This is a genomic window from Synechococcus sp. N19 (assembly GCF_900474045.1).
Taxonomy (GTDB): Bacteria; Cyanobacteriota; Cyanobacteriia; order PCC-6307; family Cyanobiaceae; genus Parasynechococcus.
On sequence record NZ_UCNR01000018.1, the window covers coordinates 1 to 56,467 of the forward strand.

At 63.9% G+C, this 56,467-nt stretch carries 58 protein-coding genes (1 of these 58 cut by a window edge); 25 read left to right on the forward strand and 33 right to left on the reverse strand.

Translation table 11 applies throughout. The annotated features are described in order from the left end of the window. The first annotated feature begins 40 nt into the window (after positions 1-40). The 4 genes from psbC (at position 41) to cysK (ending at position 5,216) form a co-directional block, all read left to right on the forward strand. A complete protein-coding gene (gene psbC, locus DXY02_RS10925; RefSeq protein WP_011364942.1) occupies positions 41-1,429 on the forward strand; it encodes a photosystem II reaction center protein CP43 in 1,389 nt (462 codons plus the stop codon). Between the two features lie 110 nt (positions 1,430-1,539). Next, positions 1,540-2,682 (forward strand): PLP-dependent aspartate aminotransferase family protein, encoded by a 1,143-nt coding sequence (locus DXY02_RS10930; protein ID WP_114989383.1) that lies wholly within the window; start codon positions 1,540-1,542, stop codon positions 2,680-2,682. After that, positions 2,679-4,175 (forward strand): PLP-dependent transferase, encoded by a 1,497-nt coding sequence (locus DXY02_RS10935; RefSeq protein ID WP_114989384.1) that lies wholly within the window; start codon positions 2,679-2,681, stop codon positions 4,173-4,175. Before DXY02_RS10930 ends, DXY02_RS10935 begins: the two co-directional genes overlap by 4 nt. Before the next feature lie 54 nt (positions 4,176-4,229). Beyond that, positions 4,230-5,216: a cysteine synthase A gene (gene cysK, locus DXY02_RS10940; protein WP_114989385.1), complete on the forward strand. Its 987-nt coding sequence runs from the start codon at positions 4,230-4,232 to the stop codon at positions 5,214-5,216. Between the two features lie 74 nt (positions 5,217-5,290). Here cysK and queA read toward each other — a convergent pair whose 3' ends face one another. The 5 genes from queA to lipB form a co-directional block, all read right to left on the reverse strand. Further along, complete coding sequence (gene queA / locus DXY02_RS10945) at positions 5,291-6,391, reverse strand: tRNA preQ1(34) S-adenosylmethionine ribosyltransferase-isomerase QueA (RefSeq protein WP_114989386.1); 1,101 nt, start codon at positions 6,389-6,391, stop codon at positions 5,291-5,293. A 12-nt stretch (positions 6,392-6,403) separates the two neighbouring features. Further along, positions 6,404-7,729 carry a dihydrolipoamide acetyltransferase family protein gene (locus tag DXY02_RS10950; RefSeq protein ID WP_114989387.1) on the reverse strand — a complete coding sequence of 442 codons (1,326 nt, stop codon included), beginning with the start codon at positions 7,727-7,729 and terminating at the stop codon, positions 6,404-6,406. A gap of 56 nt (positions 7,730-7,785) precedes the next feature. Further along, positions 7,786-8,229, reverse strand: coding sequence for a YlqD family protein (locus DXY02_RS10955; protein WP_114989554.1), 444 nt, complete (start codon positions 8,227-8,229; stop codon positions 7,786-7,788). Positions 8,230-8,321: 92 nt separating this feature from the next. Further along, on the reverse strand, positions 8,322-10,235 hold the full coding sequence (locus tag DXY02_RS10960; protein ID WP_114989388.1) for an AMP-binding protein: 1,914 nt from the start codon (positions 10,233-10,235) through the stop codon (positions 8,322-8,324). 28 nt (positions 10,236-10,263) lie between these two features. Next, a complete protein-coding gene (lipB, locus tag DXY02_RS10965) occupies positions 10,264-10,962 on the reverse strand; it encodes a lipoyl(octanoyl) transferase LipB (RefSeq protein ID WP_114989389.1) in 699 nt (232 codons plus the stop codon). A gap of 11 nt (positions 10,963-10,973) precedes the next feature. On the opposite strand from lipB, the gene hpf reads away from it, so the two are divergent. Genes hpf through DXY02_RS10990 form a run of 5 tightly spaced genes read left to right on the forward strand, consistent with a single transcriptional unit; the run spans position 10,974 to position 15,640 of the window. Then, a complete protein-coding gene (gene hpf / locus DXY02_RS10970; RefSeq protein WP_114989390.1) occupies positions 10,974-11,561 on the forward strand; it encodes a ribosome hibernation-promoting factor, HPF/YfiA family in 588 nt (195 codons plus the stop codon). 14 nt (positions 11,562-11,575) lie between these two features. Continuing rightward, on the forward strand, positions 11,576-12,256 hold the full coding sequence (gene deoC, locus DXY02_RS10975) for a deoxyribose-phosphate aldolase (protein WP_114989391.1): 681 nt from the start codon (positions 11,576-11,578) through the stop codon (positions 12,254-12,256). Continuing rightward, positions 12,257-13,030, forward strand: a complete 774-nt coding sequence (recO, locus tag DXY02_RS10980; RefSeq protein WP_114989392.1) for a DNA repair protein RecO — start codon at positions 12,257-12,259, stop codon at positions 13,028-13,030. 28 nt (positions 13,031-13,058) lie between these two features. Beyond that, on the forward strand, positions 13,059-14,438 hold the full coding sequence (locus DXY02_RS10985) for an MFS transporter (RefSeq protein ID WP_114989393.1): 1,380 nt from the start codon (positions 13,059-13,061) through the stop codon (positions 14,436-14,438). A 32-nt stretch (positions 14,439-14,470) separates the two neighbouring features. Beyond that, complete coding sequence (locus DXY02_RS10990) at positions 14,471-15,640, forward strand: glycosyltransferase family 4 protein (protein ID WP_114989394.1); 1,170 nt, start codon at positions 14,471-14,473, stop codon at positions 15,638-15,640. Between the two features lie 9 nt (positions 15,641-15,649). Here the strand turns inward: DXY02_RS10990 and DXY02_RS10995 are convergent, their stop codons facing one another. The 4 genes from DXY02_RS10995 to DXY02_RS11010 all read right to left on the reverse strand — a co-directional run bounded on the left by DXY02_RS10995 (position 15,650) and on the right by DXY02_RS11010 (position 17,808). After that, complete coding sequence (locus tag DXY02_RS10995; protein ID WP_114989395.1) at positions 15,650-16,168, reverse strand: isoprenylcysteine carboxylmethyltransferase family protein; 519 nt, start codon at positions 16,166-16,168, stop codon at positions 15,650-15,652. 201 nt (positions 16,169-16,369) lie between these two features. Then, a complete protein-coding gene (locus DXY02_RS13220) occupies positions 16,370-16,666 on the reverse strand; it encodes a hypothetical protein (protein ID WP_371640165.1) in 297 nt (98 codons plus the stop codon). Positions 16,667-16,842: 176 nt separating this feature from the next. Next, the gene (locus DXY02_RS11005; RefSeq protein WP_114989396.1) at positions 16,843-17,226 is read right to left on the reverse strand and encodes a hypothetical protein; all 384 of its coding nucleotides are present in this window, start codon (positions 17,224-17,226) and stop codon (positions 16,843-16,845) included. Positions 17,227-17,247: 21 nt separating this feature from the next. Then, positions 17,248-17,808, reverse strand: a complete 561-nt coding sequence (locus tag DXY02_RS11010; protein ID WP_114989397.1) for an acireductone dioxygenase — start codon at positions 17,806-17,808, stop codon at positions 17,248-17,250. 68 nt (positions 17,809-17,876) lie between these two features. Between DXY02_RS11010 and cobI the strand changes: the two genes are divergently transcribed. Further along, entirely contained in the window at positions 17,877-18,587 is a 711-nt protein-coding gene (gene cobI / locus DXY02_RS11015) for a precorrin-2 C(20)-methyltransferase (RefSeq protein ID WP_114989398.1), read from the forward strand. Here the strand turns inward: cobI and proC are convergent. The 6 genes from proC to der all read right to left on the reverse strand — a co-directional run bounded on the left by proC (position 18,584) and on the right by der (position 23,274). Beyond that, entirely contained in the window at positions 18,584-19,360 is a 777-nt protein-coding gene (gene proC, locus DXY02_RS11020) for a pyrroline-5-carboxylate reductase (protein ID WP_371640200.1), read from the reverse strand. The two genes, cobI and proC, sit on opposite strands and share 4 nt — an antisense overlap. A gap of 44 nt (positions 19,361-19,404) precedes the next feature. Beyond that, on the reverse strand, positions 19,405-19,971 hold the full coding sequence (locus DXY02_RS11025; RefSeq protein ID WP_114989400.1) for a cell division protein SepF: 567 nt from the start codon (positions 19,969-19,971) through the stop codon (positions 19,405-19,407). A 75-nt stretch (positions 19,972-20,046) separates the two neighbouring features. Continuing rightward, positions 20,047-20,709 (reverse strand): YggS family pyridoxal phosphate-dependent enzyme, encoded by a 663-nt coding sequence (locus tag DXY02_RS11030; protein WP_114989401.1) that lies wholly within the window; start codon positions 20,707-20,709, stop codon positions 20,047-20,049. A 4-nt stretch (positions 20,710-20,713) separates the two neighbouring features. Further along, a complete protein-coding gene (locus tag DXY02_RS11035) occupies positions 20,714-20,980 on the reverse strand; it encodes a PipX family protein (protein WP_025362464.1) in 267 nt (88 codons plus the stop codon). A gap of 14 nt (positions 20,981-20,994) precedes the next feature. Next, the gene (locus tag DXY02_RS11040) at positions 20,995-21,903 is read right to left on the reverse strand and encodes an energy-coupling factor transporter transmembrane protein EcfT (RefSeq protein WP_114989402.1); all 909 of its coding nucleotides are present in this window, start codon (positions 21,901-21,903) and stop codon (positions 20,995-20,997) included. Positions 21,904-21,906: 3 nt separating this feature from the next. Continuing rightward, on the reverse strand, positions 21,907-23,274 hold the full coding sequence (gene der / locus DXY02_RS11045; protein ID WP_114989403.1) for a ribosome biogenesis GTPase Der: 1,368 nt from the start codon (positions 23,272-23,274) through the stop codon (positions 21,907-21,909). Positions 23,275-23,404: 130 nt separating this feature from the next. Between der and DXY02_RS11050 the strand changes: the two genes are divergently transcribed. Next, entirely contained in the window at positions 23,405-23,788 is a 384-nt protein-coding gene (locus DXY02_RS11050; protein WP_114989404.1) for a L,D-transpeptidase, read from the forward strand. A gap of 14 nt (positions 23,789-23,802) precedes the next feature. Here DXY02_RS11050 and DXY02_RS11055 read toward each other — a convergent pair whose 3' ends face one another. Further along, complete coding sequence (locus DXY02_RS11055; protein WP_114989405.1) at positions 23,803-24,270, reverse strand: DUF1823 family protein; 468 nt, start codon at positions 24,268-24,270, stop codon at positions 23,803-23,805. 6 nt (positions 24,271-24,276) lie between these two features. Between DXY02_RS11055 and dusB the strand changes: the two genes are divergently transcribed. From dusB to DXY02_RS11085, 6 genes are all read left to right on the forward strand, one after another. Continuing rightward, a complete protein-coding gene (gene dusB, locus DXY02_RS11060; RefSeq protein ID WP_114989406.1) occupies positions 24,277-25,281 on the forward strand; it encodes a tRNA dihydrouridine synthase DusB in 1,005 nt (334 codons plus the stop codon). 122 nt (positions 25,282-25,403) lie between these two features. Beyond that, the gene (rfbA, locus tag DXY02_RS11065; protein ID WP_114989407.1) at positions 25,404-26,342 is read left to right on the forward strand and encodes a glucose-1-phosphate thymidylyltransferase RfbA; all 939 of its coding nucleotides are present in this window, start codon (positions 25,404-25,406) and stop codon (positions 26,340-26,342) included. Beyond that, entirely contained in the window at positions 26,332-26,922 is a 591-nt protein-coding gene (gene rfbC, locus DXY02_RS11070; protein WP_114989408.1) for a dTDP-4-dehydrorhamnose 3,5-epimerase, read from the forward strand. The genes rfbA and rfbC overlap by 11 nt, the downstream gene beginning before the upstream one ends. Beyond that, complete coding sequence (gene rfbD, locus DXY02_RS11075; protein WP_114989409.1) at positions 26,919-27,803, forward strand: dTDP-4-dehydrorhamnose reductase; 885 nt, start codon at positions 26,919-26,921, stop codon at positions 27,801-27,803. The genes rfbC and rfbD overlap by 4 nt, the downstream gene beginning before the upstream one ends. A 58-nt stretch (positions 27,804-27,861) precedes the next feature. Continuing rightward, positions 27,862-29,007 (forward strand): dTDP-glucose 4,6-dehydratase, encoded by a 1,146-nt coding sequence (rfbB, locus tag DXY02_RS11080; RefSeq protein ID WP_114989410.1) that lies wholly within the window; start codon positions 27,862-27,864, stop codon positions 29,005-29,007. 37 nt (positions 29,008-29,044) lie between these two features. Beyond that, positions 29,045-30,478, forward strand: a complete 1,434-nt coding sequence (locus DXY02_RS11085) for a class II fumarate hydratase (protein ID WP_114989411.1) — start codon at positions 29,045-29,047, stop codon at positions 30,476-30,478. 2 nt (positions 30,479-30,480) lie between these two features. Here the strand turns inward: DXY02_RS11085 and DXY02_RS11090 are convergent, their stop codons facing one another. Next, positions 30,481-33,255 carry an RNA helicase gene (locus DXY02_RS11090; protein ID WP_114989412.1) on the reverse strand — a complete coding sequence of 925 codons (2,775 nt, stop codon included), beginning with the start codon at positions 33,253-33,255 and terminating at the stop codon, positions 30,481-30,483. 245 nt (positions 33,256-33,500) lie between these two features. Here DXY02_RS11090 and DXY02_RS11095 point away from each other — a divergent pair, with 245 nt between their 5' ends. Next, positions 33,501-33,731 carry a hypothetical protein gene (locus tag DXY02_RS11095; RefSeq protein ID WP_114989413.1) on the forward strand — a complete coding sequence of 77 codons (231 nt, stop codon included), beginning with the start codon at positions 33,501-33,503 and terminating at the stop codon, positions 33,729-33,731. Here the strand turns inward: DXY02_RS11095 and DXY02_RS11100 are convergent. After that, entirely contained in the window at positions 33,728-34,648 is a 921-nt protein-coding gene (locus tag DXY02_RS11100; RefSeq protein WP_114989555.1) for a bile acid:sodium symporter family protein, read from the reverse strand. The two genes, DXY02_RS11095 and DXY02_RS11100, sit on opposite strands and share 4 nt — an antisense overlap. Before the next feature lie 54 nt (positions 34,649-34,702). Here DXY02_RS11100 and DXY02_RS11105 point away from each other — a divergent pair, with 54 nt between their 5' ends. The 5 genes from DXY02_RS11105 to DXY02_RS12750 are packed head-to-tail and all read left to right on the forward strand — an operon-like array spanning position 34,703 to position 38,082. Beyond that, complete coding sequence (locus DXY02_RS11105) at positions 34,703-35,842, forward strand: 8-amino-7-oxononanoate synthase (protein ID WP_114989414.1); 1,140 nt, start codon at positions 34,703-34,705, stop codon at positions 35,840-35,842. Beyond that, the gene (locus tag DXY02_RS11110) at positions 35,842-36,528 is read left to right on the forward strand and encodes an alpha/beta hydrolase (RefSeq protein ID WP_244276301.1); all 687 of its coding nucleotides are present in this window, start codon (positions 35,842-35,844) and stop codon (positions 36,526-36,528) included. The genes DXY02_RS11105 and DXY02_RS11110 overlap by 1 nt, the downstream gene beginning before the upstream one ends. After that, positions 36,462-37,274 (forward strand): methyltransferase, encoded by an 813-nt coding sequence (locus DXY02_RS11115; RefSeq protein WP_244276303.1) that lies wholly within the window; start codon positions 36,462-36,464, stop codon positions 37,272-37,274. The genes DXY02_RS11110 and DXY02_RS11115 overlap by 67 nt, the downstream gene beginning before the upstream one ends. Further along, positions 37,271-37,930 (forward strand): dethiobiotin synthase, encoded by a 660-nt coding sequence (gene bioD, locus DXY02_RS11120; RefSeq protein ID WP_114989556.1) that lies wholly within the window; start codon positions 37,271-37,273, stop codon positions 37,928-37,930. Before DXY02_RS11115 ends, bioD begins: the two co-directional genes overlap by 4 nt. Further along, a complete protein-coding gene (locus DXY02_RS12750; RefSeq protein WP_170951574.1) occupies positions 37,927-38,082 on the forward strand; it encodes a hypothetical protein in 156 nt (51 codons plus the stop codon). Before bioD ends, DXY02_RS12750 begins: the two co-directional genes overlap by 4 nt. A gap of 4 nt (positions 38,083-38,086) precedes the next feature. Here the strand turns inward: DXY02_RS12750 and DXY02_RS11125 are convergent, their stop codons facing one another. Beyond that, the gene (locus DXY02_RS11125) at positions 38,087-38,356 is read right to left on the reverse strand and encodes a hypothetical protein (protein WP_114989557.1); all 270 of its coding nucleotides are present in this window, start codon (positions 38,354-38,356) and stop codon (positions 38,087-38,089) included. Between the two features lie 22 nt (positions 38,357-38,378). On the opposite strand from DXY02_RS11125, the gene bioA reads away from it, so the two are divergent. Beyond that, the gene (gene bioA / locus DXY02_RS11130) at positions 38,379-39,677 is read left to right on the forward strand and encodes an adenosylmethionine--8-amino-7-oxononanoate transaminase (protein ID WP_114989417.1); all 1,299 of its coding nucleotides are present in this window, start codon (positions 38,379-38,381) and stop codon (positions 39,675-39,677) included. An 11-nt stretch (positions 39,678-39,688) separates the two neighbouring features. On the opposite strand, the gene DXY02_RS11135 is transcribed toward bioA, so the two are convergent. Both DXY02_RS11135 and DXY02_RS11140 read right to left on the reverse strand, forming a co-directional pair. Continuing rightward, a complete protein-coding gene (locus tag DXY02_RS11135; protein WP_244275852.1) occupies positions 39,689-39,961 on the reverse strand; it encodes a DUF3143 domain-containing protein in 273 nt (90 codons plus the stop codon). Then, positions 39,903-40,442 (reverse strand): J domain-containing protein, encoded by a 540-nt coding sequence (locus DXY02_RS11140; RefSeq protein WP_114989418.1) that lies wholly within the window; start codon positions 40,440-40,442, stop codon positions 39,903-39,905. Before DXY02_RS11140 ends, DXY02_RS11135 begins: the two co-directional genes overlap by 59 nt. Positions 40,443-40,467: 25 nt before the next feature. On the opposite strand from DXY02_RS11140, the gene rsmG reads away from it, so the two are divergent. Next, positions 40,468-41,199, forward strand: coding sequence for a 16S rRNA (guanine(527)-N(7))-methyltransferase RsmG (rsmG, locus tag DXY02_RS11145; RefSeq protein ID WP_114989419.1), 732 nt, complete (start codon positions 40,468-40,470; stop codon positions 41,197-41,199). 9 nt (positions 41,200-41,208) lie between these two features. Here the strand turns inward: rsmG and DXY02_RS11150 are convergent, their stop codons facing one another. The 12 genes from DXY02_RS11150 to rpoB all read right to left on the reverse strand — a co-directional run. After that, complete coding sequence (locus DXY02_RS11150; protein WP_114989420.1) at positions 41,209-42,408, reverse strand: aldo/keto reductase; 1,200 nt, start codon at positions 42,406-42,408, stop codon at positions 41,209-41,211. Continuing rightward, positions 42,408-42,758 (reverse strand): ferredoxin, encoded by a 351-nt coding sequence (locus tag DXY02_RS11155; RefSeq protein ID WP_244594226.1) that lies wholly within the window; start codon positions 42,756-42,758, stop codon positions 42,408-42,410. Before DXY02_RS11155 ends, DXY02_RS11150 begins: the two co-directional genes overlap by 1 nt. A gap of 3 nt (positions 42,759-42,761) precedes the next feature. Beyond that, the gene (locus DXY02_RS11160) at positions 42,762-43,154 is read right to left on the reverse strand and encodes a DUF1257 domain-containing protein (RefSeq protein WP_114989422.1); all 393 of its coding nucleotides are present in this window, start codon (positions 43,152-43,154) and stop codon (positions 42,762-42,764) included. Next, on the reverse strand, positions 43,154-43,357 hold the full coding sequence (locus tag DXY02_RS11165; RefSeq protein WP_114989423.1) for a DUF2997 domain-containing protein: 204 nt from the start codon (positions 43,355-43,357) through the stop codon (positions 43,154-43,156). Before DXY02_RS11165 ends, DXY02_RS11160 begins: the two co-directional genes overlap by 1 nt. Before the next feature lie 75 nt (positions 43,358-43,432). After that, positions 43,433-44,245 (reverse strand): HEAT repeat domain-containing protein, encoded by an 813-nt coding sequence (locus DXY02_RS11170; RefSeq protein WP_114989424.1) that lies wholly within the window; start codon positions 44,243-44,245, stop codon positions 43,433-43,435. 30 nt (positions 44,246-44,275) lie between these two features. Then, positions 44,276-44,401, reverse strand: coding sequence for a hypothetical protein (locus tag DXY02_RS13130; protein ID WP_011365010.1), 126 nt, complete (start codon positions 44,399-44,401; stop codon positions 44,276-44,278). 30 nt (positions 44,402-44,431) lie between these two features. Continuing rightward, positions 44,432-46,186 carry a sodium:solute symporter family protein gene (locus tag DXY02_RS11175; protein ID WP_114989425.1) on the reverse strand — a complete coding sequence of 585 codons (1,755 nt, stop codon included), beginning with the start codon at positions 46,184-46,186 and terminating at the stop codon, positions 44,432-44,434. Positions 46,187-46,240: 54 nt separating this feature from the next. Beyond that, positions 46,241-47,299 carry a 23S rRNA (adenine(2503)-C(2))-methyltransferase RlmN gene (gene rlmN, locus DXY02_RS11180; protein ID WP_114989426.1) on the reverse strand — a complete coding sequence of 353 codons (1,059 nt, stop codon included), beginning with the start codon at positions 47,297-47,299 and terminating at the stop codon, positions 46,241-46,243. Further along, positions 47,296-47,448 (reverse strand): high light inducible protein, encoded by a 153-nt coding sequence (locus DXY02_RS11185; protein ID WP_114989558.1) that lies wholly within the window; start codon positions 47,446-47,448, stop codon positions 47,296-47,298. Before DXY02_RS11185 ends, rlmN begins: the two co-directional genes overlap by 4 nt. 35 nt (positions 47,449-47,483) lie before the next feature. Then, positions 47,484-51,572 (reverse strand): DNA-directed RNA polymerase subunit beta', encoded by a 4,089-nt coding sequence (locus DXY02_RS11190; RefSeq protein WP_114989427.1) that lies wholly within the window; start codon positions 51,570-51,572, stop codon positions 47,484-47,486. Positions 51,573-51,619: 47 nt separating this feature from the next. Next, positions 51,620-53,524 (reverse strand): DNA-directed RNA polymerase subunit gamma, encoded by a 1,905-nt coding sequence (locus tag DXY02_RS11195; protein ID WP_114989428.1) that lies wholly within the window; start codon positions 53,522-53,524, stop codon positions 51,620-51,622. A 48-nt stretch (positions 53,525-53,572) separates the two neighbouring features. Then, positions 53,573-56,467 carry the 3' portion of a DNA-directed RNA polymerase subunit beta gene (gene rpoB, locus DXY02_RS11200; protein ID WP_114989429.1) on the reverse strand. 399 nt of this gene lie beyond the right edge of the window, so the window shows 2,895 of its 3,294 coding nt (coding positions 400-3,294); its start codon lies off the right edge, out of view; its stop codon occupies positions 53,573-53,575.

Consider the following 56,467-nt stretch of genomic DNA (forward strand, 5'->3'; position numbering starts at 1 on the left):
CCGCACGAAAACTTCGTCTTCCCTGAAGAGGTTCTGCCCCGTGGTAACGCTCTCTAATCCCGGTCTTGGCGCCACTGGCGGCAAAGACCTTCCCTCCACCGGGTATGCCTGGTGGTCCGGCAACGCCCGCCTGATCAACCTGTCCGGCCGTCTGCTTGGTGCTCACGTGGCCCACGCTGGTCTGATGGTCTTCTGGGCCGGCGCAATGATGCTGTTCGAGGTGAGCCACTTCACCTTCGACAAGCCCATGTATGAGCAGGGCTTCATCTGCATGCCCCACGTCGCCACCCTTGGCTACGGCGTGGGCCCCGGCGGTGAGGTCACTGATCTCTTCCCCTTCTTCGTGGTCGGTGTTCTGCACCTGATCAGCTCCGCCGTGCTCGGCCTCGGCGGCCTTTATCACGCCCTGCGTGGTCCGGAAATTCTGGAGAACTATTCCTCCTTCTTCTCCCAGGACTGGCGTGACAAGAACCAGATGACCAACATCATTGGTTATCACCTCATCCTTCTGGGCGTCGGCTGCCTGCTGCTGGTCTTCAAGGCCATGTTCTTTGGCGGCGTCTACGACACCTGGGCCCCCGGCGGCGGTGACGTCCGCATGATCACCAACCCGACCCTCGATCCGGGCGTGATCTTCGGATACCTGTTCCGCGCTCCCTTCGGTGGCGAGGGCTGGATCATCGGTGTGAACTCCATGGAGGACATCATCGGTGGCCACATCTGGCTGGGTCTGACCCTGATCTTCGGTGGCATCTGGCACGCCATCACCAAGCCTTTCGGCTGGGTTCGTCGCGCCTTCATCTGGAACGGTGAGGCCTACCTGAGTTACAGCCTTGGCGCTCTGAGCTTCATGAGCTTCATCGCTTCCGCCTACATCTGGTTCAACAACACCGCTTATCCCTCCGAGTTCTGGGGCCCCACCAACGCTGAGGCATCCCAGGCTCAGAGCTTCACCTTCCTGGTGCGTGACCAGCGCCTCGGCGCCAACATCGGTTCCGCCATGGGCCCCACCGGCCTTGGTAAGTACCTGATGCGCTCACCCACCGGTGAAATCATCTTCGGTGGTGAAACCATGCGCTTCTGGGACTTCCGTGGTCCCTGGCTGGAGCCCCTGCGTGGCCCCAACGGTCTCAGCCTCGACAAGCTGCAGAACGACATTCAGCCCTGGCAAGTGCGCCGTGCGGCTGAGTACATGACCCACGCTCCCAACGCCTCGATCAACTCCGTGGGCGGCATCATCACCGAGCCCAACTCGGTGAACTACGTGAACCTCCGCCAGTGGCTGGGTGCAACGCAGTTCGTGCTTGCCTTCTTCTTCCTGGTTGGTCACCTCTGGCACGCCGGCCGCGCTCGCGCTGCTGCTGCTGGATTCGAGAAAGGCATTGACCGCAAGGCTGAGCCTGTGCTCGGCATGCCCGACCTCGACTGATCCACCGGTTCAACCCAAACGATCGTCATCAACCCTCGCCATACGGCGGGGGTTTTTTTATTGGGATGGGAGAGGCGATTTCTTAGCCTGTTCGAATCGATGGATCGTCCGTGAACACAGGCCTGAACACCCGGGTGATCCACCACGGCGACAGCTTTGCGGGAGACACCGGCACGGTGATGCCGCCGATCTTCCCCACCAGCACCTTTGCCCATGGAAACGCCGGCGGATTTGATTACACCCGTTCCGGCAACCCCAACTTCCGCATCCTTGATGGGGTACTCGCCTCGGTTGAAGGTTGCGCCCACGCCACCGTTTTCGCCTCTGGCGTCAGCGCCATCACCGCTGTGGTCTCCCAGCTGAAGCAGGGCGATCTGGTGCTCTGTGAAGAGAACCTCTACGGCTGCACCGTGCGGCTGTTCGAGCAGGTGTTCGCCAAGTTCGGCTTGAAAACCGCTTGGGTGGACTTCACCCAGCCGGCCGCACTGGAGCAGATCCAAGCCCAGAAGCCGGCAATGGTGTGGCTGGAGAGCCCCACCAACCCTCTGCTCAAGGTGATCGACCTGGAGGCGGTCTGCGACATCACCCAACCCCTCGGCATCCCCGTGGTGGTGGACAACACCTTCGCCACCGCCCTGGTGCAGCGCCCTCTGGAGCTGGGCGCAACCCTCTCACTCACCAGCACAACCAAGTACATCAACGGCCACTCCGATGCCCTCGGGGGAGCCGTGTGCACCAACGATCCTGAGTGGCACCAGAAGATGGTGTTCTCCCAAAAGGCCCTGGGCCTGCAGCCCTCCCCCTTTGATTGCTGGCTGATCACGCGGGGCATCAAGACCCTGCCGCTGCGGCTCAAGCAGCAGATGGCCAATGCCGCAGCCCTCGCCGATCAGCTGGCGGGGCACGCCAAGGTGAACTGGGTGCGTTACCCCCACCGCAGTGATCACCCGCAGCACCAGGTGGCAACCCGTCAGATGCGTGCCGGTGGCGCCATCGTGACGGTGAGCTTCAACGCCAGCCAGGAGCAAACCTATGCCCTCTGCAAACAACTGCGCTGGTTCACCATGGCCGAAAGCCTGGGCGGCATCGAAAGCCTGATCTGCCACCCCGCCACCATGACCCACGCGGCGGTGTCGGCTGAGGTGAAGGCCAAGCTGGGCATCGACGACGGCTTGGTGCGCTTCTCGGTGGGCTGCGAAGACCTCGCCGATCTGCAGGCCGATCTGGACCAAGCCCTGGAGCTGCTGGCGTGAGTCCCCGCAATCTGCTCAGCGATCCGGCCTGGCAGGGCTCTGATCTCGGCCATCCCCTGCCCGACTCACCCCATGCGGTGTCTGTGGCGCTGCCGCGCTGGCGCGATGTGGTCGCCTACGAGGAGAAGGATCCGGCCTGCCGCGATGCCCTACAGACGATCTATCCACGCTTCGGCCTGCATCCACTGATCCGACAACTGGTTCAGCCATCGGAGCTTGCAGGCGCCACGGTCTGGCCCTACCCCACCGAAGCGGCAGCCCAAGCAGCCCTGGCCCACTGCCAACGCAAGGCACCGGAGAGCCGCTCGGAGCTGATTGCCATTGCTGGGCTGACCTGCCTGCGCAGTGATGCAGCGGCGAGCGCCCATGCCAAAGCGTTCTGGCAGCACACCGGCCTGGGCCTCTCCTCCCGCCAGGCCGCCATCGCCCTGGGGAAAGAGACATCCCCCAGCAGCACATCCGGCGACGCGGCCCGCGAGCTGATTCGAAAGCGCCTGGCTGGAATCCATGGCGTCGACGCCCAGCAGATCAGCCTGCATCCAGCGGGAATGGCCGGCCTGTATGCGGCCCTCAGCGCCATCCAAACGCTGCGGCCGAGGAAGCCCACGCTGCAGCTGGGCTTCCCCTATGTGGATGTGCTGAAGCAGCCGCAGGTGGTGTTTCACGGTGGCGAGCTGTTGCAACCGCAGAGCCTCGCCGAAGTGGAAGCGGCCCTGGATCAGCTCCAGCCGGCGGCCGTGATTGTGGAGCTGCCCAGCAATCCGCTGCTGCGCTGCATGGATCTGCCGGGCGTGTCGGCCCTGGCCCGCAGCCGCGGCATTCCAGTGATTGCCGATGACACGATCGGCACCGGCATCAACCTCAACGCCCTGCCCTACGCCGATCTGATCTTCACCTCACTCACCAAGAGCTTCGCCGGCCGCGGTGATGTGATGGCTGGCAGTGTGCTGGTGAGCCCGCAGTCGCCCTGGGCGGCCTCCCTGCTGGCGGCGGTTCCAGCCATCGCCCCCCTCAGCGATGCCGATGCCATCGCCCTGGAGATCGCCAGCCGGGATGTGCTCCAGCGGGTGCCGCAACTCGATGCGAACGCCCTGCTTCTGGCGGAACGGCTCGAAGCCCATCCAGCCGTGAAGCGGGTGCTGCATCCAAAGAGCTGCCCCAACTTCCGCGCCTTGATGCGCAGCGGAGCTGGCCACGGCTGCCTGCTCTCCTTTGAACTGAAGGGAGGCCAAGAGCACTCCAAACGGGTTTACGACGCGCTTCTGATCAGCAAAGGCCCCAGCCTTGGCACCGATTTCAGTCTGGTGTGCCCCTACACCCAGCTGGCCCACTACGACGAACTGAGCTGGGCGGAGCAATGCGGTGTGCCGGCTGATCTGCTCCGGGTGTCGGTCGGTCTGGAAGACCCCGAGGCACTGTGGATGCGATTTGAGCAAGCGTTTGCTGACGAAGAGTCCGGTGAGACTCTGAAAAAGCCCTTAACAACCGGGTGAGGAGAGGCTTTCGATCATTAGTTTGTTTTCTTCGGGCCCCTCTACAGCAGCTCCATGTCCCGCATTTACGACGACAACAGCCAGGCCATCGGCAACACCCCGCTGGTCAAGCTGAACAACGTCACCAAAAACTGCAAGGCCACTGTGCTGGCCAAGGTTGAGGGGCGCAACCCCGCCTACAGCGTCAAATGCCGGATCGGCGCCAACATGATCTGGGACGCAGAAAAGAGCGGAAAGCTCACCAAGGGCAAGGTGATTGTTGAGCCCACCTCCGGCAACACCGGCATCGCTCTGGCCTTCACCGCCGCGGCCCGCGGTTACAAGCTGATCCTCACGATGCCCGAGTCGATGTCTATCGAGCGGCGTCGGGTCATGGCCGTGCTCGGGGCTGAACTGATCCTCACCGAGGCAGCCAAAGGCATGCCCGGCGCGATCGCCAAGGCCAAGGAAATCGCTGATAGCGATCCGGCCAAGTACTTCATGCCCGGCCAGTTCGACAATCCCGCCAACCCCGAAATCCACTTCAAGACCACCGGTCCTGAAATCTGGAACGACTGCGATGGCGCCATTGACGTGCTCGTGGCCGGCGTCGGCACCGGTGGCACCATCACCGGCGTCTCCCGTTACATCAAGAATGAAGCGGGCAAGGCGATCGAATCCGTGGCCGTTGAACCGACCAACAGCCCGGTGATCACCCAGACCATGAACGGTGAGGCCGTCAAACCCGGTCCCCACAAAATCCAGGGCATCGGTGCCGGCTTCATCCCCCAGAACCTCGACCTCTCCGTGGTCGACAAGGTGGAGCAGGTGACCAACGAGGAGTCCGTTGCCATGGCCCTGCGCCTGGCCCAGGAGGAAGGCCTGCTGGTGGGCATCTCCTGCGGTGCCGCCGCTGCAGCCGCCATTCGTCTGGCCGAGAAAGATGAGTACGCCGGCAAAACCATCGTGGTGGTGCTGCCCGACCTGGCCGAGCGTTACCTCTCCTCGGTGATGTTTGCTGAAGTGCCGACCGGCATCATCGAGCAACCGGTGGCTGTCTAAGCTGGCTCCACCAGAAGCCTTGGCCCCGTCGTTGACGGGGCTTTTTTATGGCCTCAGCGTGAACCGTTCAGGTCTCAGCGTGCTGGTGGGCGGGCCTGGGGCTGCACCGCCGCTGCATCAATCCACATGGCATCGCCATAGGAGAAGAAGCGATAGCTCCTTTCAATCGCTTCGGCGTAGAGCTTCAACAGGGTTTCCCGGCCGATCAGGGCACTCACCAACAGCAGCAGAGAGCTTTTGGGCAGATGGAAGTTGGTGAGCAGGGCTTGAATCACCTTGAACTGATAGCCCGGCTGAATCACCAGATCCACCGGCCCGGTGTAGGGCTTGAGAACACCGCCATGGGCTTGAGCGGCCCCCTCCAGGGCACGAACACTCGTGGTGCCCACCGCAATCACCCGGCCTCGACAAGCCTGCACCGACTCCACCACAGCAGGGCTGACATCCACCCATTCACTGTGCAACTCCAAGGCGGTGAGGTCTTCCGTTTCGACGGGGCGAAAGGTGCCGAGGCCCACATGCAGGGTGATCCGGGCCAGATCCACCCCTTTCTTCTGCAAGCCCGCCAGCAGTTCATCACTGAAATGCAACCCCGCCGTCGGGGCGGCCACCGCACCGGGGCGGTCGGCGTAACGGGTCTGATAGCGCTGGCTGTCGCTGGGGTCGTGCCGTTCGATGTAGGGCGGTAGAGGCACCTCGCCCACGTCATTGAGCAAACCCTCAATGGTTTCGGCATCCCTGCAATCACTGGGGAACTGCACCACCCGTCCACCACTGGCGGGGTCTTCTGCAAGCACCGTTAGGCTGATCGAAGTGCCATCAATCGTGAGGCTGTCGCCGGGCCGCATGCGCTTGGCAGGACGGGCCAGGCAAAGCCAGCGGCCCTCCCCCCGCGGCTCCAGCACCAGCAACTCGGACAGCCCACCCCCGGAACGACGCACCGCCAGGCGGGCCTTCAACACCCGGGTGTCGTTCACCACCAGCAGATCACCAGGCTGCAGCTGCTCGAGCAGATCCCACACCTGGCCATGAGCAGCATCCATTGATGGCTCCCCCTGGGGGGGAACCATCAACAAGCGAGCGCTGTGGCGGGGCTCAACCGGTGCCTGAGCGATGCGCTCAGGCGGCAGCGGGTAGTCGTAGCTGCTGAGTTGCAGGTCCCTGGGGTCAGGCACGCGGGCGACCGATCAGAGCGCCAGGCTTTCTGGACGGTTCTCGATCAGATCGGCGAGATCCTTCAGGAATGCGGCACCGTCGGCGCCGTAAATCACGCGGTGATCCGCCGTCAGGTTCACCTGCATCTGACGCTTGACGGCGATGGAGCCGTCCTTGTTCGCCACCACCGTGGGGCGTGATGCCGCCACGGCGAGAATGGCTCCGGTGCCTGGGGGAAGGATCGCGTCGAAGCGATCAACACCGAACATGCCGAGGTTGGAAAGGGTGAAAGTGCCCGTGGAATACTCCTCCGGCTGCAGCTGCTTGCTGCGGGAGCGCTTGACCAAATCACCCCACTGACGCGACATCTCATAAAGATCGGTGCGATCGGCATTGCGCAGCACCGGCGTGATCAAGCCACCGTCTTCCATCGCCACGGCGACAGCCACGTTCACGTCGGCTGGATAGGCCATGCCGGCAGCGGTGGTGGCGGCATTCACCTGGGGGTGACGCGCCAGGGTGACGGCCACAGCCTTGGCCAGCAGCGCCGTCATCGTGACGCCCTTGGGCTTCACCTGTTTGTAGAAGGCATCCAGCTTGTCGGTGGTGATGGTGTAACCAACGCGGAAGCAGGGAACCGCCAGGCTCGCCTCCATGTTTTTGTTCACCGCACCCTGGAGGGTGTTGAAGGCCACGGTCTCGCCGGGCCGACCAAAGCTATTGCCCGCCGGAGCCGACGGGGCCACTGCTGCTGCTGCGCCAGCCGAGGAAGCAGCGGGGGCCGTTCCTTCCGCCACCCGGGGCACGGAGATGGGCTGACCGGAGGCTTGCTCCACGTCTTCGGCCTGAATCCGGCCGTGGGGGCCGCTGCCGCGCACGGTGGCCAGGTCCACACCCATCTGGGAGGCCAGCTTCTTGGCCCGGGGGCTGGCCACGATGCGACCGTCGTTCACCACCGGTGCCGACGGTGCAGGGGCAGCAACAGGTGCCGGGGCGGGGGCAGGAGTCGGAGCTGGGGTCTGAACCGCAGCTTGAGTGGGCGCCGGAGCCGGTGCAGGGGCGGGCGCCGCAGCAGGAGCGCTGGGGGCCTTGGCCTGCGCGTCGGCGATCTCAGCCTCTGTTTCGACAATCAGACCGATGGTTTCGCCCACCGGTGCCGTGCTTCCAGCAGGCATCAGGACCGCTGCTAGGTAGCCGTCCTGGAACGACTCAACGTCCATGTCCGCTTTGTCGGACTCAACGACAAGAACCGACTCGCCGCGAGCCACCTTGTCTCCGGGCTGTTTCAGCCACTCCACGATCTTCCCCTCCGTCATGGTGGAGCTGAGGGCAGGCATGAAGATGTCTGTGGTCGCCAAAACCGTCTCCGGGAGGGCAGATCAGGGGAGTTTACGAGTCAGCAGAGGCCAGCCGATCAGGCTTCCTCAATCGACTGCACAACGCCATCCTTCACAACGATGGCCACCTGCATCTTCTGCACCAGGTTGTCGCCCACCTTCAGCTCACAGCTGCTCTCCAGCTGACCCTGCTCAACGATCTGGTCCATCTCCAGCTCACGCACCTGGGCCTGCTGCTGAAGCAGGTTGCGCTTCTGCTCCTCCAGCTCGGCGCGCTTGGCCGCCACCTGCTGTTGGATCTGCGCCACCTGATCCTGCACGCGGGGATCAAGGGGGTTGGCGCTCTGACGACGCACCTGGTCCACCACGTCCTGACCTTCCTGTTCCAGCTGAGCCAGCTGTTGGTCAGCGGTGGCGATGCCATTGCTGAGCTCGCGCTCTGCTTCTTCTTTCCAGGTGGGCGTCACGACGGCGCGGACGGTGATCGGACGCTTGATCGTCAGGGAGGTGCCGTCGGACATGGGTTCTTGGGAGACGGCCAAAGCGTGTCAGCCCTTCCACGTGGGGTCAATCACCGGACAACCGACCACCCGCAAAGCCTCGTCAGCCGCGGTCAACGTCCGTAAAGGCCATCGATCAACTGCTGATCGCGGCTGGTGATGCGATCACGGCGCTGCTTCAGGGTCTGGGTCAGGAGTCCGTTCTCAATGCTGAAGGGATCCACAAGCACCACCCCGGCCAGCCGTTCATCACCCCGGGAACCCGACCGCTGCTTGAGCAAGCGGTTGCATTCGCGCATCAACAAACGAAGCAGGGCCGGATCACCGGGTTGGCCGCCCAGATCCTGCGCCACGCTCACGCCGGCTTCAGCCGCCCAGGCCACGATCGCCTCAGCACGGGGAACGATCAGGCCACCGAGCTGGCGTTCGTCCTGACCCACCAGCATCACCTGCTCGATCAGGGGGCTGGCCACCAGGGCCTCTTCCAGGGGGCCGGGCTCGATGTTCTCGCCACTGCTCAACACAATCGTGTCCTTGGCCCGTCCGGTGAGGGCCACCGAACCATCCGGCAAGAGCATGCCGAGATCGCCGGTGTCAAACCATCCCGCGGCATCGAGAACCTTGGCGCTGGCCTCGGGTTTGCCGAGGTAGCCCGCCATCACCTGGGGGCCCCGCACCATCACCCGCCCCCGTCGCCGGAAGCCCAGGGGCTGGCCGTTGTCGGGATCGACGATCCGGAATTCGGTCTGGGGCATCGGCAGGCCGGAGCTGCCGCGGATGTTGCGCCAGGGCCTGCGGCAACTCACCACAGGGCTGGTTTCGGTGAGGCCATAGCCCACCAGCAGCTCAATCCCCACGGCTTCAAAAAAGGCATCGATGTGGGGGGCGATAGCACCGCCACCACTGATCGGATAGGCGAGCTGACCGCCACTGAGCTGGCGACGCAGCTTCGGCCAGATCAAGGTCGAGGCCAGGGCATGCAGGGGCCAGCGCAGGGCCGCGGAGCCGCAGGCACGCAGCCGGCCGGCCGCTGACACCGGTTCCAGCAGGAGGTTGCGCGCCGTGCGCACGGCTTTGCGCTGGGCAGCGCTGTTGGCCAACGCCGCCCGCAGCAGGCACTGCCGGGAGGGAGGGAAGGTCTTGAGCACATCCTCAAATCCAGCCTGAACCGCCTCCCACAGCCGCGGCACGGTGGCCATCGCGATCGGCCGGACCCGCGGCAGATCCTTCTTGAGTTGCTTGATGGTTGTGTAGGTCTGCGTGCAGGCGCAGGAGAGGAAGAAGTAGCTGGCACTGCGCTCGTAGGCATGCCAGATGGGCAACACACTCAGCACCGGAGCACCGGGATCGGGATAGGCCACACAGGCCAGTGAGCTCATCTGATGCAGCAGGTTGGCGTGGGTCAACGGGACCCCTTTGGGTTGGCCGGTCGTACCCGAGGTGTACAGAACAGTGGCCACGGCGTCTCTCCCCCCCGCCGGGCCAACGGGATCAAGGCCGGCCCCTGACGCCAGAAACGCCTCCCAGCCCATGGCGCCCTCGGCAGGCTCCCCTTCCAGCTGAAGCACGAAACGGAGCTGAGCCCTTTGCTCTGGGGGAAGGGCCAGACGACGCCACACATCAGCGTTCTGCACCACCAGGGCCGTCGCCCGGCAATCCGAAAGGATGTAGCGCAGCTCCTCCACCGGGGCCGAGGCACCGCGCACGGCATCAGCGGCACCGGCACGCATCAGGCCCTGATCCGCAACCAGCCAGCGGGGGCTGTTCTCAGCAAACAGAGCCACCACATCGCCATCGTTCACGCCATGGCGCCGGAAGGCGGCGGCAGCGGTGGCGATGCGCTCCGCCAGTTCGCCGAAATTGAAGCGTTCGGGATGCGCCACATGGGGCGCATCGACGGCGGCAATCAGCCCGTGGCGGTCGGCGAGCCAGGGCCACACCGCATCGACCCTCTGCAACTTCTGAACGTGGGCATGACGCTGCAAAGCGTCCGTTTCACGGGTTGTCGGGCTCCAGCTGGCCGTCATCCGAGGCAGGGGTTCAAACAGCTCAGGTCTATCTCGCTTCCTCCTCCCAGACCAGACCGAAACGATGGGCCAGGGCTTGCCGCAGCAACGGCTGCACCTCAGCCGACGTCAGCCCTGGCAACCAGTCCGCAAGCCGCCCGACCGCCCGACCGGTGAGCCCACAAGGGGTGACCCGCTCAAACCCCTGCATCGAGCAATCAACGTTGAGGGCCAGGCCGTGCTGGGTGATCCAGCGGCGACAGCCCACACCGATGGCGGCGACCTTGCGGTTGTCCAACCAGAGGCCGGTCAACCCCGGCAGACGCTTACCCTCCAGGCCCAACTCCGCCAGAACATCCAGAACGACTTGTTCCAACTGGCGCAGATACAAGTGCAAATCGGGCGTGCGGCGCTGAAGGTCCAACACCGGGTAGGCCACCAGTTGGCCGGGCAGGTGATGGGTCACCTCCCCGCCCCGATCGATCCGATACAGGGGTGCCGGTGGGTCAGCGGGATCGAAATGCAGGTGCTCCTCGCTGGCACCACGGCCGAGGGTGTAACAGGTCTGGTGCTGCAGGATCCAGACCGCCTCCGGAGCCGATGGATCAGCAAGAAGAGTGCTCTGCCAGCGCTGTTGCGCCGACCAGGCGGCATCGAATCGAACCGGATCACCGGGCTCGAAAAGAAATGCACGCTGGGGGTGGGCCGAATCGTGCGCCGTATCTAATTTGCCGATAACAACCGGCACAGGAGTGAGGCATGAAGTTGCTGATCCATGGTCGCAACCTCGAGATCACGCCGGCGTTGCGGGATTACACCCAAACCAAGTTGGAGCGGGCCACATCGCACTTCGGTGATGCTGTGCGCGAGGCCGACGTCCATCTCTCGGTGGCTCGCAATCCCCGGGTGCCGCAGCAGACCGCCGAGGTGACGGTCTTTGCCAACGGCACGGTGATCCGCGCCCAGGAACGCAGTGAAAACCTGTACGCCAGCATCGATCTGGCCGCAGGAAAACTGGCCCGCCAACTGCGTCGCTGGAAGGAACGCCACAGCGATCACCACTACAGCCACGGCCACAGCGCCAGCCACACCCCCAGCACGGATGTGGTCAACGATGCATCTCCCGTTGAATCCTCCCTTCTGCAAGGGCGTGAGGCGGAACTGCCGGATCCGGGAGTGCGGCGCAAATACTTCGCCATGCCGCCCATGGGCCTGGAGGAGGCACGTCGCCAACTGGATCTGATCGACCACGACTTCTACCTGTTCCGGGAGAAGGAGAGCGATCAGCTGCAGGTGATCTACCGCCGCAACCACGGGGGGTATGGGGTGATTCAGGCTCGTGAGTGACCTCCCGGCCCGCCATGGCTGATCCAGCCCAAGAGCTCCCCGACCTACCCCCCCGGCTTGATCAGGCGATCCTCGACCCCCTGCTGACCCGGGACCAGCTCCAGGCCCTCTGTGATTCCGGAATGCAGGAGGGCGTGCGGGCCATCTGCACCACACCGCGTCAGCTGCCGCTGCTGCGGGAACGCATCGGGAGCACCGACGTAGGCCCCCGCCTGGTGGCGGCCATCGGCTTTCCCTTCGGAGCCATTCCCGCTGAGCTCAAGCTGGCGGAAGCGGAGTGGTGTGCCGCCCATGGCGCCCAGGAGCTCGATGTCGTTCCCGATTTCAGCGCCTTGGCGAACGGCGAGTCAGGCGCATTTGCCGAGGAACTTGCCGCCCTCTGCGAACTGGGGCTTCCCGTGCGGGCCGTCCTGGACATGGCCCGTCTGGAGAGCGAACAGCTGGAACTGGCCGTGGAGGCCGCCATTGATGCTGGCGCTGCGGGACTGCAGACCAGCAACGGCTTTGGCCCGGCCTGCCATGCCGATCAGATCCTTGCGTTGAAACAGTTGATCCGCAAACGCTGCGCCATCAAGGCAGCCGGGGGCATCCACAGCCTCAGCCACGCAGGAGACCTGCTGTTGGCGGGGGCGGATCTGCTGGGCACCAGCAGCGCGCCGGCTCTTCTGCAGGCCCAGCGCCGCCCCGCGGCCTGAATGGCAGAACGACGCCTCACCGGACTCGCCCTCAAGGTGGGCCCCCTCGGCGAACACGACCGCCTGCTGAGCCTGCTCAGTGATGCGGAAGGCGTCAGTCGCTTCGCCGTTCCCGGAGCACGCCGACCCAAGAGCAGTCTGGCCGCCGCGGCCCCCCTCACCCTGCTGGAGCTGCAGGTGGGAGGACGCAGCGGCCTGGCCCGGGTGCGACAACTTCGGGTGTTGCGCAGTTTTTCCGGCCTCGGGCAACAGCTGGAAACCCTGGCTGCGGCGCAGGCGCTGTGTGATCTGTGCCTTCAACTGGCCGCCCAGGACCCCGTGGACGGGCTGCTGGACACGATGCAGCTGCACCTCGAACGCCTGGAGGAGCACCGAGCCGACCCGGAGCTGGTGCTGGCCGGCACGGTCCAGGCCTGCATCCATCTGCTCACCCTGGGCGGCTATGGACTGCCGTTGCAGACCTGCTGCATCACGGGAAATACCCTGGACCCTCCGCTGGGGCAGTGGGACTGGCGCTGCAGCCTGCTGCCGCAGGACGGCTTTGCGATCGATGAGCAGCCTGGGGCGGCGATTCAGCTGAATCCCTCCGAACTGGCTCTGCTGCAGCGACTGACCCGGGCCGAACTGCCCCGGCGCAGGGACGGTGCGCTGATGGGCCCCCCAGCCGTGTGGCGCCGGCTGCTGCGGGTGGTTGAGATCTGGAGCCGGACGCATCTGAACCGACCCAGCAAAGCCCTGGCCATGCTGCGAGAGACGCTCCTGGCAGGCGCGTGAGCCATCATGGCCGCGATGCAATTGCCCCTTGAGCGGACCAAGCCTCACCACCCCTGAACCCGCTCTGCCCACCGGCAGCAACCCTGAGGGAAAGCGTGGCTTGGAAGCCGTGCTGCGCCTCAAGGACTTCCGCAAACTCTGGCTGGGCCAGATCTTTTCCCAGCTGGCGGACAAGTTCTACATCGTGCTGATGGTCTTCCTGATCGATCAGCACCTGCTGCTGAAGGGGCAGGGAAGTGGCGTGCTGGCGGAGATGGCCTCGGACTACGGCCTCGACATCAGCACACGCACCCAGGTGATCACCCTGCTGGCCACCGGCATCTTTGTGGCCAACACCATCCCGGCCATGCTGCTGGGAACGGTGGCTGGCGTCTGGGCGGACCGCTGGCCCAAGCGTCGGGTGATGGTGGCCAGCAATGCCATCCGAGCCCTGTTGGTGGTGTTCGCACCGCTCTGTCTGCTACCGGGGCCCGTCTGGCTTGGTCTGCCCTGGGGCTACTGGGGGCTGGTGGGCATGACCTTCCTGGAGTCGATCCTGACCCAGTTTTTCGCCCCCTCGGAACAGGCCACGATTCCTGTGGTGGTGCCGGGAGATCACCTGTTGGCGGCCAACTCCCTCTACCAAGCCACCAGCATGGGGGCAACGATCCTGGGCTTCGCGCTGGGGGAACCGATTCTTCGTGCTCTGCACAGCAGCCTGGCGATCATCGGCATCGATGGCGGCGAGTTTCTGCTGCTTCCGCTCTGTTACGGCCTTGCAGCCCTCAGCCTGTCGCGCCTGAAGCTGCAGGAAGCCCCCAAGCCCCCCTCCAATGCATCGGTGTGGACGGAGATCGCCGAAGGATTGCAGGTGCTGCGCCGGGTGCCTTCAGTGCGTGGCGCCATGATTCATCTGGTGCTGCTCTACAGCCTGTTGGCAGCGCTTTACGTGTTGGCGCTCCAGCTGGCTGCCCTGATCGAGAACCTGGGGCCCTCAGGCTTTGGTGCCCTGCTGGCCATGAGTGGACTGGGCATGGCGATCGGAGCTGTGGTGATCGCCCAGCTGGGCCATCGGTTCAGCCGCCGCCGGCTCACGGCAGCAGGCCTGGGAACCATCACCTGGACCCTGGTGCTGCTCAGCCAGCTGCGGGGATCCCTGGCCTTCACCCTGAGCCTCTGCGGAATCCTGGGCATCGGCGCAGCTCTGGTGGCGATCCCCGCGCAGACCACGATTCAGGAAGAAACCCCCGAAACCGAGCGCGGCAGGGTGTTCGGACTGCAGAACAACCTGATCAACATCGCCCTCAGCCTGCCGCTGGTGCTGGCGGGCACCCTGGTGAGCAGCATTGGTCTTCAACCGGTGCTGTGGCTGCTGGCGGGGTTGGCCCTGGTGGCGGCGTTGATCGAACGACCGTGGCAGCGCTGCTAACTTGCGTTCTCGCCTGAGGAGGCCCAACCCGCTTGGCGCAGATTGCGTGGCTCGGCAAGAAGTCTCCCTTCTGCGGGAATGTGTCCTACGGGATCAGCACCACGGAGGCCCTGCGCAAACGCGGGCATCAGGTGCACTTCATCCATTTCGATAACCCGCGCAGCCCGGAGCGCGACGACACATCGCTGCTGGCCAACGACCCGGACGTCAGCCTGCCTTATCTGGTCAAATCGCAGGTCTACACGATCCCTTCACCCGGGGCGCAGCGGGAGCTGAGGGAATCCCTGGAGCGGCTGCAGCCCGATCTCGTGCACGCCAGCCTCACCCTTTCGCCTCTGGATTTCCGCCTGCCGGAGCTGTGTCAGCAGCTGGGCGTGCCCCTGGTGGCCACCTTTCATCCCCCCTTCGATGCAGGCCTGCGCAACCTGACGGCGGGCACCCAACAGCTCACGTACCAGCTGTATGCACCGGCCCTGGCCCGCTACGACCGGGTGATCGTGTTTTCACAGCTTCAGGCGGACTTTCTCGAGCGCCTGGGCGTTCCCGCCGATCGACTGACGGTGATTCCCAATGGTGTGGACACCGACCGCTGGTGCCCCACCAGCCCCGGCACCCTTTCGCTGATGCATCAGCAGGTGCGGCAACGGCTGGGCCGAGAACGGATTTTCCTCTACATGGGACGCCTTGCAACGGAGAAGAACGTTGAAGCCCTGCTGCGGGCCTGGCGGCTGGTTTCACCGGAGGGCTGCCGGTTGGTGATCGTCGGCGACGGGCCGCTGCGCAACAGCCTGATGAACCAGTTCAACGACGATCGGATCCTCTGGTGGGGCCACGAGCCAGACCTGGACACCCGGGTTGCTCTGCTCCAGTGCGCTGAGGTCTTCATCCTGCCGAGCCTTGTGGAGGGCCTGTCGCTGGCCTTGCTGGAGGCGATGGCCAGCGGAACAGCCTGCGTGGCCACCGATGCCGGTGCCGATGGCGAGGTGCTGGAGCAAGGGGCGGGAATCGTGCTGAGCACCCAGGGCGTCACCACCCAGTTGCGCACACTGCTGCCGGTGCTCAGGGACCAGCCGGTGCTGACCGCGGAACTGGGCCGCAAAGCCCGCCTCCGCGCCTTGGAGCGTTACACGATTTCCAGCAACATCGATGCCCTCGAACAGCTCTATGCCGACCTGATGCAGACCAACACGGTCGCCGCCTGAGCCAGGCCATCAGCGCCAGTCCAAGCCAGGAACCCAGCCCACAATCGCTGGGGTGACTGCGGCGTATTGGCTGTAATCCGGATGCAGCGCCCGCAACCCCTGCTCCTCGAAGCGGGCTTTACCCCGCAGCACAGCCGCCAGGCTGACCAACAGCAACAGATGCAGCGGGCTGCCTGTGGCCAGCACCACTCCTGCGGAACACAGCAACACCGCCCGGTACAAGGGATGCCGGCAGATGGCGTAGGAACCTGTGGCGATCAACTGATTCGCCGGCTTGGGCGCTGGCAGCGGCGAAAGGCTGGCCCCAAGACAGCGAAACGCCTCAAGGGCCCGAAACAGACCAAAAGCCAACAGCAGCAGGCCCAGCCCGAACAGGGGTTTGGGCCAAATCGCCACACCGAAGCTGGCGGGAGCTGGCCAGACCGGCAGCAGATGGGCCGTGATAAGCAGCAGCTGGGCCAGCAGCCACCACTCACCCCGGCGGTTGTCCCACCAGCCGCCCCAACTGAAGCCCCAATCGGAGAACATTCACTCGCTCACCACCAATGTTCGGACGTTACGGCGCTGCACCAGACCCGCCAGGGTCTGCATGTCGTCCCAGCGAATCAAGCCCACACAGCCGAGCGTGCCGCTGTTGGCGTTGCGGTTGGCACTGGGGTCGAGATGAATGCCCAGATGGCCTCGCCCTGTGGGGAACTGCGGTTCAATCCCAATCCAGATCGGCCCGAGCTAACGTGAATCAGCGGGACCCAGGGGCTCCACCGGCCCAAGGACGTAGCGACCGGCGGCGAGCGGCGCGCGGGTGCCGGAGCGATGGCGATCGGCGTTCTGACGGTGGGCCCGACCGCTGACGGCATCGAATTGCTGCACGGGCTGACCTGGGGTTTCCAAACGCAGACTCCAGATGGGATCGCCCGTGCGCGGGAGCGATCGCGTGGTGCGGTTCAGCACCAAGACCGACTCGTTGGCGGCGGTGGAGATGGATGGCGACGTGGTGGGGAGCCTGGAGGCAGAGGCCAGATCCATCTCAGCGGCAGAACAGGGCACGACCAACAGCGCCAGCAGCTTCAACGCGAGACACGACCGAACGACCACAGGAGCCAGGCAAACAGGGCGGAACCCTATGGGCGGTTTTTATTCGCTGAGGAAATAAAAGCCAGCACTCTCACTGCCCCCTTCTGAGACCCAGCTCGAGAAAAGATTCAGAGCTCGTTTTCGGCCAACCGCAACGCTTCAGCCTCCTTGGTTGGATCCAGGGCGCAGCTGTCATCCAGCAGGCGCTGCAGGCGTGGGCTGACGGCGACCACCAGGGGATTGGTCAGCACGCGCCGGCTGATGCCCAACTCCTCGAGCGAAATCGCCAGGGCTTGGCTGGCCTGGCGGCGCGGCAGACGCCCCTTCTCCACCTGACAGTCGCTGCTGGCCTTGGCCATGGCGGCATAGCCGCGAATGCGGCGGGCTAGCACCACCACGGCAACCCGGCGCTGAACCTCGGGTGCCAAAGGAGCATCCTCGGCAGCAACAGGGATGGGTGTTGCCATAGGCAGACCCAGCAACAGCGCAGCAAGGAAGCGGTGGAGACGCATCAACGTGTCTGGAACGCCCCCTCAGTCAAGCCTGGGAAATCGCTGGGCGATGCTGCTGCCGGTGTACTGCGCCACCCATCCCTCGGGGTTGTTGAACCAACGCACAGCACAGAACTGAGGCTGAGAGCCCATGTCAAACCAATGACGGGTCCCGGCAGGGACCCGCATCAGGTCGCCCCGTTCGCACAGCACGCTGAGCACTTCGGAACCGATGTGCAGCACAAACAAGCCGCACCCTTCCACAAAAAAGCGGACTTCGTCTTCGGCATGGGTGTGCTCCTCAAGAAACTTGCGGCGCAGGGGCTCGCGATCGGGGTGATCCGGCGTCATCCGAATCGCGTCGACCGTGGCGTAACCGCCATCGCGTTGAACCCGGGCAATGGCATCGGCATAGGCCTGGAGGATGGTGGCCTGGTCGGCCCCCTCCGGCAGACCCTGCTCCGCCGGCCATTGCTCAAAGCCGATGCCCCGGCGGCTGAGCTCCGACTGAATGACGGCTGGATCATTGCTCTCCAGCGCAGGCATGGGCCCATTCGCAGCATGGGCTGAGCTTTCGTCTGGAAAGATGCTGAGACGACTCATCGTCTGGACCCCGGGCGCATCGACTGCTGACCATCATCGATCCCGCCACGACTGGGGGTCTCACACTGGTGGGGGTCGGCCCCGGCGATCCTTGCCTGCTCACCCTGGCCGCCGTTGAAGCTATCCGCCAAGCGGAGGTGGTGGCCTACCCGGTCGGACGACCGGGGGCCGACAGCATGGCCGCCAAAATCGCCGCGGCCTGGATCCGCAGCGACCATCAGCGTCTGCCCTTGTTGTTCCCGATGGTGGAGGCCGCCGAACCGCGTCGCACCGCCTGGGGAGCGGCGGCGCAGGAGCTGCAGCAGGCCATCCGTTCCGGCCAGCAGGTGGCACTGCTGTGTGAGGGAGATGCCTCGCTGTTTGCGAGTTGCAGCTACGTGCTGCTGGCCCTGCGTCAGGCGTGGCCCGACTGTCCCATCAGCGTGATTCCCGGCATCACCTCCTGCTCGGCAGCCGCGGCTGCGGGCCTCTGGCCCCTCGCTCTTCAGCAGGACCAACTGCTGTTGCGCCCTTGCCCCGACACACCCGAGGAGCTGGAGCGGGTGCTGGATACCGCCGCGGCAACGGGGCAAGTTCTGGCCCTGCTGAAGCTGGGTCGGCGCTGGAGTTGGGTGCAACCCCTGCTGAAGCAGCGAGGCCTGCTGCAACAAGCACTGTTTGCCGAGCGGGTCGGCTGGCCCGACCAGCAGATCTGTTGCGCGGATGCCGTTGCGGCCGAACCTCGCCCCTACTTCTCGCTGCTGCTGATCCGGCAGGGTTGGCCGGAGGTGTTGCCCTAGGCCAGCTCTCGGCTGCGTTCCGCAGCAGCGACCACTGCTTCGATCAATGCGGAGCGAAGGCCGATGCGTTCGAGCGCGCGAACGCCAGCGATGGTGGTGCCCCCCGGAGAGGTGACCATGTCCTTGAGCTGGGCAGGGTGCAGATTGCGACGGTCCAGCAGCTCAGCCGTTCCAGCCAGGGTGCGGTGGCTCAGCCGCAGGGCCAGGTCCCTCGGAAGACCGGCAGCAACAGCCCCATCAGCCATGGCTTCCGCCACCAAGGCCACAAAGGCAGGGCCCGATGAGGTGAGGGCAAGGAACGCATCGAGCTTGGCTTCCGCCAACTCCAGAACTTCGCCCACATCGGCGAACAGCTGCCGCACCTGATCGCGTTGCCCTTGGTCGATCCCCTCCCCCCAGGCCAGAGCTGTCAAACCAGCTCCCACCAGCGCAGGGGTGTTGGGCACCGCCCGCACACAGCGATGACCGGGAAACAAATGCTGCAACCGCGCCAGAGACACCCCCGCCAACACAGAAATCAGCAGCGGTTGACCCACAACAGGTCCTGAAGCTGCTGCAACGGCATCGAGTTGCTGCGGCTTCACCGCAAGCAGCTGGATCGGAGCCGTCCAGACCTGCTGAGCGGAAGGGTCATCAGCCGCAACCAAACCGATGCCAGCCGGAAGGCCCCCACGTCGTTGCTCAAGGGAGCCGGATCCTCCGACCACCGCCAACAGCTGGTCGGCCGGAATCCGTCCACGCTCGAGGAGAGGAACCACAAGGGCCTGAGCCATGCGACCCAGGCCGATCACACCGAAAGCGGGCTGCACTGCGGGCTTCAGAGAGCGGCTGCCCCCCAGGCGGGCGAAGGTGCGCTGGCGGATTCGTCGACATCCGCCACATCGGCCTCACGGCTCACCACCGTTGGAGCCGAGGCTTCGTCTTGACCGGTGTTGGTCACGGTGACGCAGCTGGGGGCGAACAGGAAGATGCTCTCGCCGACGCGCTCCTGGTGTCCATCGATCGCGAAGGTGCCACCAGCAACGAAATCAACAGCACGCTGGGCCTGGTCGGGCTCCATCATCGTTAGGTTGAGGATCACCGTCTTGCGCTCCCGCAGCGCCTGAATGGCCCGAGGCATTTCATCGAAGCTGCGGGGTTCCATCACATTCACCTCGGACACAGCATTGCTGATGCCGGGCATGCCGATCACGTTGGATCCAGGCAGATCACCACCCAGGTCAAACGGGTTGGAGTCTCCAATGGTGGCCAGTGCACCACCGTCAGCCTGCAGGGCGCGCTGGTCCTGGTCATCTTGCTCGTCGTCGTAGGCGAAATCATCCAATTCGCCATCGAGATAGTCATCGCCAGCGACGACGGCACGGAGACGGGAGATCAGCGACACCTTGGGATTCCTCTCGGTCTGAATGTGGTTCGAAAACCATGTCCCTGGATACCGTTTTCGCTGCGGCGGGGCAAGTCAATTCGCAGCGTCTGTTGACACCAATCTCGGACCGAACAGAGCCGAACCGATCCTGAGCCAGGTGCTGCCCGCTTCAGCAGCCTCTTTCCAGTCCGTGCTCATCCCCATCGAGCACTCCGCCAAGGCCAGCCGATCCGCCAGGGCACGGCAGTCGGAAAACAACGCCTTGCGCTGATCTGCAGCCATCTCGAGAGGCGCCATGGTCATCAGACCCGAGATCCGCAACCCCGGCAGAGCCTGCAGATCAGACCAAATGGCACCGAGTTCATCGGCCGACAAGCCCCCTTTGCTGGGATCGGGCCGCAGTTTCACCTGCAGCAGCACTTCAGGCTGACGGCCCTCCTCAACGGCGATGCGCGACACCCGTTCGGCCAGCGCCAGAGAATCCACCGAGTGAATGACGTCGAAGGCCTTCACCACCGGCCGCACCTTGTTGCTTTGCAGGCGACCAATGAAATGCCAGCGCAAGTTCAGATCGATCAGCTCCTCCTGCTTCGGCAGAGCCTCCTGAACACGGCTTTCCCCGAAATCACACTGACCAAGCTCCGCCACGGAACGCACGGACGCGGCTGGATGCCCTTTGCTGACGGCCAGCAGCCTGGATGAAGTGGGGCGGGCTGCCTGGAGCACCTGCCAACGCGCCGCGAAGGAATCGGTCAAGGGTTCAGATGAACGTTTGATCGAACAGCTGACTCCAGGACTCGAGGTCGTCCGATCCATCACGACGGCAACGGCCCAGATGCACCTCAGCGTGGTGACGCGCATCCCCGTAGGGAATCACTTCGAACTGGGCGCCACGGGGCTGCAGGGTGACCAGGAAGAACATGCGCTGGGCATACAACGTGGCGTAGACGTCACGGCCCTCACCTGCCGGAGCCACCCGATAGAGCATCCCGAAGGTGGGGTGATTCAGATATCGCTCGGACGCCATGCCGTGATCGGAGCTCATAGAGCACCGTACTGACCACGGAGCCCAATCACCAAGACAAGAACGACCGTCGCCAGGCCATTCAGCAGGGGAGCAGCCCGATCAGGCGGCATGCGGAAGTACGACGGACCGAGAATTCGCCCCCCACGGGCGACCAGGGCATCGGCCCCCTGCTCAGCCCTGAGAAGGATGTTGGCCAGCAGCCGCTCTCCGACGGCCAGCACCAGGCCGAAACCGGCCTTGAAGCCCAGCTGGCGCAGGTTGACAGCACGGCTGGCGAGAGAGCGCAGCAGATTCTGAAGCTCCTCCTGCACAAGAGGCAGAAAACGAAGTGCCAGCAGCAATTGAAACCCCAGCCGCTCCACAGGACATCCCAGCCACTTCAAGGGAGCCAGGCACCAGCTGAGGGCCCAGACAAGATCCTCAGGCGGGGTCGTGATCAGCATCAGGTTGACGCTGTGAATCACGGTGAAGATCAAGGTGGACGTTCGCAGCCCCAGCAGCGCCGAGGCCCGATCCACCACCAGCGGCCCCAGCTGGAGACCGCCCAACTGCAGGGGGCCGAGGCGCAAAAGATCCCAGGAGGGGCCTTCCGTCTCGAGCCCCGGAAGCTCGGCCGGATTGCGCAGCGGGAAGGCCGCAGGGGGATCCACAGCCGGCAAGAACATCGACAGGAGGCCCACCACAACGGCCAAGGCCGTCAGCAGCAGCACAGACCTCCACCACAGCGAGCGAGCCAGTCCACTGCCGAGGGTGATCAGCACCAGAACCACCACCAGGCCAACGCGCCAGAGGGGCCCCGCCAGAACAGGCGTGAGCAGAAAGACAAGAGACCAGGCCAGCTTCAGCCGAGGGTCCAAGCGCCGGAGCCAACCCGTGGACCCATCGACGTATTGACCCATCGGGACCTGGCGCAACCAGTCCATGGCTCAGCCTTTACGACTCTGCTGACGGGCCAGGTCGCGTTCGGCATCACGCTGTTGCTTGCCGCGCCAGAACAGACGCAGCGGGCTGCCATCGAAACCGAGGCCCTCACGGATCTGACGCTCCACATAGCGCCGGTAGGTCTCTCCGAACAACTTGGGGTCGTTGACGAACAGGGTGAAGCTGGGAGGGCGGCTGGCCACCTGGGTGCCGTAATACAGCTTTCCTTGGCGTCCACCGCGGGTGGTGGGGGGACTGCGCCAGCTCAGCGCTTCCTTGAGCACCTCGTTCACAACGGAGGTACTGACGCGGCGACGGTGCTGCTCAACCGCCAGGGCGGCCAAGGCAAAGATGCTCTCCACCCGCTGGCCGGTGAGCGCCGAGGTGAACAGCATCGGAGCCCAATCGAGGAAATAGAGCTTGGAGCGCAGCTCCTTTTCCATCGCCGTCATGGTGTGGCTGTCTTTTTCCACCGCGTCCCACTTATTAACCACCACCACGCAGGCACGGCCGTCCTCTTCAATGCGACCCGCCAGGCGCTGATCCTGCTCGGTCACCCCATCGAGGGCATCGATCACCAGAACACACACATCACTGCGTTCAATGGCCTTGAAACTTCTGTTGATGCCGAAGAATTCCGGGCCGTAGTTGACACTGCGCCGCCGGCGGATGCCCGCTGTGTCCACCAGGCGCCAGGGACGATTCTCACGAATGATGCTGGTGTCAATCGTGTCACGGGTGGTGCCGCGGATCGGGCTGACAATCGCCCGCTGCTCTCCGCAGATGGCATTCAGCAGACTGGATTTCCCAACATTCGGCCGTCCGATGATGGCCATCTGAATCGGCTCGTCCTCGTCACCCTCCTGATCCTTCGGGGGAAAAAAGGTGAGCACCTGATCCAGCAGTTCTCCGGTGCCGGCGCCGTGGATGGCCGAGATCGGATGGGGTTCACCCAGGCCAAGGCCCCAGAATTCTCCGGCCATCGCCAGGCCCTGTTCCGGCGACTCGCACTTGTTCACCGCCAACAGCGTGGGACAGCGGTGACTGCGTAGAAATTCTGCGATGGACTCGTCAGCGGCCGTAAGCCCCTGCTGACCGTCCACGATCACCAGAGCCACACTGGCTTCCTCAAGCGCCAGAGCCGCCTGCTCCCGGATCTCCGGCAGGAACTCGCTGTCATCGTCGAACACCAGTCCACCGGTGTCGACGACCTTGAACTCCCGATCGCCCCAGTAGCCGTCCTGGTAGGTGCGATCACGCGTCACGCCAGGCTGATCGTGAACGATGGCTTCCCGGCTGCGGCACAGCCGATTCACCAAGGTCGACTTACCGACATTGGGGCGTCCGATAATTGCGACGACAGGACGCGCCAAGGGTCTGCTCAGGCCAATCTTTCACCCTACAGAGACGCCATAAAGCCCCTGGAGAACCGAAATTCCTTCGGAGCGAGACTAATGAGTCTTGCTCCGAAGCAGCTAGGGCGAGTTCAGTTGTTCCCTCGCCATGCTCGAGCTCGTCGCCAGCCTTGTGGTCGAACTCTCCGACCAACGCCTGACTGTCTACAACAGCGATCAGGAGGTGGTTCGCGTGATTCCGGTCAGCACCGGCAAGGCCTCAACACCGACGCCGATCTTCAACAGCAAGGTTTATACAAAGTACCGATCCACCACGATGTATGGACGCACTTACACCGTTCCCGGGGTGCCGTTCACGATGTGTGTGAGCCCGAACGAGGCCATCTGCCTCCACGCTGCTCCCTTGCAGGAGAACGCCGGGAAACCCTTCGGCGTGCCCCGCAGCCATGGCTGTGTGCGCATGCCGCTGAACCACGCCCGTTGGCTGTTCCACAACACCCCGAAAGGCACACCCATCACGATTCAGGCCTGAGTTAGGCCACCGGATCACTTCACCGGCAGATCGCCGGGGTGCCCATGCACCGGATCGGCAGGAGGGGGAAGCTCAGGGCCCAGGGGCCCCTGCTCCGGCAGGGGCTCGCCCCGCTGGGCCAGCCAGGCCAACAGCCAGTTCACGGCTGTGGCCCGTCGGGTGCGGCGGGGGTACAACTCACCGATGCGGTACCCCGCGAAATTGAGCTGTTGTTTGAGCAGCTGTTTGTGTTCCTTGGGAACCGAGCGGGTCAAACGAACCGACGCCGGACGCTCCGCGATCAGCTCGGGAGCCTCAGGGAAGGCGTCGGCCCATCCAGAGGGTGTGTCGGGACCGGCGCACCACTGCGGTTCAGCAGGCTGATAGCCCAGACGTTCCCAGATCCTTTCGCAGACAAAGCGATCGCTGCAGCGGTCCTCGAGGATCTGCTCCAGCAACGAACGACTGAGCGGCCAGGGCATGTCGGTTGCGTTGTGCAGCATGGACCCATGATTGCTTCATCCCCTCTGCAGCTTCCCGGCAATGGAACCGCGCGTCAGCTGCGCTGCCGCGTGTTGCAGTCGCCGCTGGCAGGGGTGAGCGATCGGATCTTTCGCGGTCTGGTGCGGCGCTGGGCGCCCGACGCACTGCTGTTCACCGAAATGGTGAATGCCACCAGCCTCGAGATGGGGCATGGGCTCTGCAAGGTGGAGTCGCTCGCCGAGGAATCCGGGCCCATCGGCGTGCAACTGTTCGACCATCGCCCCCAGGCCATGGCTGATGCGGCACGACGGGCTGAAGCCAGTGGTGCCTTTCTGATCGACATCAACATGGGTTGCCCTGTGCGCAAGATCGCCCGCAAGGGGGGTGGGTCCGGCTTGATCCGTGATCCCGAGCTGGCCATCAAGATCGTGGAAGCGGTGGCAGAGGCCGTGGCCGTGCCCGTCACGGTGAAGACACGCCTGGGGTGGTGTGGCAGTGATGCCGATCCCGTGCAGTGGTGCCAGCAGCTGGAACAAGCCGGTGCACAAATGCTCACCCTGCATGGACGCACCCGCGAACAGGGCTTCAAGGGCGCTGCGGACTGGAGCGCGATTACCGAAGTAAGAGAAGCCCTCACGATCCCCCTGATCGCGAATGGCGACATCAACAGCCCCGACGATGCCCTGCGCTGCCTGAAGCAAACCGGCGCAGCGGGAGTGATGGTGGGCCGAGGCACGATGGGAGCCCCATGGCTAGTTGGCCAGATCGACGCCGCCCTGGCCGGTCGTGCGATCCCCGCCACTCCCAACCCGTCAGCACGGCTTGCACTGGCCCGCGATCAACTGAACGGTCTGGTGGAGGATCGCGGCGACCATGGTCTGCTGATCGCCCGCAAACACATGGGCTGGACCTGCACGGGCTTCCCCGGTGCCTCGCGACTGCGGCATGCCCTCATGCGAGCCCCCACGCCCGCCCAGGCCAGGGAGCTGCTGACGCAGCAGATCGACGCCCTGGCCGCGTCCGCCGCATGACAGCGACAGACAACCCCACAGAGGAAGGATCTGTTGCAACGGCTTTGCCATCGCCTCAAATGGAGTGATCGCAAGGGTTCTCGTGCTGAAATAGCGCCGACTTCACGCCGGTGAGCCAGCCGATGAGCACCGCATACAAGCGACGGGGAATCATCCTGGCTGGCGGAAGTGGAACGCGGCTGCATCCGATCACCCAGGCCGTCAGCAAACAGCTGCTGCCGGTTTACGACAAGCCCATGATTTATTACCCGCTCAGCACTCTGATGCTGGCCGGGATCCGCGAGGTGCTGATCATCACCACCCCCCACGACAGGGAGGCATTCCAGCGCTTGCTCGGCGACGGCCGCCGCTGGGGAATGACGATCGAGTACGCCGTGCAACCGAGCCCGGACGGTTTGGCCCAAGCATTTCTGATTGGTGCCGACTTCCTGGCGGGCCACCCCGCAGCGCTGGTGCTGGGAGACAACCTCTTCCATGGGCACGATCTGGTCCCCCAGCTGGTGAACAGCAACGCTCAAGCCCATGGGGCGACGGTGTTTGCCTACCCCGTCAGTGATCCCGAGCGTTATGGCGTGGCCGAATTCGATGCCGATGGCCGCGTGCTCAGCCTGGAGGAAAAACCTCAGAAGCCCAAGAGCCGCTACGCCGTCACTGGGTTGTACTTCTACGACGACAGCGTCGTGGAACGGGCCCGCCAGGTGAAGCCTTCAGCACGTGGCGAGCTGGAGATCACCGATCTCAACCAGCTGTACCTAAGTGAAGGGCTGCTGAGGGTGGAATTGATGGGTCGCGGCATGGCCTGGCTCGACACCGGCACCTGCGATTCCCTCAACGATGCCGGCAGCTACATCCGCACGCTCGAACATCGCCAGGGGCTAAAGGTGGGCTGCCCCGAGGAGGTGGCCTGGCGCCAGGGCTGGATCACAGCAGAACAGCTGAATCAGCTGGCGGAGCCCCTCAAGAAGAGTGGCTACGGCTCCTATCTCCTGCAAATGCTCGAGGAGAGCGTGAGCGATCACGCGGCTCTGCAATCCAGCCTGAAGATGCGCCATGCAGCTTGAACAACTCAAGACCAAGTACGGCGAGGTGATGCAGGGTCCCCTGCTGATCACGCCCCAGGCCTTCGGCGATGACCGTGGCTGGTTTTACGAAAGCTGGAACCAACGCAAGTTCGATGAAGGCGTCGGCGAATCGGTGCTGTTCTCGCAAGACAACCACTCCCGCTCAATCCAAGGCGTGCTGCGGGGACTGCATTACCAGCTCAAGCCGGAACCCCAGGCCAAGCTGGTGCGTGTAACGGTTGGGGCGATTTACGACGTCGCCGTCGACATCCGACGCAACTCACCAACCTTTGGCGCCTGGGTCGGCGCTGAACTGAGTGCCGAGAACAAAAGCCAGCTTTGGATTCCTGAGGGCTTCGCCCACGGCTTTCTCACCCTCAGCGATGTTGCTGAGGTGCAATACAAGGCGCGAGGGTTCTGGAACAAGTCTTGTGAGCGGGCCATTGTCTGGAACGATCCAGATCTGGCCATTGCCTGGCCGATCGAGCGGCTGCAAGGGATCGAGGTGAGCCTCTCGGGCAAAGATGCCGAAGCAGCAGGGTTCAAAGCCGCTGCGGTGGCTGGAGACGTTTTCCCATGAAGGTGCTGCTCACCGGAGCTGGCGGTCAGCTGGGCCAGGCTCTGATCGCTTCCGCCCCTGCGGGAATCGAGCTGGTGGCCACCAGCCGTCAGCAGCTTGACCTAGCGGACCCTGAAGCTTGCCGCAGCGCCGTGGAACAGCACCAACCCGACTGGGTGCTCAACGCCGGTGCTTACACGGCGGTGGACAAGGCCGAGTCGGAGCCCGAGCTGGCCCACGCCGTGAATGCCGGGGCACCGGAGGCCTTCGCCCGTGCTCTTGATCAACAAGGGGGACGCCTGCTCCAGATCAGCACCGACTTCGTCTTCAACGGAACCCAGGGAACGCCGTATCAACCCGGGCAGGCCCGCGACCCTCTCGGTGTTTACGGCGCCAGCAAAGCTGCTGGAGAAGCCGCGGTCCAATCGATTTTTGGAGCAGGAGGCCGGGGCCTGATCCTGCGCACCAGCTGGGTGATCGGGCCCGTGGGCAAAAACTTCGCGCTCACCATGCTCCGCATCCACCGGGAACGGGATCAACTGAGTGTTGTCGCCGATCAAGTGGGCTGTCCCACCAGCACCCTCAACCTCGCTCAAGCCTGCTGGCAAACCCTTCAGAGCGCTGGTGACCGCGACTTGCCAGCGGTTATGCACTGGAGTGATGCCGGCGCCGCCAGCTGGTACGACGTGGCGGTGGCCGTTGGCCAAATCGGTGCTGACTTGGGGCTCATCGACACACCCGCAGCCGTTCAACCGATCACCACAGCGGACTACCCGACACCTGCGGAGCGGCCGGCCTACTCCCTTCTTGACTGCACCGCCACCCGAGCCGCCCTGGACCTCAACGGCGAGCACTGGCAGCAAGCTCTGAAAACCGTGTTACAGCAAGCCAAAACGCCATGAAGGGCGACTGAGTCCAACACTTCAACCCCAAACAACGCCCCACCACCCGCTCTCACCAATGGTTTCGTCCATGCCTTCCGCCTCCGACCTGCTGGGAGATCGCCGCAGCGTTCTGGTCACCGGAGGTGCCGGCTTCATTGGCGGCGCCGTCGTGCGCAGGCTGTTGCGGGAGACCACAGTCACCGTCTTCAATCTCGACAAGATGGGCTATGCCAGCGACCTGTCCTCGATTGAGGAGGTGCTGAGCGAGCTGGGCGAAGCGGCAAAGGATCGGCACAGGCTTCAGCAGGTGGATCTGACCGATGCAGCAGCCGTCGAGGCTGCGGTGCAGGAGGCCGACCCTGATCTGGTGATGCACCTGGCAGCGGAAAGCCATGTGGATCGATCCATCTCCGGCCCTGGTGTTTTCATCGAGAGCAACGTCAACGGCACCTTCAACCTCCTGCAGGCGGTGCGGAGCCATTACGGGGGCTTGAGCGGTGAACGCCGGGATGCCTTCCGGATGCACCACATCAGCACCGACGAAGTCTTTGGATCCCTGAGCGCCGAAGGGCGCTTCTCCGAAACAACGCCCTACGACCCCCGTAGCCCCTACTCCGCCAGCAAGGCGGCCAGTGATCACCTCGTTCAGGCCTGGCACCACACCTTTGGGCTTCCTGTGGTGCTCACCAACTGCTCAAACAACTACGGCCCCTGGCAGTTCCCGGAAAAACTCATCCCCGTGGTCACCTTGAAGGCCGCTGGAGGTGAGTCGATCCCCCTCTACGGCGATGGGTTGAATGTGCGGGATTGGTTGTACGTGGAGGACCACGTCGATGCCCTGCTTCTGGCCGCCTGCAAGGGTGAATCCGGCCGGAGCTACTGCGTGGGTGGCCACGGTGAGCGCACCAACAAAGAGGTTGTTCAAGCCATTTGCGAGCAGTTGGACCAGAGCCGCCCTGTATCAGCTCCCCACACCAACTTGATCACCCCGGTGACCGACCGTCCTGGCCACGACCGCCGTTACGCGATTGACCCGGGCCGCATCAGTTCCGAGCTGGGCTGGAGCCCTCGCCACAATGTGGAACAGGGCTTGGCGGAGACTGTGAACTGGTACCTATCCCATCAGGAGTGGTGCAGCAAAGTACGCGAGCGGGCGGGATATGACGGCAGAAGATTGGGCATTGAAACGGTGAAGGCTCAGGGGACAACACCAGACCGTTGATGCGGATCGCCGCCCCGACCAAAGACAGTGATCACGGATGATCGATGCAACGCTCGATCGCGCCGTGGACCCGATGACGCAGCCGTTCAGGATTGAAACCGACAGCCTGGGGGGCATTGAGGTGATGTCCGAAGCGCTCTGGGGAGCCCAGACCCAGCGGTCGCTTCAGAACTTCGCCATCAGCGACGAACGGATCCCGCTCGAGATCATCCAGGCCCTGGCCTGGATCAAGCGTTCCTGCGCCACGGTGAACGGCGAGCATGCGCTTCTGAACCCTCAACAGGTGGAGCTGATCTGCACGGCGGCCGATGCCATTGCCGCTGGCCAGCACAACGACCAGTTCCCGCTGCGGGTCTGGCAGACCGGAAGCGGGACCCAGACCAACATGAACATCAACGAGGTGATCAGCAATCTGGCGTCTCAGGCTTCAGGCACCGCCCTCGGCAGCCACACCCCAGTGCACCCAAATGACCACGTCAATCGGTCGCAATCCACCAATGATGTGTTTCCCGCAGCGATCCACGTCGCCGCGGCCAAGCACCTGAAGGACGGGCTGCTGCCGGCGCTCGATGCCCTGGTGCGGGCCTTGGATGCCAAAGCTCAGGCCTGGATGCCCATCGTCAAGATTGGCCGCACCCATCTGCAGGATGCGGTGCCCCTGCGGTTGGGCGATGAAGTGGGCGCCTGGCGGGATCAACTCAAACAAGCCCAGGCATGGCTGGAGGACTGTCTGGTCAGCCTTGGCGATCTTCCCCTGGGAGGCACCGCCGTGGGCACGGGGTTGAACACGCCGCCGGGCTTCCGCCATGCCGTTGCAGAAGAGCTGAGCCGGGTCGCCGGCGTCAAGGTTCGTCCTGCTGACAACCTCTTCGCGGTGATGGCCGGCCATGACGCCCTCGTCCATGCGATGGGCCAACTTCGCCTGCTGGCGGTAGCCCTGCTCCGGATCGCCAACGACGTAAGGCTGCTTGGGTGTGGTCCCCGGGCGGGTCTGGGGGAGTTGCAGCTGCCTGCCAACGAACCCGGCAGCTCGATCATGCCGGGGAAAATCAATCCCACCCAGTGCGAAGCCATGGCAATGGTCTGCACCCAGGTGATCGGTCTCGATGGCGCCGTGGCAGCCGCTGGCGCAGGCGGCCATCTGCAGATGAATGTCTACAAGCCCTTGATCGGCTTCAACCTGCTGCAGTCCATCCGCATGCTCAAGGACGCCATGACGAGCTTCCGCCAGAACCTGGTGGATGGCTTGGAGCCGGATCGGGAACAGATTCAGCGGTTCGTGGATCGCTCCTTGATGCTGGTCACGGCCTTAACCCCGAGCATCGGTTACGAGAAGGCCAGTGCCATCGCTCAGCATGCCCACCATCAGGGGCTGACGCTGAAGCAGGCGGCCTTGGAGCTTGGCCACATCAGCGAAGCCGATTTTGATCAGCAGGTGAATCCCGGCGCCATGGCCGCTCCGGAGGCCTGAACTCAGGCAGCCCGCTCCGTTGCCGGGTTGAGCGCAGCGGAGGCCGGCACCAGATCCTCGGCTTCGGCCACGGGAAAGCGGTTGATCGCTTTCAGCGCCTGACGGGCATGGCTGCGCAGTTGCTCGCTGATGGCTTCGCAGTAGGGCACCTGGGCCAGAAGGTCCACGGTGCGGCGCATGATGCGCACCACATCGCCCTCATCCAGGGAGGTATTGGCGATCAGATCGCTCCAGGAGGTTCCCCGCGCCCAGGCATCCACAAGGCCCATGAGCTCGGGTTCCCACCAGGCCGGCACCACCACACCGGCGCGTTCCTGCGCCCGCAGCAGTTCGCGACGCAGACCCGAAAGATCTTGCAGGGCTTCCTCCGCTGCAGCAGGTGGCGGGAAGCCACTCCACAGGTCGGGGCGATTGACCTCAGTGCTGATCGCCTCGAACACCGCCGCCAAGTCTGGGGGGGAGAGGTCATCGAGATGGCCACTCATCAGCGCCAGCCCGAGCCAGAGTTCGTTGTCACCCCGCAAGGCAGCAACGGTGCGGCCGATCTCCGTGGGATCCAGCTCATCGAGACATCCGAAGTGCTGCAGGATCTCCATCAAGGCCAGGAAGGTTTCCCAGTGGCGGTTGGCCCGCTGATGCAGCAGATGCTGCCGTTCAGCGATCTCCAGCTCCAGATCTTCCATGCGACGGCGGTGCTTCTTCAGCTGTTTGCGATCTCCCCAGCGATGGGCAGGATGCTGCTCCTGCTCCTGCTCGAGATCCCGCACCAGCCGGGCCTGGGTCAACACCTCCCCAGCCAGGTCGTATTGCGGGGTGGTCATGTCGTGGCGCCGGGCCATGTGGGCCACGGCTAACGCCAAACCACCACTGGCCTGATCGCCATGGCGCAACTCACCGGAGCGGGACAGCTCCGGGACATCCAGCCCATCCACCTGCAGGCAACTGAGCTCCGCATGGATGCTCACCACCGCCTGACAGGGCAAGAGGATCCAGACGTTTTCATCGGTCAGGCAGAGCAGCAGCGGGAACTGACCGGGCCCCTTCACCTTCTCAACGATCACCGCGGGCGCGACGCGCCCGCGCAGCTGCGGCGATTTCAGGCTGACCAGGGTGCCGGTGCTGGCGAACTGCAGGGCCATCGTCAGCTCATTGGCCAGCGTCTCCTCAGCCTGCTGCTGAAGGATGCGGAGCAAGCGCCGCTCTTCGCGTAGCCGCCCACGCATTTTTTCGTAGTCCTCAAAGTCTTCCCAGGGAATATCGCCGGCGACGCCCTCCAACTGGCTGAGTTGCAACCGCAGCTGGGACAGGTTCTCCTCGTCCTCCACGAGGTCAAGCCCCGCCAAGTAGCGGCCAAAACTGCGCTCCACCAGCTCTCTGGCCTTGGCCAGATCATGGCGCTGCAACAGATTGAGAACCATGCCGTAGCTGGGGGTGAACTGGCTTACCAGGGGGTCAGCGGGACTTGTCGCCAACTGACCTGCTTCACGCACACCTTCGAACCGGCTTTGCACCGTCACGACGTAGCCCTGAGAGTCGAGGCCCCGCCGGCCGGCTCGGCCGGCCATCTGGAGGAACTCACTGCCCATCAGCGGGCGATGCCCCCGCTCGGTGCGCTTGGAGAGGGCCGCAATCACCGTGCTGCGGGCCGGCATGTTGATACCCGCCGCCAGGGTCTCCGTGGCAAAGACCACCTTCACCAACCCCTGCTGGAAGAGCTCTTCGATCAACTCCTTCCAGGCGGGCAGAACACCGGCGTGGTGGGCAGCGATTCCCCGCAGCAGCGCATCAGCGTGAATTCCATCCCGAACGGCCTCGGGGTTGTCGTGGCTGTAGGCGGTTAGGCGCTCCTTGATCCGCGCCTGCTCCTCCTGGGTCACCAGGCACTGCACCCCCAGATCACGCACCGCCTTGTCACAACCGCGCCGGCTGAAGATGAAATAGATGGCCGGGAGCATCTGCCGCTCCGCCATCTGAGCCACAACAAAGCTGATCGGTGGTGGCTCGGGTTGCGGCGGCCTCTGGGAACGCCCTTTGCGCCTGTGCCCCTTGGGCGCGCGCCAGACCTTGCAGTTGGGATGAAGACCCGTACAGGCTTCGTTGAGCAGTGGATGCAACCCCTTGGCACTGCAGAAGCTGAACTGCAGCGGCACCGGCCGGTGATCACTCATCACCAACGTGGTCGGACCATGCACCTTCTCGATCCAGTCGGTCAGCTGCCCAGCATTGGCCACGGTCGCGGAGAGCGCCACCAGCTGCACCGTGGGTGGGCAGTGAATGATCGACTCCTCCCAGACCGTGCCGCGCTGGGAATCGTTCATGTAATGGCACTCATCGAGCACCACCGCTTCCACATCAGCCAGGGGATCGTCATGCTCATCCGCCTCGGCGTAGAGCATGTTGCGGAAGATCTCCGTGGTCATCACCACGATGGAGGCCTCGCGATTCACGCTGAGGTCACCGGTCATCAAACCCACGTTCTCCGCACCGAACTGATCGCGGAAATCGCGCAGTTTCTGATTGGAGAGAGCCTTCAGAGGTGTGGTGTAGAAGACCTTCTGGCCATGGGCAAGGGCACGGTGAATGGCGTATTCACCGATCAGGGTTTTGCCGGATCCTGTGGGGGCACTGACCACGACCGAATGTCCCTGGTTGAGGGCATCCATGGCCTCCAGCTGAAAATCATCCAGCGGGAAGGGAAAGATTTCTGAGGGATTCAGTGGGGCACTGCGATCGACATCGGGCTCGGATCGGGGCGTGGCCGGTGTCGATTGGTTCATCGGATGATCTTAAGGAGCCTGGCTGAGCTCTCTTTTCAAACAAGCAATAAGCCGCGCCAATGCAATCAATCAGATGTGCCGACCTCCTTTGACGGAACCAAGCCAGATCATGAAAAATAATGAAGAGAATGCTTCGAGCTCTGGTGAAACAACCGGAGCCTTTTTTGTGCCTGCCTCCGCTGCGGCGAAGGGTGACAGGGGCACTGCGCCAGTGCCATGACGGAGGGGATTAAGCCCCACCGCCTGTGACCAGCACTCAGCTCACCAAGCCGCGGCCGGCTGAAGACACCCTGATCGATGCCCTGAGGGGCTGCCGCGACGTGAAGGAGCTGAAGGCCCTCGAACAACGCCTGGCATCTACAACCGATGCGCCGCCGCTGTTCACCTGGATCTGCGATCTGCTCGTGGCACGGCGCATCTCCCGCGGCCTCGCCGCCCGCCTGCTGTTTGAACTCCACAACGGGGACTCGACCTAGGGCGAGCGGCGCCTCCACACGGCAGCAAGGGCGCTGCCGATCAGGCAGTGAATCACTGCAGAGATGGCACCCGGCAACGCCGTGAGGGGACTGGCGAACCCACCACTGCGGGCGAGCACCACGGCCAGTCCCGAGTTCTGCATGCCCACCTCGATGCTGATGGTGCGCTGGGCCTGCACGCTCTGCCCCGCCAGCCGGGGAATCAGCCAGCCGAGCAGGAAGCCGCCGCCATGCAGCAGCAGGCAAGCCAGGATCAGCACAGGCCCCTGCTGACGCAGCACAGCCGTCTGGCTGCCCACGATGCTGGAGACGATCATCACGATGGCCATCACCGCCAGGGGAGGCATCACCGGCTCAATCCGCTGGGCCACACCGGGCAAACCACTCTTGAGCACAACCCCAACGGTGACCGGCAGCAACACCACCTGAAGCACGGCCAGGAACAGGGCCCAACCGTCCACCGGCACGTACTGGCTGGCTAACACCTGCGTGAGACGCGGGGTCAACACCACCGCCGCCAGGGTGCTGATCGTGGTCATGACCACCGACAGCGCCACATCGCCACGGCCGATCAGAGCCACCACATTGCTGGCGGTCCCCCCCGGGCAGCAGCCGACCAGAATCAAGCCCACCGCAAGCGGAGCAGGCAGATGAAGAGCCGCCGCGATCCCAGCGGCAAGGGCCGGCATCACCAGGAACTGCACCAGCACCCCCAGCAGCATGGCGCGAGGGCGTCGACCCACCCTCACGAAATCAGCGGGTGTCAACCCGACGCCCATGCCGAGCATGATCACGCCGAGTCCAAGGGCGATCAGTGGCCCCTTAAACCAGATGAACAGCGGGGGATGCAGCAAGGCCAGCAGAGCTCCCAGCAACGTCCAAAGCGGGAAGAGCAGAGTGAAACGCTCCCAGGTCATGACGATCAGAGGATTGCGGCCATCCTTGTTCAGGGCGGATTCCAGACTGTTGTGATGCGGGACCACGCTTCTCCCATCCCCCCAGCCCGCCGCCGACGCCTGCGGAGCTTGAACTCCGGCCAGGAACCCTGGCAGCTGCAGGATCCTGCCGTAGCTGGTCAGCTGGTTGATCTGGCGAGCAACGACTACCTCGGGCTCAGCCGTCATCCCGATGTGCGCGCAGCGGCATCGGAGGCCATGGCCTCCGATGGCGTTGGTGCCGGTGGATCTCGCCTGATCACCGGAACCCGACCACGCCATCTGGAGCTGGAAGCAGCTCTCGCCACCTGGCTGAACCGTGACCGGGTGCTGCTGTTCCCCAGCGGATTTCAAGCCAACATCGCCGCCCTAACGGCCCTGAGTGACAGGCACACCATCGTGTTGGTGGACCGGCTGATCCACCACTCGCTGCTGGCCGGCGTCCGCACCAGTGGGGCGCGGCTGCAACGCTTTGCCCACAACGATCTTGAAGATCTCGACCAACGGCTGCAGCGGCTCAAGCCGACAACACGGCCACCACTGGTGGTGACGGAAAGCCTGTTCAGCATGGAAGGCACCAGCCCTGATCTGCAGGGCATCGCCGACCTTTGTGCCCACCACGGTGCACAGCTGCTGGTGGACGAAGCCCATGGACTGGGGGTGCTGGGGCCCGGCGGCCGTGGGCTTTGCCATGGACTCCAACGGCCTGTGGCCTTGGTGTGCGGCACCTTCGGCAAGGCCTTCGGCAGCGGAGGTGCGTTTTTGGCTGGGGACCACACCACGATGGAGCTGCTGCTACAGACCAGTGGGGCCTTCCGCTACACCACGGCCCTGGCCCCACCGCTGGTGGCGGGAGCCCAGGCTGCCCTGCGCCTGATCCAAGCCCATCCCAACTGGGGAAGCGAGCTGAGCCAGCGCTCGCAACGCTGGAGGACAGCACTGGCGCACCAGGGCTGGGCGAAACCGGCAGGACACGGCCCCGTTCTCCCGCTGTTGGTCGGGGACGACCAGGACGCGCTCGACCTCCAGCAACAGCTGGAGCAGGCGGGGCTGCTGTCGGTGGCGATCAGGCCGCCCACGGTGCCGGAGGGGACCGCCCGTTTGCGCCTGGTGCTGCGGCGGGACCTGCCGGAGGGCACATTGGAGCAACTGCTCGCAGCCCTCGGCTCTCGATGATGCAGGTCCTGGCGATGCATGGTTGGGCTGGCCAGGCCGGCACCTGGTCCCACTGGCGTCAACGCTTTGAAGACGGGGGAGCGAAATGGTCCAGCGCGGACCGGGGCTACAGCGGCGGTGAGACCGTTACTCCGGCATGGCCCCCCGGCCCAGGACGCAACCTGTTGATCGCCCACTCCCTGGGGCTGCACCTGCTGCCGGCAGCTTTGCTGGCGCAGGCCGATGCGGTGGTGCTGCTGGGGAGCTTCAGCGCCTTCGTGCCCCACGGGCGCGCAGGGCGCGCGGTGGCGGTGGCTTTGAAGGGGATGCAGGCGGCCCTGGGCACCGACGAGGAACTGATGATGCTGGAGCGCTTCCTCGACAAAGCCGCTTCACCCCATGCCCGCAGCGCCCTGCCCCCAGCCCCCCTGCTGCAGGGTTTGACGAGCCTGGGGCGCCAGCGGCTGCAGCAGGATCTGGAGCTTCTGGCGCGCTGCCAGAGCCTGCCAACGGGCTGGCCTGAAGCGGTGCCTGTGCTGGTGGTGCAGGGCGAACAGGACGCTGTGGTGCACGCCGCATCAGCACAGCAGCTGATCGATGACCTCGGAGCGCAACCGCTGACCCTGCAGCGGGATCCGAATTGGGGCCACGCACTGATCACACCAACGGTGCTCTCGGTGGTGCAGCAATGGCTGGGGGCCCTGTGATTGACCCCGACCAGGTGCTGGAGCGCTTCAGTCGCGCAGCACCGACCTATGCAGGCGAGGCGTTGCTGCAACGGGCCATGGCCTGGCGCCTGGCCCAACTGAGCCGTCGCTGCTCCATCCGACGCGGCCTGTGGGCTGACCTCGGCAGCGGCACCGGTCATCTGGCCGCAGCCCTGGAAGTCGCTCATCCAGGCCAGCAGGTAATCCGTCTTGACGGAAGTGCCGCCATGTTGAACAGCCACCCCCATGGAACACACACCCTGCGGCATGACCTGAGCCGCGGGTTACCGAACTGGAGTGAGCCTCCGCAACTGCTGGCCTCCAGCTTTGTTTTGCATTGGTTGCCGGATCCAGCCCAGCAGCTTCGGCGTTGGGTGGATGCCCTGCCAAAGGGGGGCTGGCTGGCCCTGGCGGTGCCGGTGGCTGGAAGTTTTCCGCAATGGCAGCACGCCGCCCGGGCAGCGAATCAAACCTGCACGGCCTTGTCCATGCCGGTGCGGGCGCAACTGATGGCAGCCCTGCCGGCTGGGGTGGTGCAACGGGACGAGTGCCTGAGCTTCACCCAACGCGCCGCCAATCCACTGCGGCTGCTGCGACCGATGAGCAACATCGGCGCCTCCGTCACCAACGGGGGCCAGCTCTCCCCAGGCCAATGGAAGGCCGTCTTCCGGGCTTGGCCCCAAGCCGATGCCTCAGCCGGGTTCGCCCTGACCTGGAGGATGTGGGTCCTGATGGTGAAGCGATGAACGGCAGCGTCAGTCGCCTGGTGGTGTGCGGAACCGACACGGACGTCGGCAAAACCGTGGTGAGCGCATGGCTCGTGCAGGGGCTTCAGGCCAGCTACTGGAAACCGGTGCAGAGCGGACTGGAGGGTGGCGGTGACCGCGAACGGGTGCGGCAGCTGTTGAACCTCCCGCCGGAACGGATGCTGCCCGAGGCCTATGCCTTCCGAGAGCCGGTCTCCCCCCACTGGGCCGCCGAACTGGACGACACGCCACTCGACCCTGCCCAACTCACCATTCCCCAGCATCAGGGATCCCTGGTGGTGGAGACGGCTGGAGGGTTGATGGTGCCCCTCACCCGCAACTGGCTCCAGATTGAGCAACTGGTGGAGTGGCAGTTGCCCATCGTTCTGGTGGCCCGCAGTGGACTGGGCACCCTCAACCACACCCTGCTCAGCCTGGAAGCGTTGAGACGGCGGAATCTCACGGTGTTGGGACTGATCCTCAACGGCCCCCTCCATGCCGACAACCCGGGGACCCTCAAGCAGTTCGGTGACGTCCCCGTTCTGGCGCAGCTCCCGCCCCAAGCCTCGCTCTCAGCAACGGTTCTGGAGCGGCTTTGGCACGAGCAGAATCTCACCACTACATTCCGAGAAGTGTTGAAGCGCTCGTCCCCGTGACTTCACGTCAAACCCTCGCGACCCTGTCTGTTTCAGCACTCTGCGTTGGGATTCTGGTGCTGTTCACCGACATCGAGGTGCAGCTGGTGCGCTGGGTGAACTGCAGCGCCATCGCCACAGAGGCGGAAAAGAACAGTGACGTCTGCCTCTGACCCCTCAGCCCAGGGCCTTTGAACCGGTGGGGCAGGTGCCCAGACGCATCGCGGCATGTCGCACGGCGACGCGCAGCGGCCATCCGTGACTGAGTTCAGCCTGGATCACCTCCAGCTGGGACGAGGACCAACCCCGCAGCTCGAGATCACTGCGAATCGCTTGCCAGTCGCCCTCAGGGACAACGAGACGTCGCTTGGCCGACGGCTCAGGCCGCGTGGTGGGAACAAAACGCTTGGATTGACGACGGGTGCGTGGGGCAGCCATCCGGGGCATCTCCAACAGCTCCAGATTCAATATGGCAAAAGCTGCCGCTGCTGCCATGGGGTCGATCCGCCATCCGAATCTTTGGCCCCCCTTCACCCAGATGGCCAGCGCAGCCAACTCCCAACGGGTGGTGTCTGGAGACGGTGCCCTGCTGATCCGTGAGCAAGGCGAGCCCCTGATCGATGCCATCAGCAGCTGGTGGGTCACCCTGCACGGCCATGCCCATCCGGTGTTGGCCAAGGCCATCGCCGATCAGGCCGCCCGCCTCGAGCAGGTAATTTTTGCCGACTTCACACATGAGCCTGCGGAACAGTTGGCCGTACGCCTGAGCGGCCTCTGCGGCCTGCAACGGCTGTTCTTCTCCGACAACGGCTCCACGGCGGTGGAAGTGGCGCTCAAGATCGCCTGCCAGTGGTGGGCGAACCGGGGCCAACCGCGCTATCAGATCGTCGCCTTCGACGGGGCTTATCACGGCGACACCTTCGGAGCGATGGCCGTTGGCGAACGCAACCTGTTCAGCGCCCCCTTCGAAGACAAGCTCTTTCCCGTCGCCCGGGTTCCCTGGCCGGCCACCTGGTGGGACGACGATGCCGTGGAGGCCAAGGAATCGGCGGCACTCGAGGTGCTCGAGCGCGTGCTGGAGACACCGACAGCGGCGGTGATCCTCGAACCGCTGCTCCAGGGGGCCGGCGGCATGGCCATGGTGCGGCCGGAGTTTCTGAGGCAGGTGGAGGCACGCACCCGCCAGGCGGGAGCCCTGCTGATCGCCGATGAAGTGCTCACCGGCTTCGGACGCTGCGGCGACTGGTTCGCCAGCCGGCAGGCGGGCATCCGGCCGGATCTGATGGCCCTGTCCAAAGGCTTGACGGGGGGATGTCTGCCGATGGGCGTGACCATGGCCAGCGAAGCGGTGTTCGAAGCCTTCGTCGGTGACGACCCCTGCCTGACCCTCTGGCACGGCCACAGCTTCACGGCCAATCCGCTGGGCTGCGCCGCGGCCAACGCCAGCCTCGACCTGCTAGAGCGCAACCCCGCTGCCTTTCAACAGTTCGAACAACGGCATCGTCCTCATCTGGAACGGTTGGCGCGCCATCGGAAGGTGCAACATCCCCGGCTGACGGGGACGGTGGCCGGCTTCGACCTCGTTGTGGAGGGGAGCTCGGGCTACCTCAACCCGGCGGGGCCGAAGCTGAAACGGATGGCGATGGAGAACGGCGTCTTCCTCCGCCCCCTGGGCCAGGTGGTCTATCTGCTGCCACCGCTCTGCATCAGCGATGCCCAGCTGGAACGCTGCTATTCGGTGCTGGAACAGGCCCTCGATCAGCTCTGAAGCTGCTGGCCTCAGGGCCCCGCCTGAATCGCCGCCTCGACATCGGCCCTGGAGAGGCCATAGGGCAGCGAACACTGCACCATGGCCTCCAGGGAACCCGGGTGCCAGATCACTTTGAGGTCCTCCCGTTCCAGCAGCAACAACGCTCGCCATTCAGAACGCTCGAGCATCCACTGGCAGGGGTTGTCGTCCATGCGGACGGCACCCAGCTGCTGGAGCCAAGCCTCAAGCGCCGGGAGAGAGTGCTGATTCAGCGGGATGCTCTCCGGGGGCAGGGCGGCCATCAGGTTGCGAACGCACGGATGTGTTCTGAGTCTGCTCATCCGCCAGCCAACTCGGCGACACCTGCCAATCGCGGCCCTGGGCAAGCGCCACCCCCAACCCCAGCACCAGGCTGAGCAACAGCGCGATGCTCAACAGCACCAGCGAGAACCATTCCCCACCGGAGAGGGGCCTGCGTTGACCAATGCCCTGCCAGGCATCCAGGCGGGATTCCCGCTGCAGTGGCGGGGGCGATGACGGCGCCTGGGCGCCAAGACTGAGGGTTGCCTGGCTCTGACGCAGCAGAACGTCGTAGGACTCCTTGAGCTGCTGAAACGCAATGCTGGCCTGCTCGGGCGGCAGTTGCGTGGTGTCGGGATGCAGGGCCTTGGACTGGCGTCGAAAGGCCTGGCGCAAGGTTTCAGCGTCAACTCCGGGACGCACGCCAAGCCGTTCGTGATGGCTGGGGCGGGCTTCGGACACAGGGGACGGCCGGTCCTTCATCCTAAGAAGAGTTGTTGCTGCAGCCATGGCCGCCACCGCGCCTGAACCGGCGTTCTGGGACGCCCTGGGATGGCAGCCATCGCAGGCGCAGCGCGACCAGCTGATGGAGCTTCAGAGCGTGCTGCAAAGCTGGAATGAACGGGTCAACCTGACGCGCCTGGTGAACGGCGACGATTTCTGGATTGGTCAGGTCTTCGACAGCCTCTGGCCGCTGGCGGCGGAACTCCAGTCCGGAGACGAGCCGCAGCACTGGATTGATGTGGGAACCGGAGGAGGCTTCCCCGGCCTCGCCATCGCCATTGCCCTTCCCCAGGCACAGGTGACCCTGCTGGATTCCGTCGGACGCAAGACCGCCGCCGTGGAGGCCATGGCCGGAAGCCTGGGCCTTGCCGATCGGGTATGGGTCCGCACCGAGCGGATCGAAACCACCGGGCGCGATCACCAGTTCCGCGGCAGCTTCGATCGCGCCGTGGCCCGGGCTGTGGCAGCAGCTCCCGTGGTGGCCGAATACCTGGTGCCCTTGCTGAAGAGCGACGGCCAGGCCCTGCTGTATCGGGGCCAGTGGACGGACAGCGATGCCGTGCCGTTCAACAGGGCCCTGCGGCTGCTTAAGGGCCATCTGATCGAGGTGCAACACCGGCAACTGCCCGGTGATCGCGGCACGCGGCACCTGCTGCGGGTGCAACCGAACGGCCCCTGCCCCCGCAGCTACCCAAGGGCGGTGGGAACACCCAGCCGGGATCCTCTGGGGAGCTAAGAGGAACGCTCAGACGCTCGACAAGCGCATCTGGGATTCGCCCTTGAGCCGCTGCTTGAGGCTGCGCAGAATCTCCGGGATGCGCTTACGCCACGGACTCTCCTGCAGGACGCTCTGCAGCTCTTCGGCACTGACCTCCGCATCAAAGCCATCGGCATTGGCCCCTGCAAACCAGTGGCCGCCGGAGCCCAGCAACCCATAGCGGGCCTTGGCATAACTCTCGAGATCCCAGGCCTCCAGCAGGTTGTACAGCCAAAGCAACACCGGCAGGTTGATTTCCCCAGGCGTCGCATGCCAAGGCGGCAGCCCGACGGACCAGGTGGCCATCCAGTCACGACCCAATGCTTCATCGGCCGCTTGCCGAAGCCGCTGATCCACTGGAGCAACCAAGGACGCTGCCTCCGGCAGCAGCTGCAACGCCTCCAGGTGAAGCTCGAGATCCTCCGGCCGGGCCGCTCCCACACTGATGGTGTGAACCCGCGGATCCTGGAGACAGAACAGGTCGTTGAAGACGATGGGATGCAGCGGTGCACACAGCTCCAACAGCCGTTGGGATGGCGAGTGCAGATGGCCGCCCTTGTCCGTGGGGCTGATAATGAACACCCCCATGTCCTGACGGCGGGCCGCATCCAAGGCAGGGCCGTTGTCCTGGCGGATGTAATACCAGTGAAGATTCACGTAATCGAAGGCACCGGAGTCGCAGGCCTGTGCGATCAAGGCTGTGGGGCCATGGGTGGAGAAACCCACGTGACCAATGCGGCCCTCCGCCTGCCAGCGGCGCACCACCTCTATGCAGCCCCCGGGCTGAAGGGTCTGCTCGAGATGCTCTGGAAGGTTGATGCCATGGATGGCCAGTAAATCCAGGCGATCACAGCCCAACCGCTCAAAACTGAGCTCCAGTTCCGCCTCGAAGGCGCTTGCATCAGGCCGGGGAGGCACCTTGCTCTGCAGCAGACGGGAGGGGTCGGGTGTGCGCGGCAGGGCCCAACCCAGCTGACGCTCGGAGCTGCCGTAGTGCCGCGCCGTTTCCACGTGGTGAAAGCCCAGATCCACCGCGCGCTTCAGGGTCGCCTCGAGCTGGGTCTGCGACGCAGCCGTGATCTCATCAGCAGGAAGGTCGGTCCAGCTCTGCTGAAAGCGCATTCCCCCGAGAGACAACAGGGGGATCTCAAGATCCGTGCGGCCGAATCGGCGGGTGGGAAGCGCCATCAACCCTGGGGACGCGGTTGCAGATTCTGGCGAATCAGGTTTCGCCGCAGCGTTTCCAACGATTCAAAGGGAACCCAGTGAATGCAATCCACAGGACAAGTGTCGATGGCCTCCTGAATGCATTCGGTGGAGTCACCGTCCTGTCGGATGGCCCTTGATCGTCCCAGATGCGGCTCAACAACAAAGGTGTTCGCAGCCACGTGGGCGCAGTAGCGACAGCCGATGCAGACGGCCTCATCAACCCAGACAGCCTGATCGCGCATGTCGCCCCCGAGCAGGGGTTCTCTCCCGGTGGCCTGCTCCTGCGGGCGAGCGGGGGCAGAAAAGGCGTGAGACGAAGGATCAGCCAGGGTTCAGGCGTCCCAGCGGGTCACCACGAGTTCGATCGAACCATCCTCGGTTTGGGTCTGCTCGGCAACCTGAAATCCTTCCTTGGTGGTAGCAGCCAGAACCGTGTTCAGGGCGTAGCGCTGGGTGAGCTTGGAGAGAAAACGTTCCACGGGGATCTGTTGCTTCCACAGATCGAGGTCGGTGACCAGCTCGTAGGACTCCGATGCGCTGTTCCAGCGGAAACCGATATCACCACCGTCCTGCACGGCGATGGCCAGATCAGCGGTGACGGTCTGGCCGCGGTAGCCGCGCACCGGTCGCTCACCCTGATCAGGGGCATAGCCCATGTCTTCCAGGGACTTCACCAGAGGCTCCAGCTGACGCAGTTCGGTTTTGACGGTGCTGAAATGCGACATCAGTTCAAATGAGCAGGAAGAGACTGGGACTGGACCTCAGACTGCAGAAACGCTTCGGATGTGGACTCCTGACGTTCAACCGTTCCAAGAGCAGCTTCCACTTCTTCAGTGAGCTGCTGGCACGCTTCACCAGCAACACCCTCGACCCGTTCTTCCACACGACCGTCAGGCCGAATGGTGAAACGAATGGTCTTCTGAGGCATCGAAGAAGCGTGATTTGCGCAGCAATCTAGTGGGGGTCACCCCTGAATGTTGCGTTTGCCGTTACAAGAGCGGCGCTACAGGATGAAACCGTCGTTGATCAACGCCTGCAGGCGTTCCAGCACCAGCGGATCCTCCAGCTGCTCGAGGGCCGTTCTGGCCTCATCGCGCACGGAGATCTCCCCGTCATGGAGCAGGGCACTCACCAGGGCTTCAACAATCTCGGCTTGCCGCGGCTGCACCAGCTGATCCATCAAACGGCCCAAAGCCCAGATGCAGTTGCTGCGCACCACCGCTTCACTGTCGATGCGCAGACTCACCAGCAATTGCCCCGCCGCAGGGTCGGCCTTGACCGGGGAACGGCTGCCCGCTTCCGCCAGGGATCCCGGACACCAGAGGCGCACCGCTGCGACATCCGTCTGCAGCGCCCGGATCAACGGATTGAGCACCGGAGCATCGGGGAAATTGCCCAGGCTCCAGGCCGCAGCCTTGCGAACGTAGGCATTGGCATCGAGCTGCAGCAGCTGCAACAGCGGCTCAACAGCCGGCGGTGATGGATTGCGGCCCAAGGCGTAGACGGCACTCATCCGCTCCACCGGACAGGAGTTCTGGAGCAAGGGCAGCAGCAGGGCAATCGAACGGGGATCACGGTGTTCACAGAACACCTGCAGCCCTTGCAGCCGTTCTCCGTGGTTGCCACGCAACAAGACCAGGCCCTGGTCACAGGCCCGGGCAATCTCCAGCGAGGAATCCTGCTCGGCGTCATCGAGCTGGATCGCATCAAGTGGATCAACGTCGTCTTCCGCCGCCAGCTCACGCGCCAGCAGATCAGGATCCACAGAAAGGCTGGACAGCCCCTGGTCCTTCTGTTGGCTGCGGTCGTCAGTCATGCGGGGATGCTACGGGACCCATTCCAGAGCTCAACCCATCGGGGCTGGAGCCAGCATGTCACCGGGAAGCCAGATGCGGGCACTCACAGCGAACAACGCCAGGGCAAACAGAAGAACAATCAGAGCCGGCAGAAGCGTGGAACGAAAAAACGACACCGGAACAGGCCAATCAAGGCGACATTCTGCTCAAGAGGGCACGGCATCGACTCGCCGCCGCAGCTGCCAGATCGAGAGGATCAACACCGACAGACCGATCCAGCCACTCCACTGTTCAAGCAGCAGGAAGCCTCCAGTGCCGAGCAGGCCGCCAAACAACACACCACAGGCCAGCACGAAGCGTCGCAGCATGGCCGGCAACGACTCCATCGGCAGGACGCCGAAGCGCTGGCGCAGGCGTGACCAACCGGGGCCCGGTGGACGCACCGTCCGCACAAACCGCTCCAAAACACCGTCCGATTCCGGCGGTGTGCTCAGCATCACCGTCAACCAGACCACAGCGGAGAGGCCGGTGATCACCGCAATGCGAACCCCGTAATCCTCGATCCGAACAAGGGGCACCACCGAGGTGAACACCCCAACGAAAAAGCCGCACAGCATCGCCGACAGCTCCGCCGCGGCGTTCACACGCCACCAGAACCAGCGCAGCACCAGAACCACACCCGGGCCGGACCCGATCGCGATCACCAGCCGAAACACCGTGCCGATGCTGTCGCTGATCAAAGCGGTGATCACCCCAAGAACGAGCAGCAGAACCGTGGTGAGTTGTCCCACCAGCAACAGCTCCCGCGAACCGGCAGAAGGCCGAACAAAGCGCTGATAGAGGTCGTGGGTGAGGTAGCTGGCTCCCCAGTTCACCGAGGTGCTCACGGTGCTCATGAAAGCCGCCACAAGAGAGATCACCACCAGGCCGAGCGCCACCGGGGGCAGCAGTTGCACGGCCAGGGCGGGATAGCCGAGCTCAAGATCAGCGCCAGCCGGCAACAGCACCAGGGCCGCCAACGCGACCACAATCCAGAGCCAGCTGCGCACGAGATAATTCACCACCAGAAACACCCAACCCGCCAGCCGCGCCTGCTGCTCATCGCGGGTGGCCAGCATGCGCTGGATGAACTCGCCACCCCCATCGCTGCGACGGAAACTCCACCACTGCACAGCGATGTAGGCCGTGAACATCGGAATGCTGATGCCACTTCCCTGCAACCAGTGGAAGCCCGCACCATCCCAGGTCCAGGGCACCAGAGAGAGCAGCTCCGGCCGCTGCAGCGCTTGCAGTTGTTCCAACAACGCTGTCATCCCTCCTGCGGCATGGAGGGCAGCCGCGGCCACGGCCAGGGCACCCGCCAACGCCAGCACAAGCTGGACCAGGTCGGTGACCACAACGGCCCATAGCCCACCGGCCACGGTGTAACTCATCACAAGCAGAGCCACGACCATCAAGAGCCAGACCGTGTCCGTCAGTCCCAGTGCTGCGGGTTGACCCGACACCAGCCCCAGCGCTTCCACCACCTTGCGGAGGGCGAGGAAGGCATAGCCGATGCCGATGCAGTTCACCGGCACGGCCAGCAGGAAAGCCTTGATGCCGCGCAACCAAGCCGCCGCCGCTCCGCCGTAGCGCAGCTCGGTGAAGGCGGCGTCGGTGAGCACACCGCTGCGGCGCCAGAGGGGTGCGAAGACAACAGCCATGGCCACGTGGGCCAAACCAAAGCTCCACCACTCCCAGTTGCCCGCCAGGCCGCGGGCACCCACCAGGCCGGCGACGTAAAGCGGCGTATCGATGGAGAAGGTGGTGGCCGCCATCGAGGCGCCGGCCAACCAACCGTTCAGACGACGGCCAGCCACGAAATAATCCGCCTCGCCGCTGTTGCGGCGGGCCAGCCACAACCCCAACAGCAGGGTGAGAACGAGGTAAGCAGCGAGAAGCAGCCAATCGATCGCTGTCATGCGCAGACCCTGTTCCTTAGCAGTCTGCTGAGGAACAGGGCATCAGCCCACCCGTCAGCTGCCGGAGGAATTGGGGGCCATCTGCTGACGCCGGAGCTGACCGCAAGCGGCATTTTGATCGAGCCCCCGGCTGGCCCTGAGGCTCACGGCAACACCGCGCCGCTCCAAAACACGACGAAACGCCTCGATCCGCTGCGGCGTTGGTCGTTTGAACTCCTCCTCCTCAATTGGGTTGTAGGCGATCAGGTTCACGTGGCTCTGGAAACCACCAACGCGATCCGCCAGCTCTGCGGCGTGCTCGGGTTGATCGTTGAGTTCACCGAGCAGGATGTACTCAAAACTCACCCGCCGACCGGTCACATCCAGATAGTGACGGCAATCCTCAAGTAGAGCGTCATAGGGATAGGCATGGGCTGTGGGAATGAGCTCCTCGCGCAGCCGCTGGTTGGGGGCATGGAGGCTCACCGCCAGGGTGAACTGGGCGCGGCCCAGCCGCTGCATGGCCAGTTCCGCGAGTTGCGGCAAGGTTTTCGGAACACCCACCGTGCTGACGGTGATGCGCCGTTGGCCGATGCCGAGATCATCATTGAGGCAGCGGATCGCCTCCAGCACAGCGCTGCTGTTGAGCAGAGGCTCGCCCATGCCCATGAACACGATGTGGGAAGGACGACGGTCCATCGCCTCACGCACACTCAGCACCTGATCCACGATTTCGTGGGTCTGAAGTGAACGCTGCAACCCCCCTTTGCCGGTGGCACAGAAGCGGCAGGCCATGGGACAACCCACCTGGCTGGACACACAGACGGTGAGCCGTTGGTCGGTGGGAATCCCGACCGTTTCGATGGTTTCGCCGTCCTCGGTGGAGAGCAGCAATTTGGTGGTGGCATCCGTGGCCACCGAACGATGCACTTCCTTCAGCCGGCCCACATCAATGCCGCTCTCCAACAAGGCGGCACGCCAGGTCTTGGGGAAGACCGTGATGTCGGCCAGGGATCGAGCCCCCTTGGCATAGATCCAGTCATGCAGCTGACGGCCGCGAAACGGCTTCTGTCCCTGGGCGACGGCCCAGTCCTGCAGCTCGGCCGCGCTGCGACCCAGCAGAGCCTGGGTCACCAGATCAGCAGACCATGGCCAAGCTTGATCTCCACCGCCATCAGGGCGATGAAGCCAAGCATGGCCAGACGTCCATTCAGCCGCTCAGTATGGGTGTGGAACCCATATTTGGGCAGGTGTCTCTTGGGGATCTCAGTGGGCTCAAGCATGGAAGGGGCTGCAATGGTGAACGATTGAGCAGAGCTCATTCGTCAGAGAGCAGGCCCTCTTCCTGAAGACCCTCAACGGCTTCAGCATCGACCACCTGCTCTTCCTTCAGCTCATTGTCGGCGTCCGGACGGGTGAACGCGGCGAAATTGCTCGCCGAGGGGTCGATGTTGTGGCGGGTGCGGGTGGCCTCGAGATCGGCGTCACTGGGGTCATCCAGCACCGCACTGGCGCTGGCCGCAGGGGGCATGTCGACGGTGTAGTCGGGACGCAGGTTCTGCATGCGGCGGTAACCGGCCGGGTCCTCCGAAAGGATGTCGGGGTGGGGGCCAGCCTCCTTCTGCAGCTCTTCTTCGAAGCCGCTGAAGCCGGTACCTGCAGGAATCAGGCGACCGATGATCACGTTCTCCTTGAGACCACGCAGCCAGTCGCTCTTGCCCTCGATGGCGGCTTCTGTGAGCACCCGGGTCGTCTCCTGGAAGGAGGCTGCGGAGATGAAGCTGTCAGTGTTTAGCGACGCCTTGGTGATACCCAGCAGCACCGGGGTGAACTCGGAGGGAGCGCCACCGGTGATCGCCATTGCCTGGTTGGTGTCTTCCACCTGACGTAGTTCGATCAGCTCACCTGGCAACAGGGTGGTATCGCCGGCATCTTCAACCCGCACCTTGCTGGTCATCTGACGGACGATCACCTCGATGTGCTTGTCGTCAATCGAGACGCCCTGGGACTTGTAGACGTTCTGAACCTCAGTCACCAGACGGTGCTGCAGGTTGGCGATCGCCTCCTGGGCGGCCTCCATCAGAGGCTTGCGGCTGCGCAGATCTTCGAAGTAGCACTCGAGCAACTCGTGGGGGTTGATCGGGCCATCGGTCAGCAGTTCACCAGCGGTGACCTGTTGGCCATCGCTCACCATGATGTTGCGGCCGAGCAGGATCGGATATTCACCGATGGCGTCATCGGATTCGATCACGTTGACGGCGAGGGACTCGTCGTCTTCACCCTGCTTGATCTCAACGGTGCCAGGCTTCTTGCAGAGAATCGCGGATTCACGGGGGCGACGGGCCTCCAGCAATTCCTCGATTCGAGGCAGACCCTGAACGATGTCGCCGGTCTTCTGGCGTTCGAACACCAGCAGGGCCAGGCCATCACCGCGCTGCACCAGATCTCCATCACGCACGTGCAGGACGGAGTCGGGCGACACCATGTAGGGACGTCCCAGACGCAGGGTGACGTTGTTGCCGCTGACGGCCTCGATCTCACCACAGCAGGTGGCGGTTTCGCCGTCGGCAAGGGCATCGCCATCGACAATCCGCTGACCAACGCTCACCACCGGCTTGCCGGAGGTGCTCAGGGTGGTGGTGTCTTCGGGGCGTTCCACGATCATCCGACGCACCGGGTCGGCTTCCGTGGCTTCAGGCAACTGCGCCAGACCAGCCTGCTTGCAGAGGATCTGCGTGGTGGCGACGACATCGCCAGCCTTCACAGACACACCATCTTCGACCTGCAGCTCGGTGTGGGTTGAGCCGTGGCTGGAGTCGGACATGGTGTCGCGACGCACCAGGATCGACTCGAGGATCACAAGGCGCAAACGGGAAATAGTCTTGGCCCGCTTGTCGGGAGCCTTCTCCACATCCACCGTCATCTGCGGGGTGGTGTCGAAGGTCTCGAGCAGCAGCTGGGTCTTGAGCAGCTCCACACCTTCAACGGACTTGATCAGTTCGTTGTCCTTGAACGCCAGACGCTGGGTGGCCTTGATGCCGAGGTGAGGGCCATTGGCCTGCTTCACATGGGACAGCTCAGGCAGCTGGGCCTCGTTGGGAATGGTGTACTCCTCAACCGGACGCAGCAGCAGACCCTTGCCTTCGGGGGTCTCCACCGTCTGCACGTACTTCATCGTGTCAACGGACAGCCCCTTGGCGATGTCTTCGCCGGGGTTGACCATCTGGCCATCACCCTCGAAACGCTCCAGCGTCTTGGCATCGGTGCAGAGGTGGAACTCACCACTGCGGACGATGATTTCGCGCAGGATGTCGTTCTTCTGGGTGACGGTGACGATGCCCGCGGTCTGGCTGAAGATGTCTTTAACAACCTCGGTGCCGGCCTCGATCCACTGACCGTCGGTGATCATCAACAGGGAGATGTCCTTGTTGATTTCGTGGGTCTCCTGGGGGATCCACAGCAGGGTGCCGCCCTTGTTGACCTCGTAACCGTTCTTGGCGGAACGGGCCTTCTTGATCGCCAGACCAGGAGCGAACTTCACCAGACCACCAGTGCCGGTGCGGAAGCGGTCATCCGCCAGTTCAGCGATGACCTCACCGGAACCGATCTTGCTGCCGGGGATGGTGTTGAGGCGGTAACGGGTGCCGTCTTTGGCCTCGAGGTTCCAGATCTCACCGGAGTGGGTGGACTCCTCCAGCAGCTTGAAGTCCTTGAGGGTCATCGCCGTGGTGACGATCTGCACCTCACGGGAATCACCGATGGAGTCGCGCAAGCGCACTTCACCGCCGTACTCACTCCGCTGGCTGGCTTCGGCCAGCACCTGACCCTCAGTGACCTGGGTCTCACTGGTGACCACGGGCTGAGCGTTGGGCGGCAGGTTGTAGACGTCGCCAGAAAGCACCCACATCCGACCGAGACGCTGTGCCTTGAGGGTGATGTCGCCCTGGCGGTCGGTGACCTCACGGGGCTGGATCGCCTCCTCGTAGCGCACCTGGCCAGCCAGGTCGCAGATCACGTCCTTGGTGGCCTTCTCCACACTCTTCTTGACCGCACCAGCGGCGATCTGCGCCACGGTGACGTCGGCATCGATGTCAGCACCGTTGTCGACGAACAACAGGGAGCCGTTGGTGATCTCGATCTTCTGGGCCTTGCCCTTGCCGGACGGCTTGATCGTGAGGTTGAAATCAACCTCAGCCTGTTGGGCATTCACACCGTGGGGGGTGCGGTAGGGACGCACCCGCGCCTTGCTGCCGAACTCGACGGTGCCCGCCAGCTTGGAGCGGACCACACCGGTCTCAGCGGTGGACACACCACCGGTGTGGAAGGTCCGCATGGTGAGCTGGGTTCCAGGCTCACCGATCGACTGGGCCGCGATGATGCCGACGGCTTCACCCAGGTCTACCAGTTCGTTGTGGGCCAGCGCCCAGCCGTAGCACTTGCGGCAAACGGAACGGTTGGCTTCACAGGTGAGCGGCGAACGCACACTCACGGCCTTGACGCCAGCGGCCTCGAAGGACTTGGACAGCGGCGGATCGATTTCAGTGTCGCGCTCAGCCAGCACCTCGCCATCGGCATTCACCACCTGGGCGGCGGTCAGGCGACCCACAAGCCGGCTGCCGAATTTGCCGTCCTCAGCATCCACCACGATGTGGCGGGTCGTGCCGCAGTCGTCCTCACGGACGATCACATCCTGGGCAACGTCCACCAGACGACGGGTGAGATAACCGGAGTCAGCGGTGCGCAGCGCCGTATCCACCAGACCCTTCCGGGCGCCATAGGAGGAGATGACGTACTCGGTGACCGTCAGACCCTCACGGAAGTTGGTGCGGATCGGAAGGTCGATGATTTCACCCTGCGGGTTGGCCATCAGGCCGCGCATGCCCACCAGCTGACGCACCTGGGACATGTTTCCCCGGGCGCCGGAGTTGGCCATCATCCACACCGAGTTCAGCGGTGCGTTCTCGTCAAAGTTCTTTTTGACGGCATCCACCAGACGCTCGTTGGTCTCGGTCCAGGTGTCGATCACCTTGGTGTGGCGCTCCACCTCGGTGATTTCACCCAGGCGATAGCGCTCTTCGGTGGCCGTGATCTGTTCCTCGGCCTGGCCCAGCAGATCCTTCTTCGCCTCGGGCACCTTGAGGTCGTCAACGGAGATCGACACAGCCGCCTGGGTGGCGTACTTGAAGCCGAGATCCTTGAGGTTGTCGGCCATGGCCGACGTCACCGCAGTGCCGTGGTTCTTATAGGACCAGGCGACGAGCTGCTTGAGGGCCCGCTTGTCGATGACCTGATTACGGAACGGCGGTGGGGTCTTCGAGAGCGGACGCGATGCGCTCACGGGAGCCTCTTTGGCGGCCTTGGAGGCCTTGCTGGATTTGGACTTGCGGGATTTCGAGGACGAGGTCATGGCTGCGCGCGGATCAGGAGTTAAGAAGGAAGGACGTCTGGCTTGATTCAGGCGGCGGCCACCACGTCGATGATCGTGTGATTCATCACCACGCGGCCCACAGTGGTGAGGATGTAGCGGCTGATCAGGGCACCGTCTTCATCGAAACGGTCGCGGCGGTAGCTCCACTCTTCGATGCGCGTGCCATCGCTGAGGGATTCGCTCTTGCTGGGCGCATCCAGCTCTTCATCGTCCTGAACTTCACCGTTGAAGCGGACCCACACCCAGTCGTGCAGACCGATCCGGTTGTCTTCGAAGGCGTGGATGACATCCTCCAGACCCGCGAACGTGCAGCTGCGATCGCCGAAGTCGGGCTTGGAGACACCGGGTTGCAGCGCCGTCAGGTAGTAGGAGCCGAGCACCATGTCCTGGGACGGGGTGATGATCGGCTCACCGGTCGCAGGCGACAGGATGTTGTTGCTGGCCAGCATCAGCATGCGGGCCTCGGTCTGCGCCTCGATGGCCAGGGGCACGTGAACGGCCATCTGGTCACCGTCAAAGTCAGCGTTGAAGGCTGGGCAGACGAGGGGGTGCAGCTGAATGGCACGGCCATCCACCAGCTTGGGTTCAAAGGCCTGAATGCCTAGACGGTGCAGGGTTGGAGCACGGTTCAGCAGGATCGGATGGCCGTCGATCACCTCTTGCAGCACCTGCATCACTTCATCGTCGGCCCGCTGAATCAGCTTCTTGGCCGCCTTGATGTTGTTGACGATGTTCTGGCGGATCAGGCGGTGGATCACGAAGGGCTGGAACAACTCGATCGCCATCTCCTTGGGCAGACCGCACTGGTGCATCTTCAGCTTCGGACCCACCACGATCACGGAACGACCGGAGTAGTCGACCCGCTTACCCAGGAGGTTCTGACGGAAGCGGCCCTGCTTGCCTTCAATGATGTCGCTCAGTGACTTGAGCGGACGGTTGTTGGCACCCACGACGGTGCGACCGCGACGGCCGTTGTCGATCAGGGCGTCGACGGCCTCCTGCAGCATCCGCTTCTCGTTGCGGACGATGATTTCAGGGGCCAGGATTTCCTGGAGCCTCGCCAGACGGTTGTTGCGGTTGATCACCCGCCGGTAGAGATCGTTGAGATCGCTGGTGGCGAAGCGACCACCATCGAGCTGCACCATCGGGCGCAGGTCGGGAGGAATCACCGGGATCACATCCAGCACCATCCACTCGGGACGAGCGTTGGTGGCGATGAAGTTGTCGATCACGCGCAGGCGCTTGATCAACTTGGCGCGCTTTTGGCCCTTGCTGCCGTTGATCTCCTCACGCAGCTGCTCAGCCACTTCATCGAGGGTGAGGTCTTCCAGCAGTTGCTTTAGGGCCTCTGCACCGATGCCCACCACGGGCTCGTTCTCGATCTCGGAATCTTCGGCGTAGATCTCGTCTTCAATCTCCAGCCACTCGTCTTCGGTGAGCAGCTGCTTGTACTTCAGGTCCTTGTGGTCGCCGGGATCCAGCACCACATAGCAGTTGAAGTAAACGATCTGCTCCACATCCCGCAGGGGCATGTCGAGCAGGATGGCCACGTAGCTGGGGATCCCCTTCAGGTACCAGACGTGGGAGACGGGGGCCGCCAGCTTGATGAAGCCCATGCGGTGACGACGCACGCGGCTCTCGGTGACCTCCACACCGCAGCGTTCACAAACGATGCCCCGGTGACGCACCCGCTTGTACTTGCCGCAGTGGCATTCCCAGTCTTTGGACGGGCCAAAGATCTTTTCGCAGAACAGCCCGTCCATCTCGGGCTTGAGGGTGCGGTAGTTGATGGTCTCCGGCTTGGTGACCTCACCGACCACCTGGCCGTTGGGCAGGGTGCGCTGTCCCCACTCCATCACCCGATCGGGTGAGGCGAGGGTGATCTTGACGTAATCGAAGTGGTTCTCGGTGCGGAGGTTGCTGTTGGTCATTGACGGTTAAGGAAGAAGGAGCGGGGAATCGGTTCGTTCGTTGATCCGTCAGTCCTCGTCGTAATCCGCGACGCCGAGGGATTCGTAGGTGGGCCTGCTGGGGGTGCTGCGACGTGGGTTCACGTCCTGCATCAGATCCACTTCCTTGCCTTCGTCGGTGTAGACGGCGATGTCCAGACCCAGGGACTGAAGCTCGCGCATCAGCACCTTGAAGGATTCCGGTGTACCCGGGCGGGGAATCGGCTTGCCCTTGACGATGGCATTGAGGGCTTCGTTGCGGCCCTGCATGTCGTCGGACTTGACCGTGAGCAGTTCCTGCAGGGTGTATGCGGCGCCATAGGCCTCGAGGGCCCACACCTCCATCTCACCCAGACGCTGACCACCTTGCTGTGCCTTACCGCCCAGGGGCTGCTGGGTGACCAGTGAGTAGGGGCCGGTGGAACGGGCGTGAATCTTGTCGTCCACCAGGTGAACCAGCTTGAGGAAGTGGGAGTAACCCACAGCCACGGGCTGATCGAAGGGCAGACCGGTGCGGCCATCCCGCAGCTGCAGCTTGCCGGGATCCTCAGGGTCGTACACCCAACCCTTGCCGGGCTGCTTGGCGGCTTCCTTGAGGAAGGTCTCGACGGTCTGCTGGGACTTCTCAGCACCGTGCATCTCATCGAAGGGAACGATGCGCACGCGGCAATCCAGGTTGGACGCTGCCCAACCCATTAGCAGCTCGAACACCTGACCCACATTCATCCGGCTCGGCACACCCAGGGGGTTAAGCACGATGTCGACCGGGGTGCCATCGGGCAGATAGGGCATGTCCTCCCGAGGAAGGATGCGGCTGATGATGCCCTTGTTGCCGTGGCGGCCAGCCATCTTGTCGCCGACCTGGATCTTGCGGCGCTGGGCCACATACACCCGCACCACCATGTTGGCGCCGGGTGGCAGCTCATCACCCTGTTCACGGGTGTAGATGCGCACATCCACAACGCGGCCACGCTCGGTGCCGGGCACCCGCAGGGAGTTGTCGCGCACATCGCGCGCCTTCTCGCCGAAGATCGCACGCAGCAGCTTCTCTTCCGGCGGCTGATCGGATTCACCCTTGGGCGTCACCTTGCCCACGAGGATGTCGCCGCTTTCAACGAAAGCGCCCACGCGGATGATGCCCATCTCGTCGAGGTTGCCCAGGCTTTCCTCAGCGACGTTTGGAATTTCGCGGGTGATCTCTTCAGGTCCGAGCTTGGTCTGACGCGCTTCGATCTCGTACTTCTCGATGTGAACCGAGGTGTAGAGGTCGTCGGTGACCAAACGCTCGCTGACCAGCAGCGCGTCCTCGTAGTTGTAACCCTCCCAGGGCATGTAAGCGATCAGAACGTTCTGACCCAGGGCGATCTCACCGCCTTCACAGGCGGAACCATCCGCCATCACCTGGCCGACGATCACCGGATCACCGCAGCGGACGATCGGGCGCTGGTTCAGGCAGGTGTCCTGGTTGGAGCGCTGATACTTCTGCAGGAAGTGGGTGTGGTCGTTGCCGTCCTCGTCCTGAACAACGATGGCGTTGGCATCCACATAGGTCACGGTGCCATTCACCCGGGAAATCGGCACCATGCCGGAGTCGCGGGCCACCTGGGTTTCCAGGCCGGTGCCCACCAGGGCACGCTCAGGACGCAGCAACGGCACAGCCTGACGCTGCATGTTGGAGCCCATCAGGGCGCGGTTGGCGTCGTCGTGCTCCAGGAAGGGGATCAGGGACGTTGCCACGGAGATCACCTGCACCGGTGAAAGGGCGACGTAGTCGACCTGCTCAGGGGGGACCTTCTCGAAGTCCTGGCGGTAACGCACAGGAATCAGATCCGCCGAGATCCGGCCGTCGTTCTCGGTGGCCACGTCACCAGGGGCGACGCGCACTTCGTCTTCCCGGTCGGCAGACAGGTAGATCGGATCGCCGTCCTTTAGAACGACACCGTTCTCCACCTTCCAGAACGGCGTTTCGATGAAGCCGTACTCGTTGACCCGGGCGTGGGTGGCCAGGGAGTTGATCAGACCGGCGTTGGGGCCTTCCGGCGTCTCAATCGGGCAGAGACGGCCGTAGTGGGAGGGGTGAATGTCGCGGACGGCGAAGCCGGCACGCTCACGGGTGAGACCGCCGGGTCCAAGGGCCGAGATGCGGCGCTTATGGGTGAGCTCAGCCAGAGGGTTGGTCTGGTCCATGAACTGGCTCAGCTGGCTGGAGCCGAAGAACTCCTTGATCGCCGCCACCAGGGGCTTGGGGTTCACCAACTGGGCCGGGGTCAGCGAATCGGTTTCGCCAACGGTCATCCGTTCCTTGATGATCCGCTCAAGACGGTTCAGACCCACCCGAACCTGGTTCTGCAGGAGTTCGCCCACGGAACGCACGCGGCGGTTGCCGAGGTGATCAATGTCGTCGAGGCTGGCGCCGCCGACATCCAATTCCAGGTTGATCAGGTAATCGAGCGTGGAGAGCACGTCCTCATGGGTGAGGGTGCGCACCGTGTCGGGGATGGTGAGGCGCAGCTTCTTGTTGATCTTGTAGCGGCCGACCCGACCGAGGTCGTAGCGCTTGGGATCGAAGAAACGGGTCTGCAGCAGCTGCTGACCGCCACTCACTGAGGGGGGTTCACCGGGACGGAGTTTCTTGTAGAGCTCAAGCAGCGCTTGGTCTTCCGAGCTGATGCCCTCGTCGTTGGCGGCATCAATCGACTTCTTGTAGAACTCGGGGTGACGCAGCTTGTCGAGCACGTCGTTGTCAGACAGACCCATGGCACGCATGAGCACATGCGCGTTGATCTTGCGGGTCTTGTCCACACGAACGTGGAGCAAGTCGTTCTTATCTGTCTCAAACTTCAGCCAGGCACCCCGGTTGGGGATGACGCTGGCGTTGTAGGTGCGCCGGCCGTTCTTGTCCATTTCATCCTTGAAATAGACACC

What these genes read in the sequence shown, in the direction of transcription:
- DXY02_RS11150 (WP_114989420.1), bottom strand. Translation starts at nt 42,408, where the DNA reads ATGGCGCTTCCCACCCGCCGATTCGGCCGCACGGATCTTGAGATCCCC.
- bioA (WP_114989417.1), top strand. Translation starts at nt 38,379, where the DNA reads ATGGCAAAAGCTGCCGCTGCTGCCATGGGGTCGATCCGCCATCCGAAT.
- DXY02_RS11010 (WP_114989397.1), bottom strand. Translation starts at nt 17,808, where the DNA reads ATGAGTCGTCTCAGCATCTTTCCAGACGAAAGCTCAGCCCATGCTGCG.
- recO (WP_114989392.1), top strand. Translation starts at nt 12,257, where the DNA reads ATGGCAGAACGACGCCTCACCGGACTCGCCCTCAAGGTGGGCCCCCTC.
- DXY02_RS11175 (WP_114989425.1), bottom strand. Translation starts at nt 46,186, where the DNA reads ATGACAGCGATCGATTGGCTGCTTCTCGCTGCTTACCTCGTTCTCACC.
- proC (WP_371640200.1), bottom strand. Translation starts at nt 19,360, where the DNA reads ATGGCTCAGGCCCTTGTGGTTCCTCTCCTCGAGCGTGGACGGATTCCG.
- rfbA (WP_114989407.1), top strand. Translation starts at nt 25,404, where the DNA reads ATGAGCACCGCATACAAGCGACGGGGAATCATCCTGGCTGGCGGAAGT.
- DXY02_RS10960 (WP_114989388.1), bottom strand. Translation starts at nt 10,235, where the DNA reads ATGACGGCCAGCTGGAGCCCGACAACCCGTGAAACGGACGCTTTGCAG.
- DXY02_RS11005 (WP_114989396.1), bottom strand. Translation starts at nt 17,226, where the DNA reads ATGCGTCTCCACCGCTTCCTTGCTGCGCTGTTGCTGGGTCTGCCTATG.
- DXY02_RS11165 (WP_114989423.1), bottom strand. Translation starts at nt 43,357, where the DNA reads ATGCCTCAGAAGACCATTCGTTTCACCATTCGGCCTGACGGTCGTGTG.
- DXY02_RS11085 (WP_114989411.1), top strand. Translation starts at nt 29,045, where the DNA reads ATGATCGATGCAACGCTCGATCGCGCCGTGGACCCGATGACGCAGCCG.
- DXY02_RS13220 (WP_371640165.1), bottom strand. Translation starts at nt 16,666, where the DNA reads ATGGATCTGGCCTCTGCCTCCAGGCTCCCCACCACGTCGCCATCCATC.
- rsmG (WP_114989419.1), top strand. Translation starts at nt 40,468, where the DNA reads ATGGCCGCCACCGCGCCTGAACCGGCGTTCTGGGACGCCCTGGGATGG.
- deoC (WP_114989391.1), top strand. Translation starts at nt 11,576, where the DNA reads ATGGCTGATCCAGCCCAAGAGCTCCCCGACCTACCCCCCCGGCTTGAT.
- cysK (WP_114989385.1), top strand. Translation starts at nt 4,230, where the DNA reads ATGTCCCGCATTTACGACGACAACAGCCAGGCCATCGGCAACACCCCG.
- DXY02_RS11185 (WP_114989558.1), bottom strand. Translation starts at nt 47,448, where the DNA reads ATGCTTGAGCCCACTGAGATCCCCAAGAGACACCTGCCCAAATATGGG.
- DXY02_RS11035 (WP_025362464.1), bottom strand. Translation starts at nt 20,980, where the DNA reads ATGGCGTCCGAGCGATATCTGAATCACCCCACCTTCGGGATGCTCTAT.
- DXY02_RS11195 (WP_114989428.1), bottom strand. Translation starts at nt 53,524, where the DNA reads ATGACCAACAGCAACCTCCGCACCGAGAACCACTTCGATTACGTCAAG.
- DXY02_RS10955 (WP_114989554.1), bottom strand. Translation starts at nt 8,229, where the DNA reads ATGTCCGACGGCACCTCCCTGACGATCAAGCGTCCGATCACCGTCCGC.
- DXY02_RS11090 (WP_114989412.1), bottom strand. Translation starts at nt 33,255, where the DNA reads ATGAACCAATCGACACCGGCCACGCCCCGATCCGAGCCCGATGTCGAT.
- DXY02_RS11190 (WP_114989427.1), bottom strand. Translation starts at nt 51,572, where the DNA reads ATGACCTCGTCCTCGAAATCCCGCAAGTCCAAATCCAGCAAGGCCTCC.
- DXY02_RS11135 (WP_244275852.1), bottom strand. Translation starts at nt 39,961, where the DNA reads ATGGCCGCCCTGCCCCCGGAGAGCATCCCGCTGAATCAGCACTCTCTC.
- bioD (WP_114989556.1), top strand. Translation starts at nt 37,271, where the DNA reads ATGAACGGCAGCGTCAGTCGCCTGGTGGTGTGCGGAACCGACACGGAC.
- DXY02_RS11125 (WP_114989557.1), bottom strand. Translation starts at nt 38,356, where the DNA reads ATGCCCCGGATGGCTGCCCCACGCACCCGTCGTCAATCCAAGCGTTTT.
- rfbC (WP_114989408.1), top strand. Translation starts at nt 26,332, where the DNA reads ATGCAGCTTGAACAACTCAAGACCAAGTACGGCGAGGTGATGCAGGGT.
- rfbB (WP_114989410.1), top strand. Translation starts at nt 27,862, where the DNA reads ATGGTTTCGTCCATGCCTTCCGCCTCCGACCTGCTGGGAGATCGCCGC.
- dusB (WP_114989406.1), top strand. Translation starts at nt 24,277, where the DNA reads ATGATTGCTTCATCCCCTCTGCAGCTTCCCGGCAATGGAACCGCGCGT.
- DXY02_RS11055 (WP_114989405.1), bottom strand. Translation starts at nt 24,270, where the DNA reads ATGCTGCACAACGCAACCGACATGCCCTGGCCGCTCAGTCGTTCGTTG.
- DXY02_RS11110 (WP_244276301.1), top strand. Translation starts at nt 35,842, where the DNA reads ATGCAGGTCCTGGCGATGCATGGTTGGGCTGGCCAGGCCGGCACCTGG.
- DXY02_RS11105 (WP_114989414.1), top strand. Translation starts at nt 34,703, where the DNA reads ATGCGGGACCACGCTTCTCCCATCCCCCCAGCCCGCCGCCGACGCCTG.
- DXY02_RS11050 (WP_114989404.1), top strand. Translation starts at nt 23,405, where the DNA reads ATGCTCGAGCTCGTCGCCAGCCTTGTGGTCGAACTCTCCGACCAACGC.
- DXY02_RS11100 (WP_114989555.1), bottom strand. Translation starts at nt 34,648, where the DNA reads ATGACCTGGGAGCGTTTCACTCTGCTCTTCCCGCTTTGGACGTTGCTG.
- DXY02_RS11160 (WP_114989422.1), bottom strand. Translation starts at nt 43,154, where the DNA reads ATGTCGCATTTCAGCACCGTCAAAACCGAACTGCGTCAGCTGGAGCCT.
- DXY02_RS10995 (WP_114989395.1), bottom strand. Translation starts at nt 16,168, where the DNA reads ATGTTCTCCGATTGGGGCTTCAGTTGGGGCGGCTGGTGGGACAACCGC.
- rfbD (WP_114989409.1), top strand. Translation starts at nt 26,919, where the DNA reads ATGAAGGTGCTGCTCACCGGAGCTGGCGGTCAGCTGGGCCAGGCTCTG.
- DXY02_RS11040 (WP_114989402.1), bottom strand. Translation starts at nt 21,903, where the DNA reads ATGGACTGGTTGCGCCAGGTCCCGATGGGTCAATACGTCGATGGGTCC.
- hpf (WP_114989390.1), top strand. Translation starts at nt 10,974, where the DNA reads ATGAAGTTGCTGATCCATGGTCGCAACCTCGAGATCACGCCGGCGTTG.
- DXY02_RS11170 (WP_114989424.1), bottom strand. Translation starts at nt 44,245, where the DNA reads ATGACTGACGACCGCAGCCAACAGAAGGACCAGGGGCTGTCCAGCCTT.
- DXY02_RS11140 (WP_114989418.1), bottom strand. Translation starts at nt 40,442, where the DNA reads ATGAAGGACCGGCCGTCCCCTGTGTCCGAAGCCCGCCCCAGCCATCAC.